The 48,168-nt window shown below is 71.0% G+C and carries 42 protein-coding genes, 1 tRNA gene and 1 pseudogene; 27 read left to right on the forward strand and 17 right to left on the reverse strand.

The features are described from left to right. Nucleotides 1-132: 132 nt before the first annotated feature. The 3 genes from ACZ48Z_RS41655 to ACZ48Z_RS41665 form a co-directional block, all read right to left on the reverse strand. Nucleotides 133-468, reverse strand: coding sequence for an FmdB family zinc ribbon protein (locus ACZ48Z_RS41655; protein WP_468741143.1), 336 nt, complete (start codon nt 466-468; stop codon nt 133-135). 67 nt (nt 469-535) lie between these two features. After that, nucleotides 536-1,804 (reverse strand): MFS transporter, encoded by a 1,269-nt coding sequence (locus ACZ48Z_RS41660; protein WP_468741144.1) that lies wholly within the window; start codon nt 1,802-1,804, stop codon nt 536-538. Nucleotides 1,805-2,035: 231 nt separating this feature from the next. Then, nucleotides 2,036-3,595 carry a potassium/proton antiporter gene (locus tag ACZ48Z_RS41665; RefSeq protein WP_468741145.1) on the reverse strand — a complete coding sequence of 520 codons (1,560 nt, stop codon included), beginning with the start codon at nt 3,593-3,595 and terminating at the stop codon, nt 2,036-2,038. Between the two features lie 276 nt (nt 3,596-3,871). Here ACZ48Z_RS41665 and ACZ48Z_RS41670 point away from each other — a divergent pair, with 276 nt between their 5' ends. Next, a complete protein-coding gene (locus tag ACZ48Z_RS41670; RefSeq protein WP_468741146.1) occupies nt 3,872-6,703 on the forward strand; it encodes a penicillin acylase family protein in 2,832 nt (943 codons plus the stop codon). A gap of 66 nt (nt 6,704-6,769) precedes the next feature. On the opposite strand, the gene ACZ48Z_RS41675 is transcribed toward ACZ48Z_RS41670, so the two are convergent. After that, entirely contained in the window at nt 6,770-7,393 is a 624-nt protein-coding gene (locus tag ACZ48Z_RS41675) for a 5-formyltetrahydrofolate cyclo-ligase (protein ID WP_468741183.1), read from the reverse strand. A gap of 93 nt (nt 7,394-7,486) precedes the next feature. Here ACZ48Z_RS41675 and galU point away from each other — a divergent pair, with 93 nt between their 5' ends. The 7 genes from galU (at nt 7,487) to ACZ48Z_RS41710 (ending at nt 13,011) form a co-directional block, all read left to right on the forward strand. Then, nucleotides 7,487-8,389, forward strand: coding sequence for a UTP--glucose-1-phosphate uridylyltransferase GalU (gene galU, locus ACZ48Z_RS41680; protein WP_468741147.1), 903 nt, complete (start codon nt 7,487-7,489; stop codon nt 8,387-8,389). A gap of 4 nt (nt 8,390-8,393) precedes the next feature. Beyond that, nucleotides 8,394-9,716: a molybdotransferase-like divisome protein Glp gene (gene glp, locus ACZ48Z_RS41685; protein WP_468741148.1), complete on the forward strand. Its 1,323-nt coding sequence runs from the start codon at nt 8,394-8,396 to the stop codon at nt 9,714-9,716. A gap of 62 nt (nt 9,717-9,778) precedes the next feature. Next, complete coding sequence (gene moaC, locus ACZ48Z_RS41690) at nt 9,779-10,258, forward strand: cyclic pyranopterin monophosphate synthase MoaC (RefSeq protein WP_468741149.1); 480 nt, start codon at nt 9,779-9,781, stop codon at nt 10,256-10,258. After that, nucleotides 10,255-10,761: a MogA/MoaB family molybdenum cofactor biosynthesis protein gene (locus tag ACZ48Z_RS41695; protein ID WP_468741150.1), complete on the forward strand. Its 507-nt coding sequence runs from the start codon at nt 10,255-10,257 to the stop codon at nt 10,759-10,761. The genes moaC and ACZ48Z_RS41695 overlap by 4 nt, the downstream gene beginning before the upstream one ends. Continuing rightward, on the forward strand, nt 10,758-11,396 hold the full coding sequence (locus ACZ48Z_RS41700; RefSeq protein WP_468741184.1) for a GNAT family N-acetyltransferase: 639 nt from the start codon (nt 10,758-10,760) through the stop codon (nt 11,394-11,396). The genes ACZ48Z_RS41695 and ACZ48Z_RS41700 overlap by 4 nt, the downstream gene beginning before the upstream one ends. A gap of 219 nt (nt 11,397-11,615) precedes the next feature. Next, nucleotides 11,616-12,866: a divisome protein SepX/GlpR gene (gene sepX, locus ACZ48Z_RS41705; RefSeq protein ID WP_468741151.1), complete on the forward strand. Its 1,251-nt coding sequence runs from the start codon at nt 11,616-11,618 to the stop codon at nt 12,864-12,866. Nucleotides 12,867-12,937: 71 nt separating this feature from the next. Continuing rightward, nucleotides 12,938-13,011, forward strand: a tRNA-Ala gene (locus ACZ48Z_RS41710). Between the two features lie 61 nt (nt 13,012-13,072). Here ACZ48Z_RS41710 and ACZ48Z_RS41715 read toward each other — a convergent pair. Beyond that, nucleotides 13,073-13,549 carry a GNAT family N-acetyltransferase gene (locus tag ACZ48Z_RS41715; RefSeq protein WP_468741152.1) on the reverse strand — a complete coding sequence of 159 codons (477 nt, stop codon included), beginning with the start codon at nt 13,547-13,549 and terminating at the stop codon, nt 13,073-13,075. 29 nt (nt 13,550-13,578) lie between these two features. Between ACZ48Z_RS41715 and ACZ48Z_RS41720 the strand changes: the two genes are divergently transcribed. Further along, nucleotides 13,579-14,382, forward strand: coding sequence for an exodeoxyribonuclease III (locus ACZ48Z_RS41720; protein ID WP_468741153.1), 804 nt, complete (start codon nt 13,579-13,581; stop codon nt 14,380-14,382). On the opposite strand, the gene ACZ48Z_RS41725 is transcribed toward ACZ48Z_RS41720, so the two are convergent. Then, nucleotides 14,379-15,023 (reverse strand): MerR family transcriptional regulator, encoded by a 645-nt coding sequence (locus ACZ48Z_RS41725; RefSeq protein ID WP_468741154.1) that lies wholly within the window; start codon nt 15,021-15,023, stop codon nt 14,379-14,381. The two genes, ACZ48Z_RS41720 and ACZ48Z_RS41725, sit on opposite strands and share 4 nt — an antisense overlap. A 127-nt stretch (nt 15,024-15,150) precedes the next feature. Here ACZ48Z_RS41725 and ACZ48Z_RS41730 point away from each other — a divergent pair, with 127 nt between their 5' ends. The 4 genes from ACZ48Z_RS41730 to ACZ48Z_RS41745 all read left to right on the forward strand — a co-directional run bounded on the left by ACZ48Z_RS41730 (nt 15,151) and on the right by ACZ48Z_RS41745 (nt 18,821). Continuing rightward, complete coding sequence (locus tag ACZ48Z_RS41730; protein WP_468741155.1) at nt 15,151-16,695, forward strand: flavin-containing monooxygenase; 1,545 nt, start codon at nt 15,151-15,153, stop codon at nt 16,693-16,695. A gap of 56 nt (nt 16,696-16,751) precedes the next feature. Then, nucleotides 16,752-17,657 carry an alpha/beta fold hydrolase gene (locus ACZ48Z_RS41735; RefSeq protein WP_468741156.1) on the forward strand — a complete coding sequence of 302 codons (906 nt, stop codon included), beginning with the start codon at nt 16,752-16,754 and terminating at the stop codon, nt 17,655-17,657. Further along, nucleotides 17,654-18,538 carry an SDR family oxidoreductase gene (locus ACZ48Z_RS41740; RefSeq protein ID WP_468741157.1) on the forward strand — a complete coding sequence of 295 codons (885 nt, stop codon included), beginning with the start codon at nt 17,654-17,656 and terminating at the stop codon, nt 18,536-18,538. Before ACZ48Z_RS41735 ends, ACZ48Z_RS41740 begins: the two co-directional genes overlap by 4 nt. 88 nt (nt 18,539-18,626) lie before the next feature. Beyond that, the gene (locus tag ACZ48Z_RS41745; protein WP_468741158.1) at nt 18,627-18,821 is read left to right on the forward strand and encodes a hypothetical protein; all 195 of its coding nucleotides are present in this window, start codon (nt 18,627-18,629) and stop codon (nt 18,819-18,821) included. A 422-nt stretch (nt 18,822-19,243) separates the two neighbouring features. Here ACZ48Z_RS41745 and ACZ48Z_RS41750 read toward each other — a convergent pair whose 3' ends face one another. Beyond that, nucleotides 19,244-22,516, reverse strand: a complete 3,273-nt coding sequence (locus ACZ48Z_RS41750) for a S41 family peptidase (RefSeq protein ID WP_468741159.1) — start codon at nt 22,514-22,516, stop codon at nt 19,244-19,246. A 173-nt stretch (nt 22,517-22,689) separates the two neighbouring features. On the opposite strand from ACZ48Z_RS41750, the gene ACZ48Z_RS41755 reads away from it, so the two are divergent. Both ACZ48Z_RS41755 and ACZ48Z_RS41760 read left to right on the forward strand, forming a co-directional pair. Next, nucleotides 22,690-23,295 (forward strand): TetR/AcrR family transcriptional regulator, encoded by a 606-nt coding sequence (locus tag ACZ48Z_RS41755; RefSeq protein ID WP_468741160.1) that lies wholly within the window; start codon nt 22,690-22,692, stop codon nt 23,293-23,295. Nucleotides 23,296-23,423: 128 nt separating this feature from the next. Continuing rightward, nucleotides 23,424-25,622 (forward strand): MMPL family transporter, encoded by a 2,199-nt coding sequence (locus tag ACZ48Z_RS41760; protein WP_468741161.1) that lies wholly within the window; start codon nt 23,424-23,426, stop codon nt 25,620-25,622. A gap of 45 nt (nt 25,623-25,667) precedes the next feature. On the opposite strand, the gene ACZ48Z_RS41765 is transcribed toward ACZ48Z_RS41760, so the two are convergent. Then, on the reverse strand, nt 25,668-26,309 hold the full coding sequence (locus tag ACZ48Z_RS41765; protein ID WP_468741162.1) for a GNAT family N-acetyltransferase: 642 nt from the start codon (nt 26,307-26,309) through the stop codon (nt 25,668-25,670). Nucleotides 26,310-26,453: 144 nt separating this feature from the next. On the opposite strand from ACZ48Z_RS41765, the gene ACZ48Z_RS41770 reads away from it, so the two are divergent. The 3 genes and pseudogenes from ACZ48Z_RS41770 to ACZ48Z_RS41780 form a co-directional block, all read left to right on the forward strand. After that, nucleotides 26,454-26,951 (forward strand): YbaK/EbsC family protein, encoded by a 498-nt coding sequence (locus ACZ48Z_RS41770; RefSeq protein ID WP_468741163.1) that lies wholly within the window; start codon nt 26,454-26,456, stop codon nt 26,949-26,951. Next, a complete protein-coding gene (locus tag ACZ48Z_RS41775; protein WP_468741164.1) occupies nt 26,948-27,793 on the forward strand; it encodes an EamA family transporter in 846 nt (281 codons plus the stop codon). Before ACZ48Z_RS41770 ends, ACZ48Z_RS41775 begins: the two co-directional genes overlap by 4 nt. Before the next feature lie 764 nt (nt 27,794-28,557). Continuing rightward, nucleotides 28,558-28,683 (forward strand): annotated as a pseudogene (locus ACZ48Z_RS41780) (ABC transporter ATP-binding protein); the annotation flags it as partial. Nucleotides 28,684-28,775: 92 nt separating this feature from the next. On the opposite strand, the gene ACZ48Z_RS41785 reads toward ACZ48Z_RS41780, so the two are convergent. From ACZ48Z_RS41785 to ACZ48Z_RS41810, 6 genes are all read right to left on the reverse strand, one after another. Then, nucleotides 28,776-29,939, reverse strand: coding sequence for a serine hydrolase domain-containing protein (locus tag ACZ48Z_RS41785; protein WP_468741165.1), 1,164 nt, complete (start codon nt 29,937-29,939; stop codon nt 28,776-28,778). 34 nt (nt 29,940-29,973) lie between these two features. Next, nucleotides 29,974-30,432, reverse strand: a complete 459-nt coding sequence (locus tag ACZ48Z_RS41790; protein WP_468741166.1) for an organic hydroperoxide resistance protein — start codon at nt 30,430-30,432, stop codon at nt 29,974-29,976. A 107-nt stretch (nt 30,433-30,539) separates the two neighbouring features. After that, nucleotides 30,540-31,001, reverse strand: coding sequence for a MarR family winged helix-turn-helix transcriptional regulator (locus ACZ48Z_RS41795; protein WP_468741167.1), 462 nt, complete (start codon nt 30,999-31,001; stop codon nt 30,540-30,542). Then, a complete protein-coding gene (locus ACZ48Z_RS41800; RefSeq protein WP_468741168.1) occupies nt 30,998-31,756 on the reverse strand; it encodes an energy-coupling factor ABC transporter ATP-binding protein in 759 nt (252 codons plus the stop codon). Before ACZ48Z_RS41800 ends, ACZ48Z_RS41795 begins: the two co-directional genes overlap by 4 nt. Beyond that, entirely contained in the window at nt 31,744-32,505 is a 762-nt protein-coding gene (cbiQ, locus tag ACZ48Z_RS41805) for a cobalt ECF transporter T component CbiQ (RefSeq protein ID WP_468741169.1), read from the reverse strand. The genes ACZ48Z_RS41800 and cbiQ overlap by 13 nt, the downstream gene beginning before the upstream one ends. A 1-nt stretch (nt 32,506) precedes the next feature. Next, nucleotides 32,507-33,550, reverse strand: a complete 1,044-nt coding sequence (locus tag ACZ48Z_RS41810) for an energy-coupling factor ABC transporter permease (RefSeq protein ID WP_468741170.1) — start codon at nt 33,548-33,550, stop codon at nt 32,507-32,509. 167 nt (nt 33,551-33,717) lie between these two features. Here ACZ48Z_RS41810 and ACZ48Z_RS41815 point away from each other — a divergent pair, with 167 nt between their 5' ends. Further along, nucleotides 33,718-34,065 (forward strand): SsgA family sporulation/cell division regulator, encoded by a 348-nt coding sequence (locus tag ACZ48Z_RS41815; protein WP_468741171.1) that lies wholly within the window; start codon nt 33,718-33,720, stop codon nt 34,063-34,065. On the opposite strand, the gene ACZ48Z_RS41820 is transcribed toward ACZ48Z_RS41815, so the two are convergent. The 3 genes from ACZ48Z_RS41820 to ACZ48Z_RS41830 form a co-directional block, all read right to left on the reverse strand. Next, nucleotides 34,062-35,753: a penicillin-binding transpeptidase domain-containing protein gene (locus tag ACZ48Z_RS41820; RefSeq protein ID WP_468741172.1), complete on the reverse strand. Its 1,692-nt coding sequence runs from the start codon at nt 35,751-35,753 to the stop codon at nt 34,062-34,064. The two genes, ACZ48Z_RS41815 and ACZ48Z_RS41820, sit on opposite strands and share 4 nt — an antisense overlap. 93 nt (nt 35,754-35,846) lie before the next feature. Beyond that, nucleotides 35,847-37,466 (reverse strand): penicillin-binding transpeptidase domain-containing protein, encoded by a 1,620-nt coding sequence (locus tag ACZ48Z_RS41825; RefSeq protein ID WP_468741173.1) that lies wholly within the window; start codon nt 37,464-37,466, stop codon nt 35,847-35,849. A gap of 125 nt (nt 37,467-37,591) precedes the next feature. Further along, entirely contained in the window at nt 37,592-39,331 is a 1,740-nt protein-coding gene (locus ACZ48Z_RS41830) for a dolichyl-phosphate-mannose--protein mannosyltransferase (protein WP_468741174.1), read from the reverse strand. A gap of 88 nt (nt 39,332-39,419) precedes the next feature. Here ACZ48Z_RS41830 and rsmI point away from each other — a divergent pair, with 88 nt between their 5' ends. The 8 genes from rsmI to ACZ48Z_RS41870 all read left to right on the forward strand — a co-directional run bounded on the left by rsmI (nt 39,420) and on the right by ACZ48Z_RS41870 (nt 47,947). Then, nucleotides 39,420-40,286, forward strand: coding sequence for a 16S rRNA (cytidine(1402)-2'-O)-methyltransferase (gene rsmI, locus ACZ48Z_RS41835; RefSeq protein ID WP_468741175.1), 867 nt, complete (start codon nt 39,420-39,422; stop codon nt 40,284-40,286). Nucleotides 40,287-40,534: 248 nt separating this feature from the next. Further along, the gene (locus ACZ48Z_RS41840; RefSeq protein ID WP_468741176.1) at nt 40,535-40,924 is read left to right on the forward strand and encodes a hypothetical protein; all 390 of its coding nucleotides are present in this window, start codon (nt 40,535-40,537) and stop codon (nt 40,922-40,924) included. Between the two features lie 64 nt (nt 40,925-40,988). Beyond that, a complete protein-coding gene (locus tag ACZ48Z_RS41845) occupies nt 40,989-41,873 on the forward strand; it encodes a TatD family hydrolase (protein ID WP_468741177.1) in 885 nt (294 codons plus the stop codon). 118 nt (nt 41,874-41,991) lie between these two features. Beyond that, a complete protein-coding gene (locus tag ACZ48Z_RS41850) occupies nt 41,992-43,380 on the forward strand; it encodes a ubiquitin-like domain-containing protein (protein ID WP_468741178.1) in 1,389 nt (462 codons plus the stop codon). Nucleotides 43,381-43,410: 30 nt separating this feature from the next. Beyond that, the gene (rsmA, locus tag ACZ48Z_RS41855; protein ID WP_468741179.1) at nt 43,411-44,283 is read left to right on the forward strand and encodes a 16S rRNA (adenine(1518)-N(6)/adenine(1519)-N(6))-dimethyltransferase RsmA; all 873 of its coding nucleotides are present in this window, start codon (nt 43,411-43,413) and stop codon (nt 44,281-44,283) included. Continuing rightward, complete coding sequence (locus tag ACZ48Z_RS41860; RefSeq protein ID WP_468741180.1) at nt 44,280-45,179, forward strand: 4-(cytidine 5'-diphospho)-2-C-methyl-D-erythritol kinase; 900 nt, start codon at nt 44,280-44,282, stop codon at nt 45,177-45,179. The genes rsmA and ACZ48Z_RS41860 overlap by 4 nt, the downstream gene beginning before the upstream one ends. A 49-nt stretch (nt 45,180-45,228) precedes the next feature. Then, a complete protein-coding gene (locus ACZ48Z_RS41865; RefSeq protein WP_468741181.1) occupies nt 45,229-47,043 on the forward strand; it encodes an ABC-F family ATP-binding cassette domain-containing protein in 1,815 nt (604 codons plus the stop codon). A 211-nt stretch (nt 47,044-47,254) separates the two neighbouring features. After that, on the forward strand, nt 47,255-47,947 hold the full coding sequence (locus tag ACZ48Z_RS41870; RefSeq protein WP_468741182.1) for a helix-turn-helix transcriptional regulator: 693 nt from the start codon (nt 47,255-47,257) through the stop codon (nt 47,945-47,947). Nucleotides 47,948-48,168: the final 221 nt, after the last annotated feature.

A 48,168-nucleotide genomic window follows, 5' to 3' on the forward strand; every position in this document is an offset into this window, starting at 1 on the left:
ATCTCCGGTCACCCCGCTTTCTGTGTTCGCCATAACAAACACGTTGTCGGGCGCAAAAGTTGGGGGGGAAGGGGGGTGGGGGAACCCCGGGGCCCCGCCCGTCGCACGACGCCCGGGCCCTCGAAGTGAGACCTAGGCGGCGGAGCTGCTGCTGGACGAGCTGCCCGTGCTCGACGACTTCGACTCCGAGGAGGAAGACTTCGACTCGGATGCCGACGACGCGGATGTCGACGTGGACGTCGACGTGGACGTCGACGGCTTCGTGGACGACGGAGTGCTGCTCGACGAGGAGCCGCGGCTGTCGTTGCGATAGAAGCCGGAGCCCTTGAAGACGATGCCGACCGCGGAGAACACCTTCTTCAGGCGGCCGTGGCAGTTGGGGCACTCGGTCAGGGCGTCGTCGCTGAACTTCTGCACCGCCTCGAGGCCCTCGCCGCACTCGGTGCACTGGTACTGATACGTGGGCACTGTCTTCCTCCTGGCACTCTCACTCAGTGAGTGCTAACGATGGTCCATAGTGACGTATTCCCGAGGATCAGTCCACTGCCACCGGCACTCGGTGACCGATGCCACGTGCGACCGTCCGGCTGCGGGGCCGTCCCGCGAGGTGCGAACGCAGCGCCAGCAGGGTCACCAGGGCGAGCAGGGTGCCGCCCATCGGCACCAGGAATCCGGCACCGCCCCAGAACCGGTCCTCCAGCTGTCCGGCGATCGTGACTGCGGCCGCCTGGCCGAGGGCCACCGCTCCGGTCAGCCAGGTGAACGCCTCGGTGCGGGCGCCGGCCGGGACCAGGTTCTCGACCAGGGTGTAGCCGGTGATCAGGGCGGGCGCGATGCACATGCCGACCAGGAGGCCGAGGCCCGCCAGGACGAACACCGAGTGCGCGGCCCACAGGCCGGAGGCCGTCAGGGCGAGGGCGCCGTATCCGACGACCAGGCGGCGCTGCGGGGCCACCTTCCAGGCGATGGCTCCGCAGACCAGGCCGGAGAGCATGTTGCCCGCGGCGAAGACGCCGTACAGGACACCGTTCAGGCCGGGTTCGCCGATCGACTCGCTGAACGCGGCCAGGGAGACCTGCATGCCACCGAAGACGGAACCGATGCCCAGGAAGGTCACGATCAGGACCCGCACGCCGGGCACACGCAGAGCCGAGGAGTGCTCCACGCGCGTGTGCCCGTCGACCGCGGCGACCGGCGGCTGCGTGCTCTTCTGCGCGGCGAACAGCAGGCCGCCGAGCAGCGTGAGGGACGCCTCCGTCAGCAGGCCGGCGGCGGGATCCACGGCGGTGCACAGGGCGGTGGCCAGCAGCGGGCCGAAGACGAAGGTCAGCTCGTCCGTGACGGACTCGAAGGCCGCCGCCGTGGTCATGAGGGGCGAGTCCTGGAGCGTCACGCCCCAGCGGGCGCGCACCATGGGGCCGATCTGCGGCACCGATGCACCCGTCGGCACGGCCGCCGCGAACAGGGCCCACAAGGGCGCGTGCGAGAGGGCGAGCGCGGTCAGGGAGAGCACGGACAAGGTGTGCGCGAGCACTCCGGGGATCAGGACGGCGCGCTGCCCGTAGCGGTCCGCGAGACGGCCGCTGTAGGGCGCGAACAGCGCCATGGAGACGCCTGTGGCGGCCGCGACGGCGCCCGCCGCGCCGTAGGAGCCGGTGGTGTGCTGCATGAGCAGCACGATGGAGATGGTGAGCATCGCGAACGGCTGGCGTGCCGCGAAGCCGGGGAGCAGGAACGTCCAGGCGCCGCGGGTGCGCAGCAGCTGTCCGTATCCCGGGCGGGAGGAGGTGACCGTGGATGCCACGGCCCGTGCCTTTCTGCCGCCTGGTAGCGCGGTTCCCCTCGGAAGGGATGGCGCCGAGAGCTGTCCTCTTGCGCGGACTGCGGTAGATGCCGAAGGTCACTGCTCAGGGACGTCTCGGCCGCCATACGGTCGCGCCAGCTCTGCGTCAGGCAGAGTTGGTTCGATCAGGGGTGCCTTCATCGTACAGGGAGCGCGAAACGCATCCGTAACAACAGGTCTTCCGGGCCGCCCTCAGCGACTGCCGCCGATGCCGCCCGTGCCCAGCCATCCGGCCAGCTTGCCGCCGTGGCCCACCGCGCGCAGCCGCCGTTCCGCGGCGTCACGGACCGGGTCGGTGGCGACGACGAGGAGTTCGTCACCGCGCCGCAGCACTGTCGTGGGCAGCGGAACGAACGATTTTTCATCGCGGACGACCAGGGTGACCGCGGCTCCCGAGGGCAGCCGCAGCTCGTTGACCTCGACGCCGTGCATCCGGGACCCGTCGGGGATCGCGACGGACAGCAGGTGTCCGCGCAGCCGCTCCAGGGGCGCCGACTCGATGCCGAGGTCGGCGGCCTCGGGGTCCCCGCCCAGCCGCAGCTTGCGCGCCAGCCAGGGCAGCGTCGGGCCCTGGACGAGGGTGTAGACGACGACCAGGACGAAGACGATGTTGAAGATGCGGCGGCTGCCCTCGACACCGCTCACCATGGGGATCGTCGCCAGGATGATGGGCACGGCGCCGCGCAGTCCGGCCCAGGACATGAGCGTCTGCTCCTGCCACGGCACCCGGAACGGCGTCAGGCACAGGAAGACGCTCAGGGGCCGCGCCACCATGGTGAGCACCAGCCCGATGACGAGCCCGGGCAGCACGTCGTCGCCGAGTTCGTGCGGGGTGACCAGCAGGCCGAGCAGGACGAACATGCCGATCTGGGCGATCCAGCCGAGCCCGTCGGCGAAGCCGCGGGTGGCGGGCCAGTGCGGCAGCTTGGCGTTGCCCATCGCCATGGAGGCGAGATAGACGGCGAGGAATCCGCTGCCGTGCGCCAGCGAGCCCGCCGCGTAGGCGGTGACGGCGATCGCCATGACCGCGATCGGGTAGAGGCCGGAGGCGGGCAGGGCGACGTGCCGAAGGCCCCAGGAGCCCAGCCAGCCCACCGCGATGCCGATGGCCGCGCCGATGGCCAGCTCCAGGGTTATCTCGCCGATCAGCGCGTACCAGTGGTCGACCGGTCCGGCCTGGGAGAAGGCGACGACGAGGATGACCACCGGGGCGTCGTTGAAGCCGGACTCGGCCTCCAGCGTGCCCGTCACGCGCGTGGGGAGCGGGATCTTGCGCAGCACCGAGAAGACCGCCGCCGCGTCCGTCGAGGACACGACCGCCCCGATGATGAGCGCCTGGCGCCACTCCAGCCCGATCAGGTAGTGCGCGGCCGTCGCCGTGACCCCGACGCTCACCGCGACCCCGGCCAGTGCCAGCGCGGTGGCGGCCGGCAGCGCCGGCTTGATCTCCTTCCACTTCGTGCCGAGGCCGCCCTCGGCCAGGATCACGACCAGGGCCGCGTACCCGATGACCTGGGTCAGTTCGGCGTTGTCGAAGTGGATGTCGCCGATGCCGTCCTGGCCCATGGCGATGCCGATCCCCAGGTACACGAGCAGGCTGGGGAGCCCGCTGCGCGAGGAGATCCGGACCGCTGCCACGGCGACGAGCAGGACGAGCGAGCAGACGAGCAGGAGCTGGTTGAGGTGGTGGACAGTCAGCGGCCGTTCCCTTCCCTGGCTCACCGGCGTACGCGCGTGTGAGCTCATGTACATAGGACACGAAGCGACGTGACTCCGCATCCAAGTACTTCGTTACCTTACCTAACTCTTGACGATTTCTTGACGCTTCGCGAGGCAAGATCGAACGCCCGTCCGCGCCGGTACCCGACTCCGCGTCAAGTCGCGCCGGGCCCTGCGCCTATGGTTGCTCCAGCGCGCAGAGCCTGCGTCACATCCCGGGCGCGCGACGCCGGGCCGGGGATGTGACGCAGGCTCCCCGTCGAAAGCACAGCCCGCCCTGCCGCTCGCGTTAGGACAGCAAGGACAGCGATGCCCCCCACCACCACCGCCTCATCGGGTCAGCAGCCCGGCAAGTCCGGCAGGAAGAAGGGGCGCAGAGGCCGCCTGATCGTTCTCGTCCTCGTACTGGCCATCATCGGTGGCATCGCCTACGGCGGGTACTGGTCGGTGAGCACCGTCCGCGCGTCCCTCCCGCAGACCAAGGGCTCGGTCGAGCTCGAAGGCCTGTCGGGCCCCGTGGACGTCCAGCGCGACAGCTACGGCATCCCGCAGATCTACGCCTCCTCGGACGCGGACCTGTTCATGGCGCAGGGCTACGTGCAGGCGCAGGACCGCTTCTACGAGATGGACGTGCGCCGGCACATGACCTCCGGGCGCCTGTCGGAGATGTTCGGCAAGGGTCAGGTCGACGACGACGAGTTCCTGCGCACGCTCGGCTGGGACCGGGTCGCGAAGAAGGAGTACGACACCAAGCTGTCGGCCTCCACCAAGAAGTACCTCCAGGCGTACGCCAAGGGGGTCAACGCCTACCTCCAGGGCAAGAGCGGCGGGGACATCTCCCTGGAGTACGCGGCGCTCGGCTTCAAGAACGACTACAAGCCCGAGAAGTGGACCCCGGTCGACTCGGTGTCGTGGCTGAAGGCGATGGCCTGGGACCTGCGCAGCAACATGCAGGACGAGATCGACCGCGCCCTGATGACCAGCCGCCTCGGCCCGAAGCAGATCGCCGACCTGTACCCGGACTACCCGTACAGCCGGAACCAGGCCATCGTCCAGGAGGGCCAGTACAACGAGCTGACCGGGACGTTCGAGCAGGACGGGAGCTCGGAGGACAGCGGCCTGTCCGGCACGGGCACCTCGGGCACGGGCACCTCCGGTACCTCCACGAGCGGTTCCACGTCGGGTACCACGGGCACGTCGGCCTCGTCGTCCTCCTCGACCTCGACGTCGGCCTCCTCGGCCCTGCAGAGCCAGCTCTCGGGCCTCTACAAGGTCCTGGACGACGTCCCCACGGCCGTCGGCGTCAACGGCCAGGGCATCGGCTCGAACTCCTGGGTCGTCGCGGGCTCGCACACCATCACCGGCAGCCCGCTGCTGGCCAACGACCCGCACCTGTCGCCCTCGCTGCCGTCCGTCTGGTACCAGATGGGCCTGCACTGCCGGGCCCTCTCCAGCAAGTGCCAGTACGACGTCACCGGCTACACGTTCGCGGGCATGCCCGGCGTGGTCATCGGCCACAACGGGAAGATCGCCTGGGGCATGACCAACTCCGGCGTCGACGTCACCGACCTCTACCTGGAGAAGCTGTCCGGCGACGGCTACCTCTACGACGGCAGGACCAAGCCCTTCACCACGCGTGAGGAGACCATCAAGGTCGCCGGCGGCGAGTCCAAGAAGATCGTCGTCCGTGAGACGAACAACGGCCCCCTGCTGTCCGACCGCTACGACGAACTGGTGAAGGTCGGCAAGAAGGCGACCGTCGACAACGCGGCCCCCGACCGCGGCGACGGCTACGGCGTCGCCCTGCGCTGGACCGCCCTCGACCCCGGCACCTCCATGGACGCCGTGTTCGCGATGGACAAGGCGTCGAACTGGAGCGACTTCCGCGCGGCGGCGGCCATGTTCGACGTGCCCTCGCAGAACCTGGTCTACGCCGACGCCGAGAACATCGGCTACACGCTGCCCGGCCGCATCCCGATCCGCGCCAAAAGCGACACCGGCGCCATCCCGGCCCCGGGCTGGGACCCCAAGTACGCCTGGACCGGCAAGTACATCCCGCAGGACGAGCTGCCCTACGAGTACAACCCCTCGCGCGGCTTCATCGTCACCGCCAACCAGGCCGTCGTCGACAAGGACAAGTACCCGTACACGCTCACCACGGACTGGGGCTACGGCACCCGCAGCCAGCGCATCACCGACCTGATCGAGCAGAAGATCAAGGGCGGCGGCAAGATCTCCACCGACGACATGCGCCAGATGCAGCTCGACAACAGCAGCGAGATCGCCAAGCTGCTCGTGCCCAAGCTGCTCAAGATCGACCTCAAGGACAAGGACGTCCGCCAGGCGCAGGAGCTGCTGGAGGGCTGGGACTACACCCAGGACGCCGACTCGGCGGCGGCCGCCTACTTCAACTCCGTCTGGCGCAACATCCTCAAGCTCGCCTTCGGCAACAAGCTGCCCAAGGAGCTGCGGGTCAAGGGCCAGTGCCTGTGGGTCGACCCGATCGACACCACCGGGCCCGTGGACGAGACGGACAAGGTCCGCGAGTGCGGCCAGCGCGATGCCGACCAGGCGCAGCCCGACGGCGGCGACCGGTGGTTCGAGGTCGTGCGCACCCTCATGAACGACGAGAACAGCGACTGGTGGAAGACCCCCAAGGGCGTCGGCGACCGCCCCGCGGCCACCAACCGCGACGAGCTGTTCAAGCGCGCCATGATCGACGCCCGCTGGGAGCTGACCGCCAAGCTCGGCAAGGACATCGACACCTGGAGCTGGGGCCGGCTGCACCGGCTGTTCCTGAAGAACCAGACCCTGGGCATCGAGGGCCCCGGCTTCCTGAAGTACATGCTCAACCGCGGCCCCTGGAAGCTCAGCGGCGGCGAGGCGACGGTCAACGCGACCGGCTGGAACGCCGCGGGAGGCTACGGCGTGGTCTGGGTGCCGTCGATGCGCATGGTGGTCAACCTCGGCGACCTCGACAAGTCGAAGTGGATCAACCTCACCGGCGCCTCGGGGCACGCCTACAGCGCGCACTACACCGACCAGACCGGCAAGTGGGTCAAGGGCGAACTGCTGGACTGGTCCTTCTCGAAGGACGCCGTAGGCAAGAGCACGAGCGACACACTGGTCCTGAAACCGTGAACCTCCCGCGGTAGACGGGGTCTTCGACGACAGGGGCTCTCCACACGCGTGTGGAGAGCCCCTGTCTCATGCCGGACGGTGGAAGCGACGCACGCCCGAGGGCGTCACCACCGCGTGCACCGGCCGGTCGTGCGCCTCCTCCGGGACATGCGCGACGACCTCGGAGTCGTACAGGAGCACCACCAGCGCCGGTCGGGCCCCCGCCCGCTCCAGACGCGCGAGCACCCGGTCGTACGACCCTCCGCCGCGCCCCAGGCGCATCCCGCGCCCGTCCACCGCCAGCCCGGGCAGCAGCACGACGTCGGCGCCGGTCACGGCGTCCGGGCCCAGACGCTCGCCGGAGGGCTCGAAGAGGGCCATCTTCCCGCCGTGCTGGACCCGCGCGAGAGAGCCCTCGCCCGTGTAGGCGCCCCAGTCCAGATCGTTGTCCGGCAGAAGCGCCGGGAGCAGCACACGCACGCCCCGCTCGCGCAGCGCGTCCAGGAGCACCAGCGTGCCGGGCTCGCTGCCCACCGAGACGTACGCGGCCACCGTGCGCGCACCCGTCAGCTCGGGCAGACCGAGCGCCCTGCGGGCCAGCGTGGCCGCCCCTTCCCGCACGTCATCGGCCGTCAACCTGTTCCTCACCGCCAGGTAGTCTCGCCGCAACGTTCGCTTGTCAGGCTCGGCCGGACGTCCGACGTGACTCAAAGTCTCCACCCGTACCCCTTCAATGCGCTCATATAAGAACTTATTAACCGGAGCCACAGATTCCACGCAAAGGCTCCGGATAGGGTTGCGGACATGACTCAGTCGCACCCTCGGATCAGCAAGGCTGTCATCCCGGCAGCAGGGCTCGGCACCCGCTTCCTGCCGGCAACCAAGGCAACTCCCAAGGAGATGCTGCCGGTCGTCGACAAGCCGGCGATCCAGTACGTGGTCGAGGAGGCCGTCTCGGCGGGCCTCGATGACGTCCTCATGATCACGGGCCGCAACAAGCGCCCACTGGAGGACCACTTCGACCGCAACTACGAGCTCGAGTCCGCCCTCCAGAAGAAGGGCGACCGCAGCCGGCTCGCCAAGGTCCAGGAGTCCAGCGACCTCGCCACCATGCACTACGTCCGCCAGGGCGACCCCCGGGGCCTCGGCCACGCCGTCCTGTGCGCGGCCCCCCACGTCGGCGACGAGCCCTTCGCAGTCCTCCTCGGCGACGACCTGATCGACGCCCGCGACCCGCTGCTCCAGCGGATGATCGAGGTACAGGGGCAGCACGGGGGCAGCGTCATCGCACTGATGGAGGTCGCGCCCGAGCAGATCCACCTCTACGGCTGCGCCGTCGTCGAGGAGACCGAGGACGGCGACGTCGTCAAGGTGAGCGGCCTCGTCGAGAAGCCGGAAGCCGCCGACGCCCCGTCCAACTACGCGGTCATCGGCCGCTACGTCCTCGACCCGCACATCTTCGAGATACTCCGCAAGACCGAGCCGGGCCGCGGCAACGAGATCCAGCTCACCGACGCCCTCCAGCAGCTCGCCCAGGACGAGAAGGTCGGCGGCCCGGTGCACGGCGTCGTCTTCAAGGGCCGCCGCTATGACACCGGAGACCGCGGCGACTATCTGCGTGCCATTGTCAGACTCGCATGCGAACGTGAAGACCTGGGACCGGACTTCCGGACCTGGCTTCGCAGTTTCGTAGCCGAGGAGATGTAGCGAGTTGAGCAGCGCCGCGACCCGTCCCGCCGACCAGGACCACCTCTGGTCGGTGGACGAGCACCTGGAGGACATCCTCGCGACGGTCCGCCCCCTCGAACCCATCGAGCTGCAACTGCTCGACGCCCAGGGCTGCGTCCTGGTCGAGGACATCACGGTCCCGGTGTCCCTGCCTCCGTTCGACAACAGCTCCATGGACGGGTACGCGGTCCGGGTCGCCGACGTGGCGGGCGCGAGCGAGGAGTTCCCGGCCGTCCTGGACGTCGTCGGGGACGTCGCGGCGGGCCACGCCGAACTGCTGCACGTCGGCCCCGGACAGGCCGCCCGCATCATGACCGGCGCCCCGCTGCCGCCCGGCGCCGAGACCGTCGTCCCCGTCGAGTGGACCGACGGAGGCCTCGGCGAGGGCCCGGTGACCCAGATGCGCGCCCGAAGCCTCGCCCCCGAGGGCGCCGAGGGGCAGGTGCACGTGTACCGGCCCGCCGAGGCACGCGCGCACGTGCGCGCCAAGGGCAGCGACGTCCGGGCCGGCGACCGCGCCCTGGACGCCGGCACCGTCCTCGGCCCGCCGCAGATCGCCCTGCTCGCCGCGATCGGCCGCGGCAGCGTCCGCGTGCGCCCACGCCCGCGCGTGGTCGTCATGTCCACCGGCAGCGAACTCGTCCAGCCAGGCGAAAGCCTCGGCAGCGGCCAGATCTACGACTCCAACAGCTTCGCCCTCACCGCGGCCGCCCGGGACGCCGGCGCCATCGCCTACCGCGTGGGCGCCGTCGCCGACGACTCCGAGACCCTGCGCTCCACCATCGAGGACCAGCTCGTCCGCGCCGACCTCATGGTCACCACCGGCGGCGTGAGCGTCGGGGCGTACGACGTCGTCAAGGAGGCGCTGTCGCACGTCGACGACGAGGACGAACCGGGCAGCGGCGTCGACTTCCGCAAGCTCGCCATGCAGCCCGGAAAACCCCAGGGCTTCGGCTCCATCGGCCCCGACCACACCCCGCTGCTGGCCCTGCCCGGCAACCCGGTCTCGTCGTACGTCTCCTTCGAGCTGTTCGTCCGGCCCGCCATCCGCGCCCTCATGGGCCTCGACGACGTCCACCGGCCCACGACCAGGGCGACCCTGACCGCGGACAAGGCGCTGACCTCGCCCAAGGGGCGCCGGCAGTTCCTGCGCGGCACCTGCGCCGACGGCGCGGTCACCCCCGTCGGCGGTGCCGGGTCCCATCTGGTCGCCGCCCTCGCGCGGGCAAACGCGCTGATCGTCGTACCGGAGGACACGGAGTCCGTGGCGCCCGGCACCGAGGTCGAAGTGGTCCTGCTCGGCTGAGCACTCCTGGTTGGCGGTACCGTGTCGCGCACAACAGCCCGGACCGGGAGCGCCGCACAACCATGAGTACGCAGGACCGACTGACCCACATCGACGAAGCGGGCGCCGCCCGCATGGTCGACGTATCCGGCAAGGACGTCACCGCACGCACCGCGCGTGCCAGCGGACGTGTCCTGGTGTCGCCCCGAGTGATCGAGCTGCTGCGCGGTGAGGGCGTTCCCAAGGGCGACGCGCTGGCCACCGCGCGGATCGCGGGCATCATGGGCGCCAAGCGCACCCCGGACCTGATCCCGCTCTGTCACCCGTTGTCGGTGTCCGGTGTGAAACTGGACCTGTCGGTCGCGGACGACGCGGTGGAGATCCTGGCCACCGTGAAGACCACGGACCGCACGGGCGTCGAGATGGAGGCGCTCACCGCGGTCTCCGTCGCCGCGCTCACCGTGATCGACATGGTCAAGGCGGTCGACAAGGGAGCGGTCATCACGGACGTACGGGTCGAGGAGAAGACGGGCGGCAAGTCGGGCGACTGGAGCCGAGGATGACGTACCGGGCTCTAGTGGTCACCGCCTCCAACAGGGCGGCAGCCGGGATCTACGAGGACAAGGGCGGTCCGCTGATCGCCGACGGGCTGAAGCGCTTCGGTTTCACCGTCGACGGACCACAGGTCGTCCCCGACGGCGACCCCGTCGAGGCCGCTCTGCGCGCCGCCGCGGACGCCGGATACGACGTCGTCGTCACCACCGGCGGCACCGGCATCTCGCCCACCGACCGCACCCCCGAGGCGACCCGCGCGGTGATCGACCGCGAGGTGCCGGGCATCGCGGAGGCCATCCGGGCGTTCGGGCGGGAGAAGGTGCCGACCTCAGCGCTGTCCCGGGGCCTGGCCGGGGTGGCGGGACGCACTCTGATCGTCAATCTGCCGGGTTCCAGCGGCGGGGTGAAGGACGGGCTCGCCGTCCTGGAGCCCCTGTTGACGCACGCCGTCGACCAGATCCGCGGCGGCGACCACCCGAGACCCGGCGCCGGCACTGGGGGTGCGAGCTGAACAGCCCGTCATGGCCCGTCGTACTGGCGGACGGCGATGTCGTCCTGAGGCCGATAAGGATGCGCGACCAGCGGATCTGGCGCGAGGTCAACCGGCGCAACCGGGACTGGCTGCGGCCCTGGGAGGCGACCATTCCGCCGCCCACGCCCACCGGGCCGATCGCGCACCGGCCGACCTACCGCCAGATGGTCCGTCACCTGCGGTCCGAGGCGAACGCGGGGCGGATGCTGCCGTTCGTCATCGAGTACCGGGGGCAGCTGGTCGGACAGTTGACGGTCGCCGGGATCACCTGGGGCTCGATGTGCTCGGGACACGTCGGCTACTGGGTGGACCAGTCGGTGGCCGGGCGCGGTGTGATGCCGACCGCCGTGGCGCTTGTCGTGGACCACTGTTTCCGTAGCGTCGGACTGCACCGCATCGAGGTCTGCATTCGCCCCGAGAACGGGCCCAGCCGACGGGTCGTGGAGAAACTCGGATTCCGCGAGGAGGGACTGCGGCCGCGCTATCTCCACATCGACGGGGCCTGGCGCGACCATCTCGTGTTCTCGCTCACCGCGGAAGAGGTGCCCGACGGGTTGCTCAGACGCTGGCAGCGGGCACGCTCCGGCAGTACACCGCACGACAATCCCGCATAGCCGCGAGCGCGGCGGAGAGCGGATCCGGAAGCATGGCTCGGAATTGAATAAGTGTTCGAAAGTGATCGGTGCATGACCGTCTCAGGGCATTGAATTCTCGACTGAGGCGGCCTGCTGATCGGATCGGTCACAAAAAAAGCTCGAAATATCAGCCGGATCGTGCGACACACCGACTCAATTGGCAGATGGCCTCACGCAAACCCCTCTACCGTGTGAGGCGTGAGCAGCAGCGGCCTCATCTACGCAGTCATTGTCGGGGCCTGGGCCGCCTACTTGGTGCCGATGTGGCTCCGTAGGCAGGACGAGCTGAACGAGGCCCGTCCGACGGAACGCTTCAGCACCGCCATCCGGTTGCTCTCCGGACGGGCGGGCATGGAGCGTCGGTACGCCAAGGACCTGCGCGCGCGCTCCGCCGACGAGGGGGAGGGCAGCGCCGACGAACCGGACGCCGCCACCGAGTCGGTGGACGTCCGGGCCTTCGCCATGCCTCCGACCCGTCCGCAGACCCAGGCGACGCACGAACCCGCGCGAGAAGCAGCGCGGGAAGCCGGACGCGGCGAACCGGCGCGCGCGAAAACGAACGCGGCCGCGCCCGAACACGGCGGCGCACCGACCCGCAAGCAGACACCCGCCACCCCGGCGCACGCCCAGGGCCAGGCTCCCGCCCGGCGCACGGCCGCCGCGGAAGCGGCCGCGGCGCGCGCCCGGCGCACCAAGGTGCTCGCACGCCGTCGGCGTACGACGGTGATGCTCTTCCTGGCCTTCACGCTCGGCGCGATCGTCGCCGCCGTGGGAGGGCTCGCCTTCCTGTGGGCGCCCGGCGTGCCCGCCGTCATGCTCAGCGTGTACATCGCGTACCTGCGCTCCCAGGAACACCGCCGCTTCGCCTACCAGATGGACCGGCGCCAGGCCGAGGCCGCCGCGCAGCGACTGCGGGAACGCGCGCGCCAGCCGCGCCGACGCGCCTCCGTCACCACCGGCGTGGACGCCGACGAACCGGACGAGGGACCGGCGCCGGAGACCGATCCCGGGCTCTCGGCACTCGCCGCAGACCGGCGCGCCCTCGTCGAGCAGACCGACCACGCCGAGTGGGTCGACCAGCAGCGCGAGCGCCAGCGCGGACCCGGGCACGGGGACAGCTGGGACCCGGTGCCGGTACCGCTTCCCACATACGTGACCGCGCCGGTCGCACCGCGGGCCACCGCGGACGTGGACCTCGGGGCGCCGGACGCGTGGAGCTCGGCCCGGTCCAGCTCCGCCGCTCCGGAGCAGTCCGGTCAGGACGCGAGGCCCGCCGCCGAGGACGGGGGAGCGGAGGACGGATCCGCAGACGCGGAGGACCAGCCGGCGGCGGACGAGCGAAGCGACGCCCGCCGCGCCGCCTCCGCACGCCGGGCCCGCGAGCGCGGCCGCACGCCGCTCTTCGACCAGTACGAGGAAGGCGACCGGCCACGCGCGGCCAACGAGTGAGCGTCCCTGACCAGCCGGGGAACGGATTTCCAAGCACCCTGATGGGGATGCTAGAGTTTCACTCGTTGCAAGGGCCTGTGGCGCAGTCTGGTAGCGCACCTCGTTCGCATCGAGGGGGTCTGGGGTTCAAATCCCCACAGGTCCACGCATCATGAAGACCCGCTCCTGGGTTCAGGAGCGGGTCTTCTGTCATGTGTGCGGCACCCTCACAGCGCCTTCGCGAAGCAGCGGCTCTCCTCGTGGAAGCGGTAGTACCCGAACTTCACGCAGGGTTCGTAGCCGCTGGACGTGTACAGGGCGATGGCCTCCGGCTGCTTGATGCCGGTCTCCAGGACCATGCGCAGGCGGCCGGCCGCGCGGGCGTCGTCCTCCAGGGCGGCGAGGACGCGGCGGGCGAGACCGCGGCCGCGCATCTCCTCGATCACGTACATGCGCTTGAGCTCGGCGTCGCCGTTCAGGTTGCCCTCGCCGTTGGCGTCCTGGGCGCGCCAGCCGCCCGTGGCGACGGGGCTGTCCCTCTCGTCGTACGCGATCAGGTACACGCCGTTCGGGTGCTCGAAGTCCGTCGGGGCCAGCTCGGTGGCGTCGCCGCCATCGCCGTAGCGGATGTGGTACTCGGCCTGGACCTGGTCGTTGAGCTTCACGGCGTCGGGGTGGTCGAAGGGGACACGGCGGATCAGCATGCCCTCCAGTGTGCCGGTATCGTGCCGGGGTGCTGACTGTGACCTCCGCCAATGTGAACGGGCTGCGTGCCGCCGCGAAGAAAGGCTTCGTGGAGTGGCTCGCGGACACCTCCGCCGACGTGCTCTGCCTGCAGGAGGTGCGCGCCGAGCCGCAGCAGTTGCCTGAAGGCGTCTGCTCGCCCGACGGCTGGCACGTCGTGCACGCGCCCGCAGCCGCCAAGGGCCGCGCCGGTGTCTCCCTCTACACCCGCCGTGAGCCGGACCGTGTCCAGGTCGGCTTCGGGTCGGCGGAGTTCGACACCAGCGGGCGCTACGTCGAGGCCGACCTGCCCGGCGTCACCGTCGCCTCCCTCTACCTGCCCTCCGGCGAGGTCGGGACCGAGCGACAGGACGAGAAGGTGCGCTTCATGGACGAGTTCCTCGTCTACCTGAAGGGCCTGCGTGACCGCGCCGCCGCCGACGGCCGCGAAGTCGTCGTCTGCGGTGACTGGAACATCGCCCACCAGCAGGCCGACCTCAAGAACTGGCGCGCCAACCAGAAGAGTTCCGGGTTCCTGCCCGAGGAGCGGGCGTGGCTGAGCCGGGTGCTCGACGAGACCGACGGCGGGTACGTCGACGTCGTACGGTCGCTGCATCCGGACGTGGAGGGGCCGTACTCGTGGTGGTCGTACCGGGGGCGGGCCTTCGACAACGATTCAGGATGGAGGATCGACTACCAGCTCGCCACGCCCGGTCTCGCCGCCAAGGCGGTCAAGGGGTTCGTGGAGCGGGCGGCCACGCACGCGGAGCGCTGGTCGGACCATGCGCCCGTGACCGTGGTCTACGAGCTCTAGGGCCGCGGCTTCCGCAACCGTCGGTCCAGCGCCAGTGAGAGTTCCGCCTCCACCACGCTCCGGGCGAGGGGGCGCAGGCGTTGGAGGTCGTCCTCTTCTGCGTGGCGCAGGACCAGTTCGGCGAACATCTCCGCCAGGGCGTCGACGTGTTCGCGGACGCGTTTGCCCGCTGCCAGGACCTCCGCGAGGGGGATGCCCTCGCGGACGAGGCTGGAGGAGACGTCCAGGAGGCGGCGGCTGACGTGGACGATCTCGTCGCCGTCGGTGCCGAGGTAGCCGAGGTCCATCGCGGCGGCGAGGTTCTCCGTGGTGACCTCGCCCTCGAAGCGGGCGGCGAGTTCCTCGGGGGTGAGGCGGACCGGCTCCTCCTCCGTGGGGGCCACTCCCAGGACGTCGGCGACGTCCCGGCCGTGGTCGAGCGCCTCGGCGAGTTCCGCGATCCCGCTCAGGGTGTGGCCGCGTTCCAGGAGGGCGGCGATGGTGCGCAGGCGGGCCAGGTGGTGGTCGTCGTACCAGGCGATACGGCCCTCGCGGCGGGGCGGCGGGATCAGCTTGCGTTCGCGGTAGAAGCGCAGGGTGCGCACTGTGATGCCGGCCAGGCGGGCCAGTTCCTCCATGCGGTACTCGCGCTTGTCCGTCACGTCCGCAGCCTATGTTGTACCGCTGGTAACTTTCGCTCCCGCGACCCCTACCCATCGGTACGGAGCTGCTCTACGCTCCCATTGCGCCAGTGTTTACTGGCGGAGTCGGGCACGAGAGGGCATCGGTATGGCCGAACACGAGCATGTGCGGGTGGCGGTGGTCGGGTCCGGGTTCGGTGGGCTGGGCGCCGCCGTACGGCTGCGGCGGGAAGGCGTCACCGACTTCGTCGTCCTGGAGCGGGCCGACAGCGTCGGCGGGACCTGGCGGGACAACAGCTATCCGGGATGCGCCTGTGACGTGCCGTCCCATCTCTACTCGTTCTCCTTCGCGCCGAACCCCGACTGGCCGCGCACCTTCTCCGGGCAGGAGCACATCCGCGCCTACCTGGAGCACGTGACCGACGTCTTCCGGCTGCGCCCGCACATCCGCTTCAACTCCGAGGTGAAGCGGATGACCTGGGATGGCGAGAAGCTGCGGTGGGACATCGAGACGGAGAGCGGTTCGCTGTCCGCCGACTTCGTCGTCTCCGCCACCGGGCCGCTCTCCGACCCGAAGATCCCGGACATCCCCGGGCTGGACTCCTTCCCGGGCAAGGTCTTCCACTCCGCCCGCTGGGACCACGACTACGACCTGCGCGGCAAGCGGGTCGCGATGGTGGGGACGGGGGCCTCGGCCATCCAGATCGTGCCGACCGTCCAGCCGCTCGCCCGGAAGGTCACCCTGTTCCAGCGCACCCCGCCCTGGGTGATGCCCCGTATGGACCGGGCGATCAGCGGCGCCGAGCGCTGGCTGCACCGGCAGCTGCCCTTCACCACGCAGGCCCGGCGCGGACTGCTGTGGGGCATCAGGGAGTTGCAGGTCCAGGCGTTCACCAAGCGGCCGGGTGAGCTGGGTGCCGTCGAGCAACTGGCCAAGCGGAACATGGCCCGTGCCATCAAGGACCCGGCGCTGCGCGCCAAGCTCACCCCCGACTACCGCATCGGCTGCAAGCGGATCCTGCTGAGCAGTACGTACTATCCGGCGCTGGCCCAGCCCAACGTGGACGTGGTCGCGAGCGGGCTCAGCCGCGTCGAGGGGTCGACGCTCGTCGCCGCCGACGGTACCGAGGCCGAGGCCGACGCGATCGTCTTCGGTACGGGCTTCCACGTCACCGACATGCCGATCGCCGACCGGGTCGTGGGCGCGGACGGGCGGACGCTCGCCGAGGCGTGGAAGGGCGGGATGGAGGCGCTGCGCGGTGCCTCCGCGGCCGGCTTCCCCAACTGGATGACCGTCATCGGGCCCAACACCGGGCTCGGGAACTCCTCGATGATCCTCATGATCGAGGCCCAGTTGAACTACCTGGCCGACTTCGTCCGGCAGCTCGACGTCCTCGGCGGGCGGGTCGCCCTCGACGCGCGTCCCCCGGCCGTGCGGGCCTGGAACGACCGGGTGCAGGAGCGCATGAAGCGCACGGTGTGGAGCACCGGCGGCTGCACCAGCTGGTACCTGGACGCGAACGGCCGCAACAGCACGATCTGGCCCGGTACGACGACCGAGTTCCGGCGCGCGACACGGCGGGTGGACCTCGCGGAGTACGAGGTGCTGCGGGTGTCGGCTGAGGCGTTGGCAGAGGCATCGGCAGAGGTGCCGGCAGTGGCCTCGGCGGACGCGGAGGTGACCGCCGTATGAGCCGTACAAGCGGAATGAGTCCTGTGAGCCGTCCGAGCCGTCCGAGCCGTCGTTCGATGCACGTCGATTCCGGGCCGTACGCCCCGCCCGTCCCGGTGCGTGAACTCACCGTGCTCTCCGCCGACGGCGCCCGCCTGCACGTGGAGGTGCACGGGCCCGAGGGCGCGCCCCCGGTCGTCCTCGCCCACGGCTGGACCTGCTCCACCGCGTTCTGGGCCGCCCAGATCCGCGAACTCGCCGTCGACCACCGGGTCATCGCGTACGACCAGCGCGGCCACGGACGCAGTCCGGCGAGCCCGGTGTGCAGTGCGGACCTGCTCGCCGACGACCTCGAAGCCGTACTGGAGGCGAGCCTTGCGGCGGACGAGAAGGCGGTGATCGCCGGTCATTCCATGGGCGGGATGACGGTGATGGCCGCGGCCGGGCGCCCGGGGTTCCACAAGCGTGCGGCGGCCGTCCTGCTGTGCAGCACCGGTTCGTCGCGGCTGGTCGCCGAGTCGACCGTGGTGCCGATCCGGGCCGGACGGGCGCGCACCTGGCTGACCCGGCACGTCCTCGGGGCGCGGGCGCCGCTCGGGCCGGTGACGCCGCTCGCCCGGCGCATCCTCAAGTACGGGACGATGGGCCCCGGTTCGGCCCCGCACATGGTCGAGGCGTGCGCGCGGATCGTGCACGCCTGTCCGCGCAAGGTGCGGTACGCCTGGTCGCAGGTGCTGGATCTGCTCGATCTGGATCACGGCGTACGGCAGCTCACCGTGCCGACGGCCGTCGTCGTCGGTACGGCGGACCGGCTCACCCCGCCCGTGCACGCACACCAGTTGGCCGCCGCGTTGCCGAACTGCCTCGGGGTGACCGAACTGCCAGGCCTCGGCCACATGACGCCCGTCGAGGCGCCCGACCTGGTCACCGCACGGATCCGGGAACTCGTCACCACCTACATCCAGGTCAAGGAGGGCGCATGAGCAGGGTCGGACTCGAAGGACAGGTCGCGGTCGTCACCGGAGCCGCGCGGGGAGTCGGGGAGTTGCTCGCCCGCAAGCTGTCCGCGCGCGGGGCGAAGGTCGCGCTGGTCGGGCTGGAGCCGGACGCGCTCAAGCAGCTCTCCGAGCGGCTGCACGGCGACAGCGACCACTGGTACGCCGATGTCACCGACCACGAGGCGATGACCCGGGTGGCGCGGGAGGTCAAGGAGCGGTTCGGGAAGGTCGACATCGTCGTCGCCAACGCCGGTGTCGCCACCGGCGGGCCCTTCGTCGACTCCGATCCGCAGGCGTGGCGGCGGGTGATCGAGGTCAACCTCGTCGGATCGGCCGTCACCGCACGGGCGTTCCTGCCGGTGCTGATGGAGAGCCGGGGGTATCTGCTGCAGATCGCCTCCCTCGCGGCGATCACCCCGGCGCCGATGATGACGGCGTATTGCGCGTCCAAGGCCGGCGTGGAGGCGTTCGCGCACAGTCTGCGGGCCGAGGTCGGGCATAGGGGAGTACGGGTCGGGGTCGGGTATCTGTCGTGGACCGACACGGACATGGTGCGCGGGGCGGATCAGGACGAGGTCATGCGGGAGCTGCGGCAGCGGCTGCCGTGGCCGGCCAACAAGACGTACCCGCTGGGTCCCGCGGTGGAGCGGATCGTGGCCGGGATCGAGCGGCGGTCGAGCCATGTGTACGGGCAGGGGTGGCTGCGCGGGATGCAGGGGGTTCGCGGGTACCTGCCGGGGCTCATCGGGACGGTCGGGCAGCGGGAGATGCGGCGGTTCGGGGCACGGTTGGAGGGCATGCGGGTGGGGCTCGTCGGTGCAGGTGGGGCGGCCGATGAGGAGGAGCGCGCTACGCACCGTAACTGATCGAAATGCGTTCTTTGTCCGGGCGTGTGAATCTGGTCGAGGCCCCGGCCAGGGGCTCTTCCCCTCACCCCCACGGGAGTGAACCCACATGGGTATGAAGGACCAGTTCCAGGACAAGTCCGAGCAGTGGCAGCAGCAGGCCAAGCAGAAGGCCCAGGAGGGCAAGGAGCAGGCCCAGCGGGGTCGCCGCGGCGAGCAGGACGGTGAGCGCGTGCGCGATGAGGAGACCGAGCGTCTCCAGCGCGAGGAGCAGGAGCGGATGGACCCCGACTACGACATGTAGTCACGTCACTGCTTGAAGCGTGGGGTGCCCTCTCTTTGTTGGGAGGGTGCCCTGCGTTTTTGTGTGGTGGCACGGGTGGGTTGTCGGGTGCGGGCCGGTGGGGGCTTGTCGCGCAGTTCCCCGCGCCCCTAAAAGCAAGGCCCCGTGCCTCTAGCAGCGAGCCCCCGCGCCCATGAGTAAAGGCCCCTGCACCCCTGGCAGCAAGCTCCCGTGCCCTTGAAAGCAAGGCCCTGCACCGCTGGCAGCAAGCTCCCGTGCCCTTGCGAGCAAAGCCCCCGCGCCCCTGGCAGCGAGCCCCCGCGCTCTTGCGAGCAAAGCCCCCGCGCCCCTGGCAGCGAGCCCCCGTGACCTTGAAAGCAAGGCCCCGCACCCCCCGAAAGCAAAGCCCCCGCACCCCTGAAAGCAGAGCCCCGTGCCCCTTCTCAAGGTCGTGGGGGCAGCTTCGGTCTTGATCTGTCCGGTACGTCTCGGTAGTCCGGTGGGGTGGCCGGGGGGTTTGTCTCCAGCAGGGTCAGTGCGAGCTGTACCGCGTCGTCCAGTTGGGCGTGGCGGCCCTCTGCCCAGTCCAGTGGGGTGCGGAGGATCTCCAGGTCGGGGGTGACTCCCTGGTTCTCGATGGACCAGCCGTACGCGTCGAACCAGGCCGCGTTCATCGGGACCGTGATCACCGTGCCGTCGCCGAGCTGGTGGCGGCCGGTCATGCCGACCACTCCACCCCAGGTGCGCTGGCCCACCACCGGTCCGAGCTTCAGGAGTTTGAAGGCCGCCGTGATCATGTCGCCGTCGGAGGAGGTCGCCTCGTCGGCCAGCGCGACGACCGGACCGCGCGGGGCGTTCGAGGCGTACGACACGGGCTGGGCGTTTCTCGTCAGGTCCCAGCCGAGGATGGTGCGGGTGAGTTTCTCCACGACCAGTTCGCTGATGTGGCCGCCCGCGTTGCCGCGTACGTCGACGATCAGGGCGGGGCGGGAGACCTCCATCCGCAGGTCCCTGTTGAACTGGGCCCAGCCCGAGCCGCCCATGTCGGGGATGTGCAGGTAGCCGCAGCGGCCGCCGCTCAACTCCCGTACGACAGCCCGGCGTTTGGCCACCCAGTCCTGGTAGCGCAGGGGGCGTTCGTCGAGGAGGGGGACCACCGCGACCCGGCGGGACCTGCCCTCGCCCCCGGACGGCGTGAACGTCAGCTCCACCGTCGTACCGCCCGCCGCCGCGAGCAGGGGATACGGGCCGGCGACCGGGTCGACCGGGCGGCCGTCCACGTGGGTGAGGACCGCGTCCTCGCGGATGCCGGTGCCGGCGAGCGGGGAGCGTGCCTTGGAGTCCGAGGAGTCGCCGGGGAGGATCCGCCGGACCCGCCAGCCACCGTCCCGGAGAACGAAGTTGGCGCCCAGCAGGCCCTGGCGGCGCTGGTAGTGGGGCGGGCCCTCGTTGCGGCGGGCGGCGGTGACGTAGGCGTGCGAGGTGCCGAGTTCGCCGAGCACCTCGCGCAGGAGGTCCGCGAACTCGTCGGGGGAGGCGACCCGTTCGACCAGGGGGCGGTACTGGTCGAGCACCGCGTCCCAGTCGATGCCGCACATCCCCGGCTCCCAGAAGTGCGCCCGGATCAGCCGGCCCGCCTCCTCGTACGACTGGCGCCACTCGGCGGGCGGGTCGACCTCGTGCAGGATGCGGCGGAGGTCGATCCAGACGGTCGAGTCGCCGTCGCCGGACTCCGTGGCGGGGGTCGCGCGCAGCTCGCCCTCGTCCACCACGACCAGCCTCGAACCGTCGCCGCTGACCGCGAACCAGTCCAGGTGCTCGACGAGTTCGGACTTCTTCGCCTTGCCGATGGCGAAGTGTTCGAGGGTCGGGCGCTCGGAGGTGTCGTCCGGGTTCACGAAGGTCTCGCCCAGCGCGCCCGAGATCGGCCAGCGCAGCCAGACCAGGCCGCCGCCGGCGACCGGGTGCAGCGCCGAGTACTTGGAGGCGGGGACCGGGAAGGGCGTCACCCGGCTCTCCAGCCCTTCGGTCTCGACCGTCACCGTCCCGCCGTCGCCGCCCTCGCCGCTCTCGTCCTCAACGGGGTCCAGGCCGCCTGCGGCCGGGCGGCCCTCCGGGTTCAGGGCGAACGGGGAGGGCGTCGCGGAGGACAGCGGGACCAGGTAGGGGCGGCAGCCGAGCGGAAAGGACAGGTCGCCGGTGTGGACGTCGTAGACCGGGTCGAAGCCCCGCCAGGAGAGGAACGCCAGATAGCGGCCGTCCTTGGTGAAGACCGGGTTCTCGTCCTCGAAGCGGCCGTTGGTGACGTCGACGATCAGCCGGTCCCCTCCGCCCTTCGGGGAAATACGGGCCATCTTGATCTGGCGCAGCGATCGCCCGATGCCCGGGTGCGACCACGTCAGCCAGGAGCCGTCCGGGGAGAAGGCCAGGTCTCGGACCGGGCCGTTGACGGAGCGGATGAGCTCGGTGACCCCGCCGTCGGCACCGTCCGTGCCCGTGGCGTCGGGGGCGTCGGCGGCGTCGCCGGACACGGTGATGAGCAGCACGCGGCCGTCGTGCGAGGCGATGGCCAGGCGCTCGCCCCGCGGGTCGGAGACCAGTTCCAGCACCCGGCCCAGCTCGCCCGAGGCCAGGCGTCGTGGCTCGCGGTCACCGGTCGCCCGGGGCAGATAGGCGATCTCGACGGCGTCCTCGCCCTCGGCGTCCGTGACGTACGCGACCTGTCCGCCCGAGCCGAGCATCTCCGGGAGCCGGACCCGTACCCCCGGCGTGTCCGTGATGGTGCGGGCCGGGCCGTCCCGGTGGGTCAGCCAGTACAGGCTGCCGCGGACGACGACGGCGCTCGCGCGGCCCGTCTCGTCCACCGAGATGCCGTCCACGTGCTGGGCGGCCGGTACCTGGTAGGTACGGCGGCCCGCGCGCGGCCCGCTAAGCCGTACGTCGAGTCTGCGCGGCTCGGCGCGGGAGAGGTCGTCGACGATCCAGAGGTCACCGGCGCACTGGTACACCACCCGGGTGCCGTCGCTCGCCGCGTGCCGGGCGTAGAAGGCGTCGTGGTCGGTGTGGCGGCGCAGGTCGGAACCGTCGTGGGCGCAGGAGTAGAGGTTGCCGACGCCCTCGTGGTCGGAGAGGAAGGCGATCCGGTCGCCGACGAACATGGGGGAGTGGAGGTGGCCGCCGAGGTCGGGGAGCAGGCGTTCGCCGTGCAGCCAGAGGCGGCCCGTCGCGCCGCCCCGGTAGCGCTTCCAGGCGGCGGGTTCGTGCGGCGGGGTGCCCGTCAGCAGCAGTGTCCTCCGGTCGGCGACCTGGATGTCCGAGACCGGACCCCAGGGGAGTTTGCGGCCGGGGGAGCCGTCCGTGGGGACCTTGTACGCCCAGGTGAAGTAGGAGAAGGGCTCGCCGTGGGAGGCGACGGCGAGGATCTCGCCGTTCGGGGTCCAGCCGGTCACCTGGGTGTCGGTCGAGCCCCAGTAGGTGAGCCGCCGGCCCGGTCCGCCGTCCACGTCCGCCAGATGGATCTCGGGCACGAGACTGCGCCAGCTCGTGTAGGCGATACGGCGGCCGTCGGGCGAGAAGCGGGGGTGGCCGGTCTTGGTCCGGTCGACGGTCAGGCGCCAGGCACGGCCCGGTCCGTCGAGAGGGGCCAGCCAGAGGTCGTCCTCGGCGACGAAGCACAGCAGGTCGCCGCTCAGGTGCGGAAGGCGCAGATAGCTCACCTTCCCATGCTTTTCCGGGGGATGGACCGGAGCAACTTGTGAAAAACCGGCCGAGCGCGATCCTCGGTGACCCACAACACGAACGAAACAGTTTCGTTTCGCTTCGAGGTGCGCTACATTCGTGTCGTACGAAACCGTGTCGTTCAAGGCACCGGAGCGGAAGGGTGAGTGACATGACCGAGGTGACAACCACGCGTCGCAGTCGGATCACCCCCGAGCGCGAGGCCGAACTGTACGGGGCCGTCATCGAACTGCTCCGTGAGGTCGGCTACGACGCCCTCACCATGGACGCCGTCGCGGCCCGCACCCGTTCCAGCAAGGCCACGCTCTACCGCCAGTGGGGCGGCAAGGCCGAGCTGGTGGCGAGGGCGGTGCGGCACACCAAGCCGGGCGGTATCGGTCTCGGCGAGATCGACACCGGGTCGCTCAAGGGCGACCTGCACGCGCTGACGATGCGCTCGGACGACTGCACGATGGAGCAGAACTCCGCGCTCATGCGGGGTCTGGCCATGGCGGTCCACAGCAACCCGGATCTCCTGACCGCGTTCCGCGCGTACCTCATCGAACCCGAGATGGCGGAGTTCCGCCGAGTGGTGCAGCGGGCGATCGACCGGGGCGAGGTGCGCCCCGACAACCCGTCGATCGAGTTCATGATGCACATGATGCTGGGCGGGTTCGCCGCCCGCACCATGATCGACGAGCTGCCGCCGACCCAGGAGTTCCTCCTTTCGTACATCGACGCCGTGGTCCTCCCCGCCCTCGGCGTTCCGACCGACTGACCGACCCTCCCCGCAAGTCCTTCACCTGACGTACCCGCTCATGTCGTCGGGCCGATCACCCCTGCCACCCACCGGGTTGATCAACCCTGTTCCGAAACACCTCACGACCTGACCGGGAGTACGCCTTCGTGGCCACGTTCCTCTACAAACTCGGCCGGCTCGCCTTCCGGCGACGGCACTTCGTCGCCCTCATATGGGTGGCCCTGCTGATGCTCGCGGGCATCGGCGCGGCCACCGCCCCCGCCGCCGGATCCACCTCCTTCTCCATCCCGGGGACCGAGGCCCAGAAGGCCTTCGACCTGCTGGAACAGCGCTTCCCGGGAGCCAGCGCCGACGGCGCCACCGGACGCATGGTCTTCAAGGCGCCCAAGGGCGAGAAGATGACGGACGCCGCCAACAAGGCGACCGTCGCCAAGACCGTCAGGGAACTGGGCGACGGCTCCGAGGTCGTCTCCGTCACCGACCCCTTCACCACGAACGCGGTGAGCAAGGACGGCACGGTCGCCTACGCGTCGGTGCGCTACGACGCTCCCACCATGGAACTCAAGGACGCCACCCGGGACGCCCTGGAGAAGTCGGCCGACGAGGCCCGGGACACCGGACTTACCGTCGACGTCGGCGGTGACGTGCTCCAGGCCCAGCCGGAGGCGGGAGGGATCGGTGAGGCCATCGGTCTCGCCCTCGCCGCGGTCGTCCTGGTCATCACCCTGGGCTCACTGGTCGCGGCCGGGCTTCCGCTGCTGACGGCGATCATCGGCGTCGCGATCGGCGTCTCCACCATCGCCGTCCTCGCCAACGCGCTCGACCTCGGCGACAACACCTCCACGCTCGCGGGGATGATCGGCCTCGCGGTCGGCATCGACTACGCGCTGTTCATCGTCTCCCGCTACCGCGGCGAGCTGGCCGCGGGCCGGGACCGGGAGGAGGCGGTCGGCCGGGCCACCGGCACCGCCGGGTCCGCGGTGGTCTTCGCCGGCCTCACGGTCGTGATCGCGCTGGCCGGACTCTCGGTCGTCGGCGTGCCGATGCTGACCAAGATGGGCCTCGCCGCGGCGGGCACGGTCGTGATCGCCGTCCTCATCGCGCTGACCATGATCCCGGCGCTGCTCGGCTACACCGGCCGCATGGTGCGCCCGGCGGGCGAGAAGCGCAAGAAGTCCCTTGAGGAGGAGCCCTCGAAGCCCAACCTCGGCGTCCGCTGGGCGAGCTTCGTCATCCGCCGCCCGGTCGCCGTGCTGCTGCTCGGCGTGGTCGGCCTGGGCGCGATCGCCCTGCCGGTCAGCCAGTTGGAACTGGGCCTGCCCGACGACGGTTCGCAGCCGACGTCCACGACCCAGCGCCGCGCCTACGACCTGCTCTCGGACGGCTTCGGCCCCGGCTTCAACGGTCCCCTGATGATCGTGGTCGACGCCAAGGGCAGCGACGACCCCAAGGCCGCGGCCGCCACGGTGGCCGACGGGATCAAGGGGCTCAAGGACGTCGTGACGGTCACCCCGGCGACCTTCAACAAGGCGGGCGACACCGCGACCATCACGGTCGTCCCCCAGTCCAAGCCGTCCTCGGTCCGGACCCAGGACCTGGTGCACGCCATCCGTGACGAGGTCGCGTCCAAGTCGGACGCCGACGTCCTGGTCACCGGCACCACCGCGATGAACATCGACTTCTCGCAGAAGCTCACGGACGCCCTGATCCCGTACCTGGCCCTGGTCGTCGGCCTCGCCTTCCTCCTCCTGATCGTGGTCTTCCGCTCGATCCTGGTCCCGCTGAAGGCGGCCCTCGGCTTCCTTCTCTCGGTACTCGCCGCGCTCGGCGCCGTGGTCGCGGTCTTCCAGTGGGGCTGGCTCGGCGGACTGCTCGGCGTCGAGGAGACCGGCCCGATCATGTCGATGATGCCGATCTTCATGGTGGGCGTGGTCTTCGGCCTCGCGATGGACTACGAGGTGTTCCTCGTGACCCGCGTGCGCGAGGCGTACGTCCACGGCGAGTCCCCGAGCCAGGCCATCGTGACCGGGTTCCGGCACAGCGCCCGGGTCGTGGTCGCCGCCGCGGTCATCATGATGGCCGTCTTCGGAGGCTTCATCAGCTCCGGCGAGTCGATGATCAAGATGATCGGCTTCGGCCTCGCGATCGCCGTCTTCTTCGACGCCTTCGTCGTCCGCATGGCGATCGTCCCTGCGGTGCTGGCGCTGCTCGGCAGCCGTGCCTGGTGGCTGCCGAAGTGGCTGGACCGCGCGCTGCCCAACGTCGACGTCGAGGGCGAGGGCCTGCGCGCCCCGGCCGAGAAGGACACGGATCCGGACCAGGACCGGGAACTGGTCCGCGTCTGACGCACGCGGTGTGAGGGAGTCGGCCGGTGAGGGGTGCGGGTGCCCTCACCGGCCTTCTGGTGCCGTGCCGCGCCCGAGATACGTGACCGGCCCGGCATCCGGTACGACGATCTCGTGGAAGCCGAGACGGTCGTAGAAGGCACGGGCGGGGATGTTGGCGCTCACCATCGACAGGTGTACGGCGGCCACGCCCCGCTCGTGCAGGGCGCGCAGGAACGCCTCCATGAGCGCCCGGCCGTACCCGCGCCCCTGCCACTGCGGGAGCAGGTCGATGTGCAAGTGGGCGGGATACGCGGCGACTTCGGACACGAGCATCCGCTCGGGGCGGTGCAGCAGTGCGACGATCTCCTCGTCCGGCGTGCGCGGCTCGCCCTCGGGCTCCGGATAGCGGCCGGCCACGAGGGGCAGCCACTTCGCGCGGTAGTCCTGGACGAACCGGGGCGTGTCGGCGGTGCCGAGGACGTACCCGACGGCCCGTCCCTCCCCGTCGTCCAGGACGAAGGCCAGCTCCGGTTCGAGATGGACGTACGGCGCCGCGAAGGCCGCGGTGAAGACGCTCGGGTCGGTGTAGTGCGGCCGGCTGTCCCGGCCCACGTGCGCGGTACGGACGCAGATGTCGCCGAGCGCTTCGCGGTCCTCGGGGCGGTAGGGGCGTACGGCGGGAGACGGGGCGGGCTCTGGGGTCATCGCAGCATCCTGCACGACGGGGGACGGCGGCGGCACGCCTCGGGTGCCGGGCGTGCCGACATCGCGCCCGCCCACGGCGGAGGAAACATGTGCCGGCCGGAATTCGTTTCGTGACGTCTGTATCCGGCAGCTAACCTGCCGGGCATGACGTCTTCCGAGTCCGGAGCCCACCCCCGTTTCGCCGAAACCCTCCGTGAGCTGGGCCTCGACGAGGTCACCGCGCGGGTCCGCCGCTTCCCCGACGCCACCCGTACCGCCGCCGAGGCCGCCGCCGCGATCGGGTGCGAGCTGAGTCAGATCTGCAAGTCGCTGATCTTCGCTGCCGACGGGGTGCCCGTGCTGGTGCTGATGGACGGGGCCTCGTGCGTCGACCTCGAACGGGTCCGGGAGGAACTCGGCGCCGAGAAGGTCACACGGGCCAAGGCGGACGTCGTCCGGGAGGCGACCGGGTACGCCATCGGGGGTGTGCCGCCGTTCGGGCACCGCACGAGGACCCGGGTGCTCGCGGACCGTTCGCTGCTCGACCACGACATCGTGTGGGCCGCGGCGGGCAATCCGCACGCCGTGTTCCCGATGCCGCCCAAGGATCTCGTGGCCCACGCCGGCGCCACCCTGGTGGACGTCCGAGACCACACCCCGTGACCCCGCTCGTCACCGCGGCCGTCCTGTTCGCCGCGGTCACGCACGCCAGTTGGAATGCGATCGCGCACCGGATCACCGACAAGCTGGTCGGGTTCACGCTGATCGCGGGCGGGGGGATGCTGATCGGCCTGGCGTTCATGCCGTTCGTGCCCGTACCGGCATCGGGAGCGTGGCCGTATCTGTTCGCCTCGGCGTTCATCCACCTCGTGTACTACGTCCTGCTGATGAAGTCCTTCCGGCTCGGCGACTTCGGGCAGGCCTACCCGATCGCGCGCGGCACCGCGCCCCTGGTCGTGACGCTGCTCGCCGCACTCTTCGCCCATGAGGTGCCGAACGGCTGGGCGGCCGCCGGAATCGCCGTGTCCTGCGCGGGACTCACCGGCGTCGCCCTGTGGGGGCTGCGGGGGCGCAGGCCCAACTGGGCGGCCATCGGGGCCGCGTTGGCGACCGGGCTGAGCATCGCCGCGTACACGGTCGTCGACGGCCTCGGCGTGCGTGCCTCCGGCTCCTCGCTCGGGTACATCGCCTGGCTGATGGCGATGGAGGGCCTGGCGATCCCGGCGTACGCCCTCTGGCGGTGGCGCGGGCAGTTCATCCCCGTCCTACGGCCCTACGCGGGCGTCGGTCTGCTCGGCGCCGCCCTGTCCGTCACCGCGTACGGGCTCGTCCTGTGGGCCCAGACCAAGGCGGAACTCGCCCCGATCGCGGCGCTGCGCGAGTCCTCGATCATCGTCGGCGCGGCCATCGGCGCCGTCTTCTTCAAGGAGCGGTTCGGGGCGCCGAGGATCGCGGCGGCCGGGCTGCTCGTGGTGGGCATCGGGCTGATGCTGCACGCCGGGTGAGGCGGTTCCCGTACGTCACGCTCGCTCTCATGGCCGCCCCGCTGCACGTCCTCCCGGCTGTTGGCCGACGGTGAGCGCCCAGCGGACGCCGGACGGAGCTGTGACCGTCACCGTGCCGTGCGATCGGGGGCTTGGCAGGTCCATCTCGTTCATGATGCTGCTGGTCTCCTCCTTCACGCAGGTGAGGGGGAAGCTCAGCCCGACCGGTTTCACGGAGACGGTCAGTGTTCCGTCTCCCTGGCAGTTCACGAGGATCGACAGGAGGCCGGCCTTCAACCCGCCCGGAATGTCGATCTCTTGCTGCCCCGGGCGTTCGCCTTCTCGATGAGGGCCTTGCCGCCCGGGTAGGCCGGGGCCTTCGTCACGGACTCGCCCGGGACGTGTTGGACACGGTCGAAGGCCGACGACCTCGTAGGGGAGGGGGCGGAAGGGGACGGCGGGGTCCCGGTGCCGCCTTGGCCACCGGCGCAGCCCGCCAGGGCGGCCGCTGCCGCCAATCCCCCCGCTGCTGCCGTGAGCGCTCTCAGCGGGAGCGACAGCTTGAGCATGTGACTCTCACCCGTGTCTTTCGTCGTGGCGGGCAGGCGGGATGTGAGCCTATGGCGCGGCCGGAGGTCAGCGGGAGTTCCGCTGATCTCCTGAGCGAGATCTGAGGGTGCTGCGGCTTCTGCCGGTCGCCGTCCTCCCGCGCGCTCGCGTCAAGCGCTCCCCAAACCCCGATCAAAAGGTCCCAGTGGGCGCTGAAGAAGGGACTCGAGGGACTCATGGACACACGCCCCGCAGTCCGGGCCCGCGGGATCGCCAAGTGCTTCGGTGACGTGGTGGCACTCGCCGGCGTCGACCTGGAGGTGACGCGGGGCCGGATCCACGGCCTGGTCGGCCCGAACGGCCCTACCTGCCCTCCGCGGAGTCCGACGGCTGAGCCGGCCTGACCCCTCCCGGCCTCCGGGACCCCGTGACCGGACGCCGGGAGGACACGGGGTCACAGGGTCGCCCGTACCGCCCGCACCAGCGCCTGTGCTCGCGGGTCCGCCGTGACCGTCTTGCGGAAGCCGTTGGTGACATAGCCGAAGGCGATGCCCGTGTCCGGGTCGGCGAAGCCGAGGGAGCCGCCGCGGCCGGGGTGCCCGAAGGAGCCGGGGCCGAGCAGCGGGGACGCGCTGCCGTGCAGCATGTACCCCGGGCCGAAGCGGGTGTTGACGACCAGTACGCGATCGGGGCCCGCCGACTCCTCGGTGCGGGCCGCCTCCACGGTGGCCGGGGTGAACAGCCGCACGCCGCCGTCGACGTCACCGATCAGCGCCGCGTAGATCCGGGCCAGGCCGTCGGCCGTCGCGATCCCGTTGGTCGCGGGCAGGGCGCTCGCCCGGTACGCCGGATCGTTCTGGTCGGGGAAGGGGGTGATCGCGGCGAAGGCGCGGCGGGTGAGGGAGCCGGGATCCGCGTAGGCCTCGGTGACGGACCGCTTGGGGCGGGCGTGCAGGGCGCCGGTCGGCTCCGGCGTCTCGATCCGGCCGACCCGTCCCGCCCGCCCGGCTGCCTTCTCCGCCTCCGGCAGCCCGAGCCAGAACCCGGCCCCGAGCGGCCCGGCGATCTCCCGCGCGATCCACGCGCCGGCGCCGAGCCCGGTCACCCTGCGCACCAGTTCGTCCAGCATCCAGCCGTACGTCAGCGCGTGGTACCCGTGGTCCGTGCCCGGCTCCCAGACCGGCGTCTGCGCGGCGACCGCCTCGGGGCCCTTCACTGGGTCCAGGGCCTCCTGCGGGGTGAGCGGCCGGTCCAGCACCGGCAGTCCGGCCCGGTGGCCCAGCACATGCCGGACCAGGACCCGCTCCTTGCCGCGTGCCTTGAACTCGGGCCAGTACTCGGCCACCGGCGCGTCCAGGTCCAGCAGCCCCCGCTGGCGCAGCAGCAGGGGTACGGCGGCGGCGACGCCCTTGGTCGCCGAGCGCACGAGCTGCGCGGTGCCGCGCTGCCAGGGCTCGGTGCCGTCGACGTCCCTGGTGCCGGCCCACAGGTCGACGACCCTGCGCCCGTCCCGGTACACGGCGACCGCCGCGCCCCGGTCCCCGAGCGCCTCGAAGTTCCGCGCGAACGCGTCCCTGACCGGTTCGAAGCCCTCGGCGACGGTGCCGTTCACGTCCACGTCCGTGCTCCTCCTGCGTGCGGGTGTCTCCCTCTCACCCAAGCAGGATCGTCACGTCGATGTTCCCCCGGGTCGCGTTCGAGTACGGGCAGACCTCGTGGGCCGCGTCCACCAGCTTCGCCGCGATGCCCGCGTCGAGGATCGGGAGGGAGACGCTCAGGGCGACGGCGAGGCCGTAGCCGCGGTGCCTGTTGGGGCCGATGCCGACCTTCGCGGCGACGGTGGAGCCGCTCAGGTCGTAGCCCATGCGGTTGCCGACGAGGATCAGCGCGTTGTGGAAGCAGGAGCTGTATCCGGCGGCGAACAGCTGCTCCGGATTGGTGCCGTTGCCGTCCCCGCCGAGCGCCGGTGGCATGGCGACCTTCAGCTCGATCTGGCCGTCCTGACTGGTGACGTAGCCGTTGCGGCCGCCGTGCGCGGTGGCCTCGGCGACGTACATGATCTTCGTCGGACGGGTGTCGACGGCTGTGTCGACGGCGGTGTCGTCACTCATGGCTGGCCCCCCAAGGAACAAGTGCGCGCAAGTACATCGTGCACAAGGTACCGGCCGGTAGGTGAGGGCTGGACTACCAGGGGGTGGCAACCTCGGGTAACAGGAGGTCAGCGAGGGCGCTCGGAAGCCTCGTTCGCTCTCTCAGCGAGCCCCCACAACTCCTGGCGCAACCTCGCGATCTCCTCGGAGTCGAGCCCCGTCGCGGACAGGAGAGCGCCGGGGACGCGGGCCGCGCGCTCCCGGAGTTCCTCCGCGCGCTCCGTGCACGCCACGAGAACCGAGCGCTCGTCGGCCGCCGCGCGCTCCCGGCGTACCAGCCCCGCGCCCTCCAGCCGCTTGAGCAACGGCGACACCGTGCCGTAGTCCAGCCGCAGCGCTCCCGCCAGCTCCTTCACGGTGGTCTCCCCGCGTTCCCACAGCACCAGCAGCACCAGGTACTGCGGATAGGTGACCCCGAGCTCGTCGAGGAGCGGCCGGTACGCGGCCGTCACCGCGCGCTGGGCGGCGTACAGCGCGAAGCACAACTGGTCGTCAAGGAGCAGCGACCCGGCGTCCTCTTCGTTCGTCACGCGCCCATTGTCACGGACCGCGGATCGAATCCGAAGGGCAGCTCCAGCCGGTGGGCCCGCATCAGCTCGTCGTCGGCGAGGAGTTCGCTGGTCCTGCCGTCCGCGACGATGGTGCCCTCGCTCAGGATCAGGGAGCGCGGGCACAGCTCCAGGGCGTACGGCAGGTCGTGCGTGACCATCAGCACGGTCACGTCCAACGAGCGCAGGATGTCGGCGAGTTCACGGCGGGAGGCCGGGTCGAGATTGGAGGAGGGCTCGTCCAGGACCAGGATCTCCGGCTCCATCGCCAGTACGGTCGCCACCGCCACCCGGCGGCGCTGGCCGAAGGAGAGGTGGTGCGGGGGCCTTTGGGCGAAGTCCGCCATGCCGACCCGCTCCAGGGCGGTCCGCACGCGCTCCTCCAGCTCGGGCCCCCGGAGCCCGGCCGCCGCCGGTCCGAACGCCACGTCCTCGCGCACGGTCGGCATGAAGAGCTGGTCGTCGGGGTCCTGGAAGACGATGCCGACCCGGCGCCGGATCTCCGCCATGTGCTGCTTGCCGACCGGGAGCCCGGCGACCCGTACCGAGCCCACCCCGCCGCCCAGGATGCCGTTGAGGTGCAGCACGAGGGTCGTCTTGCCGGCGCCGTTCGGGCCGAGCAGCGCGACCCGCTCGCCGCGCGCGATCGAGAAGTCCACGCCGAAGAGGGCCTGGTGTCCGTCGGGGTACGCGTAGGCCAGACCGGCCACTTCGAGGGAAGGTGTCACAGGGTCCATCCCAACACGCAGACGACGAGGGCGGCGACGGGGAGTGCGAAGGCGTACGACCACTGCGTCCGGGACGCGGTCACCTCGTCGATCACCGGCATCGAACCGGCGTACCCCCGGCTGACCATGGCCAGGTGCACCCGCTCGCCGCGTTCGTAGGAGCGGATGAACAGCGCGCCGGCCGACTTCGCGAGGACGCCCCAGTGCCTGACGCCGCTCGCCTCGAACCCGCGCGACTCCCGCGCGATCCGCATCCGCCGCATCTCGTCCGTGATGACGTCGCCGTAGCGGATCATGAAGGACGCGATCTGGACGAGGAGCGGCGGGAGCCTGAGCCGTTGCAGGCCGAGGAGCAGTTCGCGCAGTTCGGTGGTGGACGCCAGCAGGACCGACGCGGCGACGCCCAGGGTGCCCTTCGCGAGCACGTTCCAGGCGCCCCACAGTCCGCTCACGCTCAGGGACGTGCCGAGCACCTCGACCCGGTCGCCCTCCGCGACGAACGGCATGAGCACCGCGAACGCCACGAACGGCACCTCGATCAGCAGCCGCCTCAGCAGGAAGGCGGCGGGCACCCGGGCGACGTACGCGACCACGCCCAGGAGGGCGGCGTACAGGGCGAACGCCCACATCGCCTCCCGCGGTGTCGAGACCACGACGACTACGAAGGCGAGGACCGCCGCGAGCTTCGTGTGCGGCGGCAGGGCGTGCACCGGCGAGTGCCCGTGCCGGTAGAGCTTGTGTGCGTGTCCGGCACCCATGTCAGACGCCGGTGCCGACGGGAGTGGTGTCGGCGCCGCGCCGCCTGCGCACCGCCCAGAACACCGTGCTGCCCGCGACGACGGTGACACCGACGCCGATGACGCCCGCCAGTCCCCCGGACAGGCGGGCGTCATCGACGTCCTTCACGCCGTAGTCGGCGAGCGGGGAGTCCGCGTTGGCGTGCTTCTCGGCCTTGGCGTCGATGCCCTTGTCGGCGGCGACCTTCTCCAGACCGTCGGGGTTCGCGGACGCGTAGAAGCTGACGAACCCGGCGAGGACCAGGGAGGTCACGAGCCCCGCGATCCACACCGTGCGGTGCGAACGGGCGGTGACCGGGGTCTTCTCGGCGGCGGGCACGTCGACGAGCTCGCCGTTCACCCGCAGCCGGAGCTTCTGCTCCAGTCCGCGCGCGCCGTACACCAGGTCGGGGCGTACGGCGACGACGGCGCCCACGGTGAGCGCGGTGATGGCCGCCTCTCCGATGCCGATGAGGACGTGGACGCCGATCATCGCGGTGGCGACCTTGCCGATGGAGACGTCGGTGGTGCCGCCGACCGCGTAGATCAGGGTGAAGGCGACGGCCGCGGCGGGCACCGAGAGCACCGCGGCGACGAAGGAGGCGGCCGTGATCGAACTGCGCCTGCGCGGGAGCACCTTCACGAGCCCGCGGAAGACGGCGTACGCGACGACCGTGGTGACGACGGCCATGTCGGTGATGTTCACGCCGAGCGCGGTCAGACCGCCGTCCGCGAACAGGATGCCCTGCATGAGCAGGACCACGGACACGCACAGGACCCCTGTGTACGGGCCCACGAGGATCGCGGCCAGCGCCCCGCCGAGCAGGTGGCCGCTGGTCCCGGCGGCGACCGGGAAGTTCAGCATCTGTACGGCGAAGATGAACGCGGCGACCAGGCCCGCCAGGGGCGCGGTGCGCTCGTCCAGTTCGCGGCGGGCGCCGCGCAGGCTCACCGCCACGGCGGTCGCGGCGACCACGGCGGTCGCGGCCGAGATGGGGGCGTCTATGAATCCGTCAGGCACATGCACCGTTGCATGATGTGGCTTGTTGCGAACCTTTTGCAAGAGAGGGGTGACGCGAACAGCGAATGGCATGCTTGCGGCCCCGGGGCCGTGATCCGGGAAATGTGCGACGCTGGAGAAGGAATGGATGCACAGCTTCCGCACAGGTTACGCAGCGTGAGAGGGTCGTCACGATGTCTGTCGTCGAACAGTACGCACGAGCCCACATCGTCTCGGACGCGGACATCGCGGAGGACGAGGCGGTCCCGGTGGTCCTGCGCTACGACCCCGAGAGCGACCCCCGCTCGGTACGCGTCGGCCTGCCGGGCACCCACGAGTGGACCTTCTCCCGCGCTCTGCTGGAGCAGGGCCTGCGGGCTCCGGCCGGCAGCGGCGAGGTACGGGTGTGGCCGTGCGGCCGGGTACAGGCCGTGATGGAGTTCCACTCCCCGCAGGGCGTGTCGGTGGTGCAGTTCGAGCAGAAGGCACTGCTGAGGTTCCTGCGCCGCACCTACATGGCCGCCGCGCCCGTGGGGAACTAACCGCCGATCTTCAGCAGGGCCGCCACGATCGGGCCCGCCGTGTCGCCGCCGTGGCCGCCCGCCTGGGCGACCCCCGCCGCCGCGAGGTCGCCCCGGTACGCGGTGAACCAGCCGTTGGGCTTCTTCTGCCCGTCGACCTCCGCGGAACCGGTCTTCGCGCCGACGTTGCCGTAGACCCCGGACATCGCCTCGGCCGCCGTACCGTAGCCCGCCGTGTACGCCATCAGCTCACGCAGCTGCGCCAGCGTGCCCGCGGACATCGTGCGCGAGGCCGTGGCCAGCGTGCGGCCGTCGACCGTCGGGGAGACCAGGTAGGGCTGCTTGAAGGTGCCCGACTCGACGGTGGCGGAGACCGACGCCATGTTCAGCGGGTTCATGCGCACCCCGCCCTGGCCGATGAGCGAGGCCGCCTTCTGGGCCGCGCTCTGCACCGGGACCGAGCCGTCGAAGGACGGGACGCCGATCGCCCAGTTGTCCATGGACAGACCGAAGACCTGCTGGGCCTGCTTGGTCAGGCTGTCGTTGTCCAGCTTGCCCGCCTGGCTGATGAAGGCGGTGTTGCAGGAGCGGGCGAAGCTCGCCTTGAAGGTGCCGCCCTTGATCTCGAACTTGTCGTCGTTCTGGAACTTCCAGCCGCCGTACGTGAAGTACTTCGGGCAGGGGTGCGCCTTGTCCGGCGACGCGAGGTCCTTCTCGATCAGCAGCGAGGAGGTGACGACCTTCATCGTGGAGCCCGGGGCGAGAGAGCCCTGGAAGGCGGTGTTGAAGCCCGGGTTGGCGTTGGCCACGGCGAGGATCTCACCGGTCGAGGGCCGCAGGACGACCACGGAGGACCGGGCCTGCGTCGTGACCTGCCGCTCCGCCGCCGCCTGGAGCGTCGGGTTCAGCGTCGTCCTCACGGTGCCCGGGGTGCCCTTGCTGAGCTCCACCAGGGTCTTGTCGGAGTCCTCGGCCTTGGCCTTGGCGGACCCGGACGCCTTGCCGCGGACCACCCGCAGTTCGATGCCCGCCTTGCCGCCGGCCTTCTTGCCGTACTTCTCGCGCAGCCCGTCCAGCACCGTGCCCAGGGACGGGTACTTGGCGGCGGTCAGCTCGCCGCCGTCCCGGTCGACGGCCTTGATGGGCGGCGTCCCGGACTCGCCGGTGACCAGGGTGTCGCCGTCCTTCAGATCGGGGTGGACGACCGAGGCGGACCAGTGGACCTGCGGCTTCCCGGTGCTCGTGTTGCGGACGACGGTGAGTGAACTGCCGTACACCAGCGGCTTGGTGAGGCCCTTGTACGTCACCGTGGCCTTCACGGAGAACGGCACCTTGCCGCCGGTGCGGGTGCCCGGGGTGAGGGTGACGCCGGTGATGTGGGCGTCCTTGGTGTAGCCGGTGAGGAGGGCGGTGGCGGCCGCGGTGTCACTGGTCGCGGCCGCAGCCGTGGTGACCCTGCCCTGCTGCCAGGAGGTGAGGAAGGTGGTCGCGGTGGAGGTCACCTCGGCAGCCGACAGCGGACCGGTCTTGACCTTCGGCTTGTGGTCGGCGGCCGCGGACGTGTTCTGCGTCCGGTCGTCGGCCGCCGCCCCGGCGCCGTACAGCGCGTAGACACCGAGACCGGCGCCCACGACGACAACGGCGATCATCCCGCCGACCACGGCGGGCCTGGTCTTCCGTCGCTCGGCGACGCGCCTTCTGTTACCCACGATCCACGCCTCCGCGCTGTCCCAGGGTCATCGTCGCCCTCATACATCCCAACGACGGCCACAGCCTAGAGTCCCTGCCCTGCGCGGGTGACGTCAGCCTGCGGCTCGTAGCACAGCTGCGACAATCGGACCCGCCGCGTCGCCGCCGTGGCCGCCCTCCTCCGTCATGGCCGCCGCGGCCACGTCGTTGCGGAAACCGGTGAACCAGCTGTTGGACACCTGCTGTCCGTCGACCTCCGCGGAACCGGTCTTCGCGCCGATGTCCCCGCCGAGCCCCGCCATCGCCTTCGCGCCGGTGCCCTGGGTCGCGGTCAGCCGCATCATCTGCTTCAGCTGGGAGGCCGTGTTGTACGGCAGCCCCTTCGCGGTGGCCAGTTTCCGGTCGTCGAGCCCGGGCGGGACCAGGTAGGGCTGGCGGAAGTCGCCGGTGATCGCGGTGGCCGTCACCGAGGCCATGTTCAGCGGGTTCATCTGGACCTGGCCCTGGCCTATCGCGCCCGCCGCCCGGTCCGGGCCGCCGACCGCGGGGACCTTGCCGTCGAAGGAGACGACGCCGGTCTTCCAGTCCTCGCCGATCCCGAACCGGTTCTGGGCCTCCAGCGCCAGCGAGTCGTCGGTGAGCGGCTTCTCGTCGATGAGCTTGATGAAGGCGGTGTTGCAGGACCGCATGAAGCTGTTGGCCAGCGTGGCGCCCTCGTTGGGCTGCATGCCGGTGAGGTTCTTGAAGGTCTGTCCCTGCCACACGGCACTGTCCGGACAGGGTGCCGGGCCGTTCATCGAGGTCACGCCGTTGTCGATGAGCATCGCGGCGGTGATGATCTTCATGGTGGAGCCGGGGGCCTTGGTTCCCTCGAAGGCCGCGTTGAAGGCGTCCGTACGGTTGTTGGCCACCGCCAGCACCTCGCCGGTGCTGGGCTTGACGGCGACCACCGAGGACTGCCGGTACAGCTTCACGGCCTTCTCGGCGGCGGCCTGCGCGGTCGCGCTGAGCGTGGTCTCCAGCTTGCCCGCCTTGCCCTCGGCGAGGGTCAGCAGCGAGGTGTCGGGCGTCTCGTCCGGGTGCTTGACGACCAGCTCGATGCCGGGGGTGCCGCCGGCCTCGGCCCCGTACTTCTCCCGCAGGGCGTCCAGGACCGGCCCGAGGGAGGGGTACTTCTCCTTGGTCAGGACCTTGCCGCCCCGGTCCAGCGCCTCGATGGACGGGCTCGCGGACTCGCCGGTGACGAGCCTGTCCTCCGCCTTCAGTCGCGGATACACCACGGAGGGCTGCCAGTCGACCAGCGCCTTGCCGGTGGTCACCCCGCGCACGACGGTCAACTTGCTCCTGTACGCGAGCGGTTTCGACTTCCCGTCGTACGACACCGTCGCCTTCACGCTGTACGGCACGGTGGCGCCGGCCGCCTTGCCGGGCGTGATGCGTACGGCACCGATGTGCGCGTCCGTCTTGTAGCCCGCCAGCAGCACCTCGGCCGCGGCGCTGTTGTTCGTGAGCGACGCCGCGCTCGCCGCGTCGCCCTTCTCCCAGGCCGCGAAGAAGTCCTTCGACGTCTTCGCGATCTCGTCGGCATCGGGCGGCCCGCTCCTGACGCCACCCGAACCGCTTCCCCCGTCGTCGCTCAACGCCGACACGACGTTGTACGCCCCGTATCCGGCCCCGCCGACCATCACGGCGAACACCGTGCTGACGACAGCGACCTTCACCCCCTTGGCCATGGTTTGGCCCCCTCCCCGATTACCCCGTTGTTGTGGGCACTCTAGGCGGGAGGTGTGACACCCGGGGCGGGAGTTTCCCGATTCGTCGGAGCGGGTGCTCAATCACATACGTGAATATCGGCCCCCTAGACCCACGTATCCAGCCACATCCGCGACCGCCAGCTGTCGATCGGGATCGCCGTCCCGGTGTACAGGGGCCAGAAGTAGATGAAGTTCCAGGCGATCAGGAGGACCAGGACTCCGGCCGCGGTCGCGCCGGCCACGCGGCGGGTGTCGGTGGCGCGTGGGGGGCCGATGAGGGCGCCGAGGAGCATGGCCACGGCCAGGCAGAGGAAGGGGAGGAAGACGATCGTGTAGAAGAAGAAGATCGTGCGCTCCTGGTAGTTGAACCAGGGCAGGTAACCGGCCGCGATACCGCAGGCGATGGCGCCCGCGCGCCAGTCGCGGCGGAAGAACCAGCGCCACAGGACGTAGAGGACCGCGAAGCAGGCCGTCCACCACAGGAGCGGGGTGCCGATCGCGAGGACCTCGCGGGCACACTTCGCCCCCGCGTCCGCCGGGCAGCCGTCGGTGCCGGGCGAGGGCGACTCGTAGAAGTACGAGACCGGCCGGCTGTCGACGAGCCAGCTCCACGGGTTGGACATGTACGTGTGCGGCGAGGAGAGGCCGACGTTGAACTTGTAGACCTCGTGCTCGTAGTGGATCAGGCTGCGCCACCAGTCGGGCAGGAAGGTCCAGCTGCCGCCCTTGCCGTCGGTCGCGGCCCAGTTGCGGTAGTAGCCGCCGGTGCCGTCCGCGGGGGAGAGGATCCAGCCGATCCACGAGGTGAGGTAGGTGACGAACGCGACCGGCACCATGGCCAGGAACGCGATGCCGAGGTCGTGGTTGATGACCGCCTGGTACGGGTGCCGCGCCCCCGCGACCCGGCGGGAGGCGACATCCCACAGCACCGTCATGACGCCGAAGGCGATGAGGAAGAACAGGCCGTTCCACTTGGTGCCCATGGCCAGGCCGAGCAGCAGACCCGCCAGCCAGCGGTACGGCCGCCAGCCGAGCCGGAGGGTGTCCGCGATCCCCGCGTCGGGGCGCACGAACCCGTCGGCGTCGACCGGCAGCGCCGCCGCGAGTTTCTCCCGTGCCCGGTCGCGGTCGACGACCAGACAGGCGAACGCGGCCAGCACGAAGAACATCAGCACACCGTCGAGCAACGCGGTCCGCGCCATCACGAAGGCCAGGCCGTCCACGGTCATCAGGGCGCCCGCGAGACAGCCCAGGAACGTGGAGCGGAAGAGACGGCGGCCCACCCGGCACACGATCAGCACCGACAGCGTGCCGAGCAGCGCCGTCATGAACCGCCAGCCGAACGGATCGAACCCGAAGATCAGCTCGCCGAGCCCGATGACGTACTTGCCGACCGGCGGATGCACGACATAGGCGGCGTCCGTCGGCAGCGCGACGTGCCCGTTCGAGGACAGGAGCTGGCTGTCGACGTTCTTGCCCCAGCTGAGCTCGAAGCCGCGGTGGACGAGCGCCCACGCGTCCTTCGCGTAGTACGTCTCGTCGAATATCACCTTCTTCGGGCTGCCCAGGTTCCAGAACCGCATCAGGCCCGCCACCAGCGTCACCGACAGCGGCCCCAGCCAGCCCGACCAGCGCATGACGCGCTCGGCGAGCGCCCCGGGCACGCCCAGGACCTGCCACATCCGCGGGCTGGGCTCGACATAGGGCGGCACCAGGCGCTCGCGCACATCGCTTCTGTCCTGGGCCTGATAGCCGAATCGGCGCAGCCTCTGCTGCCACGACGGCCGCCGGTCCTGGGGGGCCTGGTCCTGCCGGGTGTCCGTGGAGGACGCGGTACTGGTCACCGCGCCATCGTAGGGAACACCGCTGTGTGCGTCCCGTGCATGGGTGGGACAGACGCGGATGCGTCCGGATCCGGCGGCCCCTGGGAGGATGGGCCGCGTGACAGTTGAGCCCGGAACCCTGGTCCTTGCCGGAACCCCCATCGGCGACGTCGCCGACGCCCCGCCCCGGCTCGCGCAGGAGCTGGCCGGGGCCGACGTCGTGGCCGCGGAGGACACCCGTCGGCTGCGGCGCCTGACCCAGGCGCTGGGCGTCACGCCCAAGGGGCGCGTGGTGTCGTACTTCGAGGGCAACGAGGCGGCCCGCACGCCCGAACTCGTCGAGGAACTCCTCGGCGGCGCACGTGTGTTGCTCGTCACGGACGCCGGGATGCCGTCGGTGTCCGACCCCGGCTACCGGCTGGTCGCCGCCGCCGTCGAGAAGGACCTCCGGGTCACCGCCGTACCGGGCCCCTCCGCGGTGCTCACCGCGCTCGCGCTGTCCGGGCTGCCCGTGGACCGGTTCTGCTTCGAGGGGTTCCTGCCGCGCAAGGCCGGCGAACGGCTCTCACGCCTGCGGGAGGTCGCGGGGGAGCGGCGCACCCTCGTGTACTTCGAGGCCCCGCACCGCCTCGACGACACCCTCGCGGCGATGGCCGAGGCGTTCGGGACGGAGCGGCGGGCGGCCGTGTGCCGGGAGCTGACGAAGACGTACGAGGAGGTCAAGCGCGGGACGCTGGGCTTCCTTGCCGAGTGGGCCGCCGAGGGGGTCCGGGGCGAGATCACCGTCGTGGTCGAGGGGGCGCCCGAGAAGGGCGGCGAGGAGATCGACGACGCGGAACTGGTGCGCAGGGTGCGGGTGCGGGAGGAGGCCGGGGAGCGCCGCAAGGAGGCGATCGCCGCGGTGGCCGTGGAGGCGGGAGTGCCCAAGCGGGTCGTTTTCGATGCGGTCGTCGCCGCGAAGAACACCGCTCCCTGACGCGCCCGGATGAGGTGGGTCACACCCCCTCTGAGCAGGGCGCACGTCTTCTGAGCGTGCGCCCCAAGTGCATGCCAAAGGGGTGCCTCGGAATGCAAAGCCCCGCACGGCGTGGCGGGGCCGTTTGGCAAGGAACGCCCAAATCGCCTCCAACACTCGACAGGGCTGTCGCGCAGGTGCCTGCGGAGGCGTCCACTGGGGTGAGGGACGTACCCGTCCTCCACTCCAGCGGACACACAGGAGCTGGCATGAGCGAGATCGCAGGGCACCCCGGTGCCACGGCAGTCGTCAACGAGTCCTACTCCTTCGCCTGCATGCGCTGCGGGCACGGGTGGGAGCAGTCGTACGAGATCGAGCACCACATCGACGGCGGCGGCCGCGAATTCGTGCAGTACATGGTGAGCGGGCAGATCGTGCCCTCCCCGCTCTCCCGGCCCACGTGTGCGAACTGCGACAACCACGTCGTGCGGATCATGCGGCCCGGCCGGGTCGCGTCCGCCCGTGACGCCGCGCTCCGGCAGCACCGCACGCCCCCCGCCGGGCCTGTGGAGGTACCGGTGACCGCCGACGGCTCGGTGGATCAGCACCACTGGCACCTGTCCGACCTCCTGCACGTCTTCCAGCGCAAGGCGAGCTGACCGCCCTCCGCCACAGTCCCGGATCCGGACCCGGGCGGGCGTGCCCCTTTCGTAGGATCGGGGCATGCCTTCGAACAGCCCCCGCGAGAAGAACGCGGCGCCACCGCTCCCGGAGCCCCTGCGGGTACCGGTCGCCGACTCCCACACCCACCTGGACATGCAGGACGGGACCGTGGAGGAGAAGCTCGCGAAAGCCGCGTCGGTGGGGGTGACCACGGTCGTCCAGGTCGGCTGCGACGTCCGCGGCTCGCAGTGGGCGGCTCAGACCGCGGCCCGGTACGACGCCGTCCACGCCGCCGTCGCCCTGCACCCCAACGAGGCCCCGCGCATCGTCCACGGCGACCCCGACGGCTGGTCCCGGCAGGGGGAGCGCGCGGCGGGGGGCACGGGGGCGCTCGACGACGCGCTCGCCGAGATCGACCGCCTCGCGGCCCTTCCGCAGGTCAAGGGCGTCGGCGAGACAGGCCTCGACCACTTCCGCACCGGGCCCGAGGGCAAGGAGGCGCAGGAGGCCTCCTTCCGCGCCCATATCGAGATGGCCAAGAGGCACGGCAAGGCCCTCGTCATCCACGACCGCGACGCCCACGCCGACGTCCTGCGCGTGCTGAAGGAGGAGGGCGCCCCCGAGCGCACCGTCTTCCACTGCTACTCCGGCGACGCCGAGATGGCGGAACTGTGCGCGCGCGAGGGCTACTTCATGTCCTTCGCCGGCAACGTCACCTTCAAGAACGCCCAGAACCTGCGGGACGCGGTCGCCGTGGCCCCCCTCGAACTCCTCCTCGTGGAGACCGACGCGCCCTTCCTGACCCCGGCGCCGTACCGCGGACGGCCCAACGCCCCCTATCTCGTTCCGGTCACGGTCCGTGCCATGGCCGCCGTGCGCGGCATCGACGAGGACACTCTGGCCACGGCACTCGCCGCCAACACCGCACGCGCCTTCGGATACTGACCCGGTCGAACGTAACTCCGGGTAGCTGCGCCACTTTGGAGAGTGACCGCCGCTCCGCTAGGTTCTGTGGGCCCGATCCGGACCCCGCTGGACCCCTCGGCCCCTGGAGCGTGTCGGCGTGAGCAACTCGCAGTCGCAGTACGAGACGTACGAGACCTACGAGTCGTATGACCCGTACGGACCCACCGAGCCGTACGGAACACAGGCGTACGGCGGTTTCGACGCGCCCCCCGTCGAGCCGCACAACACCGCGGAGACCCTCGTGTACGGGATGTACACGGCGCCGTACGAGGACACCTACCGGCCCGCCTACGAGGTGCCGGAGCCCGCGCTCCCGCACCAGCAGGTCCCGGGAGCGCGTGCCGGGGCGGGGCGGGCCGCGCGACGGCGCAGGACGCGGGACGCGGAGCGGCCCGACAGCGCGATGCGCCGCCTCCTTCCCCAGGCACTCGTCGTCGTCTTCCTCGCGGGCGGCACCACCGCGTTCGTCGCCGAGGACAAGGCGATCGAGCTGACCGTCGACGGCAAGCCGCGCACCCTCCACACCTTCGCGGACGACGTGGGTGAACTCCTCGCCGAGGAGGGCGTCGCGGTGGGTGCGCACGACGTGATCGCGCCCGGGCCCGGCGACCCGCTCGCCAGCGGTGACGAGGTCGCGGTGCGCTACGGGCGTCCCCTGCGGCTCACGCTCGACGGGCAACGGCGTGAGGTGTGGACCACGGCACAGACCGTGCGGGGGGCGCTCGAAGAGCTGGGGGTGCGGGCCGAGGGCGCGTACGTGTCCACCTCGCCCTCCCGGCGGATCGGGCGGGAGGGGCTCGCGCTGGACGTGCGGACCGAGCGCTCCGTGACCGTCATGGCGGACGGCCGGGCCCGGACGGTCCGCACGAACGCGGCCACGGTCGAAGAGGTCGTCGAGGAGGCCGGGGTCACGCTCAGCGGGATGGACACCACCTCGGTGCCGGCGGCGAGCTTTCCGCGCGACGGACAGACCGTCACGGTGCTGCGGATCACCGGGACGCAGGAAGTGCGGGAGGAACAGATCCCGTTCCGCGAGGAGCGCACGGACGACCCCTCCGTGTTCAAGGGCACGGAGGTCGTCGAGCAGGCGGGCGTACCCGGGATGCGGCGGATCACGTACTCCCTGCGGACCGTCAACGGCGTGAAGCAGAAGCCGCGGCGGATCCGCACCGAGGTGGTCCGGGAACCCCGGGAACAGATCGTGAAGGTGGGGACGAAACCGATGCCCACGTCCGTGCAGGGCGCCGACCAGCTCGACTGGCAGGGCCTCGCGGTGTGCGAGTCCGGAGGGCGGCCCGACGCACAGGACCCCTCCGGGACGTACGGCGGGCTGTACCAGTTCGACACGAGGACCTGGCAGGGCCTCGGCGGCTCGGGCCGCCCCCAGGACGCACCGGCGGCGGAACAGACGTTCCGCGCGAAGAAGCTGTACGTACGGCGCGGGGCGAGCCCGTGGCCGCACTGCGGGGCCCGCCTGCACGGATGAGGGGGTCCGGACCGCAGTTAGGCTGTCCACGTGAGCAGCCCCTCCCCAGACACCCTCTTCGGCGCCGCCGACATCCGCGAACTCGCGGCCGCCCTCGGCGTACGACCCACCAAGCAGCGCGGCCAGAACTTCGTGATCGACGCCAACACGGTCCGCCGGATCGTGCGGACCGCCGGCGTACGGGACGACGACGTGGTCGTCGAGGTGGGACCCGGCCTCGGCTCGCTCACCCTCGCCCTCCTGGAGGCCGCCGACCGCGTCGTCGCCGTCGAGATCGACGACGTCCTGGCGTCCGCGCTCCCGGCCACCGTCGCCGCGCGCATGCCGCACCGGGCCGGGCGGTTCGACCTCGTGCACCGCGACGCCATGCAGGTGACCGAGCTGCCGGGCCCCGCGCCCACCGCGCTGGTCGCGAACCTGCCGTACAACGTCGCCGTACCCGTGCTGCTGCACATGCTCGACACCTTCCCGAGCATCGAGCGCACCCTCGTCATGGTCCAGGCCGAGGTCGCCGACCGGCTCGCCGCGCCGCCCGGGTCGAAGGTGTACGGCGTCCCGTCCGTGAAGGCCAACTGGCATGCCGAGGTCAAGCGGGCCGGGTCGATCGGCCGCAACGTGTTCTGGCCCGCGCCGAACGTCGACAGCGGGCTCGTCGCGCTCACCCGAAGGACCGAGCCGGTGAAGACGACCGCGTCCAAGCGCGAGGTGTTCGCCGTCGTCGACGCCGCCTTCGCCCAGCGACGCAAGACCCTGCGGGCCGCCCTCGCCGGATGGGCGGGCTCGGCGGCCGCCGCCGAGACGGCCCTCGTGGCGGCCGGGATCTCGCCCCAGGCGCGTGGGGAGTCGCTCACCGTCGAGGAGTTCGCACGCATCGCGGAAAACAAGGAGCCGGTCCAGCAGTGAGCGTCACCGTCCGCGTCCCCGCCAAGGTCAACGTCCAGCTCGCGGTGGGCGCCGCCCGCCCCGACGGCTTCCACGACCTGGCCAACGTCTTCCTCGCGGTCGGCCTCCACGACGAGGTGACCGTGACGCCCGCCGACGAACTCCGTGTCACCTGCGAGGGGCCGGACGCCGGTCAGGTACCCCTCGACCGCACGAACCTGGCGGCCCGCGCGGCGATCGCCCTCGCAGGCCGCAACGGCATCGAACCCGCCGTGCACCTGCACATCGCCAAGGACATCCCCGTCGCCGGCGGCATGGCCGGCGGCAGCGCGGACGGGGCCGGCGCGCTGCTGGCCTGCGACGCGCTGTGGGGGACGGGCGCCTCCCGGGAGGAACTGCTCGACATCTGCGCCGAGTTGGGCAGCGACGTGCCGTTCAGCCTGGTCGGCGGGGCCGCACTCGGGACGGGACGCGGGGAGAAGCTCAGGACGCTGGACGTCGGCGGCGACTTCTCGTGGGTGTTCGCGATGGCGGAGCGCGGGCTGTCGACCCCGGCCGTCTTCCGGGAGTTCGACCGGCTCACCGAGGGCCTCGTCGTCCCCGAACCCGTCGCCTCCGAGCACCTGCTCGACGCCCTGGCCGCAGGCGACCCGGAGGCACTCGCCGCCGCCGTCTCCAACGACCTCCAGCCCGCCGCCCTCTCGCTCTTCCCCGAGCTCACCGACACCCTCGCGGCGGGCAGCGTCGCGGGCGCCCTCGCCGGGCTCGTCTCGGGCTCGGGGCCGACCACGGCGTTCCTCGCCCGCGACAACGAGTCGGCGGCGAAGATCGCCGACGCACTGCGGGCCTCCGGCACCTGCCGGACCGTACGGACCGCGTCGGGACCGGTGCCGGGTGCGACGGTGATCGGGGCGTAGGCGTCGGACTACCCTGGAGGGTCGATCGATCCCCCGAATCAGGAGAGTAATGGCCGTCAATCTGGTCAATGTCGAGAACGTCAGCAAGGTGTACGGCACCCGTGCCCTGCTGGACGGTGTCTCGCTCGGCGTCTCCGAGGGCGATCGCATCGGAGTCGTGGGCCGCAACGGCGACGGCAAGACGACCCTGATCCGCATGCTCGCCAAGCTGGAGGACGCCGACACCGGACGCGTCACGCACTCCGGCGGGCTGCGCATCGGCGTGCTCACCCAGCACGACTCCCTCGACCCGACCGCCACCGTCCGGCACGAGGTCATCCGGGACATGGCCGACCACGAGTGGGCGGGCAACGCCAAGATCCGGGACGTGCTCACCGGCCTGTTCGGCGGACTCGACCTGCCCGGCTTCCCGCAGGGGCTCGACACCGTCATCGCGCCTCTCTCCGGTGGCGAGCGCCGCCGTATCGCCCTCGCCAAGCTGCTCATCGAGGAACAGGACCTTGTCGTCCTCGACGAGCCCACCAACCACCTCGACGTCGAGGGCATCTCCTGGCTGGCCAAGCACCTGCGCGAGCGCCGGTCCGCACTCGTGTGCGTCACCCACGACCGGTGGTTCCTCGACCAGGTCTGCACGCGCATGTGGGACGTGCAGAAGGGCGACGTCTTCGAGTACGAGGGCGGGTACTCCGACTACGTCTTCGCACGTGCCGAGCGCGAGCGCATCGCCGCCACCGAGGAGACCAAGCGGCAGAACCTCGTCCGCAAGGAGCTGGCCTGGCTCCGGCGCGGCGCCCCCGCGCGGACGTCCAAGCCGCGGTTCCGCGTCGAGGCCGCCAACGAGCTCATCGCCGACGTGCCGCCGCCGCGGGACAGCAGCGAGCTGATGAAGTTCGCGTCCTCGCGGCTGGGCAAGACGGTGTTCGACCTGGAGGACGTGACCGTCCAGGCCGGGCCCAAGGTGCTGCTGAAGCATGTGACATGGCAGCTCGGCCCGGGGGACCGGATCGGTCTCGTCGGGGTCAACGGGGCCGGCAAGACGTCGCTGCTGCGGGCCATGGCCGAGGCCGCGCGCACCGAGGGCGAGACCCAGCCCGCGGCCGGGCGGGTCTCCGTCGGCAGGACCGTCAAGCTGGCCTACCTCTCGCAGGAGGTCACCGAACTCAAACCCACGCTGCGGGTGCTGGAGGCCGTGCAGCAGGTGCGCGAGCGCGTCGACCTCGGCAAGGGGCGCGAGATGACCGCCGGGCAGCTGTGCGAGACGTTCGGCTTCAACAAGGAGAAGCAGTGGACGCCCGTCGGGGACCTGTCCGGCGGTGAGCGGCGGCGGCTGCAGCTGCTGCGGCTGCTCATGGACGAGCCGAACGTGCTCTTCCTCGACGAGCCGACGAACGACCTCGACATCGAGACCCTGACCCAGCTGGAGGACGTACTCGACAGCTGGCCCGGCTCGATGATCGTCATCTCCCACGACCGGTTCTTCGTCGAGCGGACCACGGACCGGGTCTTCGCGCTGCTCGGCGACGCGAGCCTGCGGATGCTGCCGCGCGGCATCGACGAGTACCTGGAGCGACGGCAGCGGATGGAAGCGGCGGCGGCCGCGTCGGCGGCCTCGGCGGTGCCTGTGGTGGACAAGCCCGTCGCCGAGAAGAGCGCCGCCGATCAGCGGGCCGCCAAGAAGGAGCTCCAGAAGATCGAGCGGCAGCTCGACAAGGTCTCCGAGAGGGAGGCGAAGCTGCACGGTCAGATCGCCGACCACGCCACTGACTTCGCGAAGGTGGCCACGCTCGACGCCGAACTGCGGGATCTCGCCGGGGAGCGCGAGGAACTGGAGATGCGGTGGCTGGAACTCGCCGAGGACGCGTGAGGCCTTTCGACCGCGAATGAGACGAAACCGAGAAATTCCATCGATCCGGGGCACTTCTCACCAGTAGGGGAAGCGCAACGTCGAACAAGCGTGTAGCTTCCGGGGGCATGAAGGGCGGGGGAGCCGGGAGGGGGCCCCTGTCCGTGGGATCGGTGGGCATCCATAGTGGGGCATTCACGCGGATCCATTGGGGGGACTGGGGGGTTGCTCGATGGGAGTTCGGCTCATGGTGGTCGACGACCACCGATTGCTCGCCGAGGCGCTGGCCTCGGCACTGAAACTGCGCGGGCACCGGGTGCTCGCGGCGGCGGCGCCTGCCGCGGGGGCGGCGGAGCTGGTGATCAGCCGGGCGCCCGAGGTGTGCCTGCTGGGGACGGCCACGCCTGCCGAGCCGGGCATGTTCGATCCGATCGTGAAGATCAAGCGCGAGCGGCCGCAGGTGGCGGTGCTGGTGCTGGGGCCGGTGCCGAGTCCTCGCGGGATCGCCGCCGCGTTCGCCGCGGGGGCCTCCGGCTATGTGCGGCACGACGAGCGCATCGAGGGGGTCGAGCGGGCGATCATGAAGGCCCGGGCGGGGGAGGCGGCGGTCGCTCCGCAGCTGCTGCAGGGGGCGTTCAGCGAACTGCTCAATCCCGCGGCCCAGCCCGATGACGAGGGACAGCGGTTGCTCCAGATGCTGACGCCTCGGGAGGTGGAGGTGCTGGTGCGGGTGGCCGACGGGGAGGACACGCGGCTGATCGCGGCGGGCATGGGGATAGCGCCGTCCACGGCTCGGACCCATGTGCAGCGGGTGCTGATGAAGCTGGGGGTCGGTTCGCGGCTGGAGGCGGCGGCGTTGGCGGCGCGGACGGGGTTGCTGGACCGGGCGGGGCCGGTGGGAGGGCTTCCGACGGTGGATCCGTGACGCGGCCTGCGGGTTCGGTGGGGGCGGGCGTTTTTGCGCAGTTCCCCGCGCCCCTGATGCCTGCGGCGGCCTGTTTCGGTTCGGTGGGGGTTTGTGTAGCGCGTGCGGGTGTGTTGTGGGTCGGGTGCGGGGGGGGGGGGGGGGGGGGGGGGGGGGGGGGGGGGGGGGGGGGGGGGGGGGGGGGGGGGGGGGGGGGGGGGGGGGGGGGGGGGGGGGGGGGG

Source organism: Streptomyces sp. NPDC031225, from assembly GCF_055570355.1.

Excerpts from the sequence above, each read along its gene's own strand:
- ACZ48Z_RS41715 (WP_468741152.1), bottom strand. The coding sequence starts at position 13,549 with ATGCTGATCCGCCGTGTCCCCTTCGACCACCCCGACGCCGTGAAGCTC.
- ACZ48Z_RS41730 (WP_468741155.1), top strand. The coding sequence starts at position 15,151 with ATGGCCGAACACGAGCATGTGCGGGTGGCGGTGGTCGGGTCCGGGTTC.
- ACZ48Z_RS41740 (WP_468741157.1), top strand. The coding sequence starts at position 17,654 with ATGAGCAGGGTCGGACTCGAAGGACAGGTCGCGGTCGTCACCGGAGCC.
- ACZ48Z_RS41770 (WP_468741163.1), top strand. The coding sequence starts at position 26,454 with ATGACGTCTTCCGAGTCCGGAGCCCACCCCCGTTTCGCCGAAACCCTC.
- ACZ48Z_RS41840 (WP_468741176.1), top strand. The coding sequence starts at position 40,535 with ATGAGCGAGATCGCAGGGCACCCCGGTGCCACGGCAGTCGTCAACGAG.
- ACZ48Z_RS41800 (WP_468741168.1), bottom strand. The coding sequence starts at position 31,756 with ATGGACCCTGTGACACCTTCCCTCGAAGTGGCCGGTCTGGCCTACGCG.
- ACZ48Z_RS41845 (WP_468741177.1), top strand. The coding sequence starts at position 40,989 with ATGCCTTCGAACAGCCCCCGCGAGAAGAACGCGGCGCCACCGCTCCCG.
- galU (WP_468741147.1), top strand. The coding sequence starts at position 7,487 with ATGACTCAGTCGCACCCTCGGATCAGCAAGGCTGTCATCCCGGCAGCA.
- ACZ48Z_RS41695 (WP_468741150.1), top strand. The coding sequence starts at position 10,255 with ATGACGTACCGGGCTCTAGTGGTCACCGCCTCCAACAGGGCGGCAGCC.
- rsmI (WP_468741175.1), top strand. The coding sequence starts at position 39,420 with ATGGGCCGCGTGACAGTTGAGCCCGGAACCCTGGTCCTTGCCGGAACC.
- ACZ48Z_RS41870 (WP_468741182.1), top strand. The coding sequence starts at position 47,255 with ATGGGAGTTCGGCTCATGGTGGTCGACGACCACCGATTGCTCGCCGAG.
- ACZ48Z_RS41665 (WP_468741145.1), bottom strand. The coding sequence starts at position 3,595 with ATGTACATGAGCTCACACGCGCGTACGCCGGTGAGCCAGGGAAGGGAA.
- ACZ48Z_RS41765 (WP_468741162.1), bottom strand. The coding sequence starts at position 26,309 with ATGACCCCAGAGCCCGCCCCGTCTCCCGCCGTACGCCCCTACCGCCCC.
- ACZ48Z_RS41735 (WP_468741156.1), top strand. The coding sequence starts at position 16,752 with ATGCACGTCGATTCCGGGCCGTACGCCCCGCCCGTCCCGGTGCGTGAA.
- ACZ48Z_RS41825 (WP_468741173.1), bottom strand. The coding sequence starts at position 37,466 with ATGGCCAAGGGGGTGAAGGTCGCTGTCGTCAGCACGGTGTTCGCCGTG.
- ACZ48Z_RS41670 (WP_468741146.1), top strand. The coding sequence starts at position 3,872 with ATGCCCCCCACCACCACCGCCTCATCGGGTCAGCAGCCCGGCAAGTCC.
- moaC (WP_468741149.1), top strand. The coding sequence starts at position 9,779 with ATGAGTACGCAGGACCGACTGACCCACATCGACGAAGCGGGCGCCGCC.
- ACZ48Z_RS41745 (WP_468741158.1), top strand. The coding sequence starts at position 18,627 with ATGGGTATGAAGGACCAGTTCCAGGACAAGTCCGAGCAGTGGCAGCAG.
- ACZ48Z_RS41790 (WP_468741166.1), bottom strand. The coding sequence starts at position 30,432 with ATGAGTGACGACACCGCCGTCGACACAGCCGTCGACACCCGTCCGACG.
- ACZ48Z_RS41815 (WP_468741171.1), top strand. The coding sequence starts at position 33,718 with ATGTCTGTCGTCGAACAGTACGCACGAGCCCACATCGTCTCGGACGCG.
- cbiQ (WP_468741169.1), bottom strand. The coding sequence starts at position 32,505 with ATGGGTGCCGGACACGCACACAAGCTCTACCGGCACGGGCACTCGCCG.
- ACZ48Z_RS41865 (WP_468741181.1), top strand. The coding sequence starts at position 45,229 with ATGGCCGTCAATCTGGTCAATGTCGAGAACGTCAGCAAGGTGTACGGC.
- ACZ48Z_RS41755 (WP_468741160.1), top strand. The coding sequence starts at position 22,690 with ATGACCGAGGTGACAACCACGCGTCGCAGTCGGATCACCCCCGAGCGC.